Origin of the sequence: Enterobacter sp. BIDMC109, assembly GCF_001037885.1 — a bacterium.
GTDB classification, from domain to species: Bacteria; Pseudomonadota; Gammaproteobacteria; order Enterobacterales; family Enterobacteriaceae; genus Enterobacter; species Enterobacter hormaechei_C.
The window spans coordinates 1,886,087-1,943,757 of sequence record NZ_KQ090002.1; the positions used below are offsets into that span (position 1 = coordinate 1,886,087).

The following is a 57,671-nucleotide window of genomic DNA, read 5'->3' on the forward strand; positions in this document are numbered from 1 at the left end:
AACCGGCACGTCGAAGAAGCCCTGGATCTGCTCTGCGTGCAGGTCAACCGTCAGTACGCGGTCAACGCCGACGCTGGACAGGAAGTCAGCGACAACTTTAGCGGTGATTGGCACACGCGCGGAACGGACGCGACGGTCCTGACGTGCATAGCCAAAGTAAGGAATAACAGCAGTGATACGGCCAGCAGAAGCACGACGCAGCGCGTCGACCATAACAACCAATTCCATCAGGTTGTCATTCGTTGGAGCACAGGTGGACTGGATGATGAAAATATCACCACCGCGTACATTTTCGTTAATTTGTACGCTGACTTCGCCGTCGCTAAAGCGACCTACAGCGGCGTCGCCGAGGGAAGTGTACAGGCGGTTGGCAATACGTTGTGCTAGTTCCGGGGTGGCGTTACCAGCAAAAAGCTTCATATCAGGCACGAGAAGAACCTCAGGCATGCGTCCAGTGGTGGATAGCGTTCGCCGCAAACTGCGGGGCCTAAGCAAACGCTATCCAGGCGGTGTATTAAAGAGCGCGATGCAACGTCTGGAACAGGGTGACGTTGTCACCGAAACTCAGTCTGCGCCAGAATGGCCTGCTGTAGGGGGGAGGTGTTCATCCCGCGTGCTACAAAACCATGCAGCCAAACCGGCGCTTGCTCAAGCACCTGACGGGCGGCGGTTTCGGTGTCAAATTCAGCAAAGACACAGGCCCCTGTACCGGTCAGGCGCGACGGCGCGTATTCTAACAGCCAGGAAAGCACCGCATCAACCTCGCGAAAACGTTTTCTTGCGATATCCTCGCAATCGTTGCTGAATTCACAATTTAATAACGTTTTTATTGACCGTGCCGGGGTATTTCTTTTCAGGTCAGGATCTTTAAAGATGACCGGGGTAGGAATGCTCACGCCGGGGTGAACGATCAGATACCATTTTTCCGGCGGATCGACCGGCGTGAGGATTTCACCGACACCTTCAGCGAACGCCGCGTGGCCGCGCACAAACACCGGTACATCGGCGCCCAGCGTCAACCCTAACGCTGCCAGTTCGTCCGTCGTCAGACCGCAGCCCCAGAGGTGGTTAAGCGCCACCAGTACGGTCGCGGCGTTTGATGAGCCGCCGCCAAGACCGCCGCCCATCGGCAGGCGTTTGTCGATACGGATATCCGCACCGCTTCCCGCCGGCAGACGACCCGACGTCGACGCCGTTTTCATTAGCAGGCGGGCAGCGCGCACGATCAGGTTATCGTCATGCGCCACGCCGTCGACCGGCGTCAGCAGGCAAATCTGCCCGTCCTGACGCGGTTCGATGGAGATGGTGTCGCCGTAATCGACAAACTGAAACAGGGTTTGCAGGGTGTGATAGCCGTCAGCGCGCTGCCCGGTAATGTAGAGAAACAGGTTCAGTTTTGCGGGAGAGGGCCAGTGGGTCATCATTTAACGATCCAGTTGTCCATTTTCAGCTTGATACGCTGGCTACCCTGCGTCAGCTCCATATTGGACGGCAGCGACGGTTGCGTCTTGCTGTCATACGCGCTGTACACCACTTTCCAGGTTTTACCGCCCTGGGTGTAGTTCACCTGGCTCAGACGGTATTGATCGTCGAGCGTATAGTCGGTTGCGTCACCCGGCAGGCCGAGGATCCACTGGCGCAGACTATTGAGCGGAATCGGCATTCCGGTCAGCTTGCCAATCATCTCTTCGGCGTCGGTTGCCGTGTAGTGCTGGCCTTTGTTATCGGTGATCTGCGCTTCGCCAGGCTTCGCGTTAAGCTCCAGCTCGGTGCTGCCCAGCGGGTTCAGCAGCAGCAGGCGATAGTTGTCCTGACCCGTTTGCTGCCAGAAGAAGCGAGCGTAAACTTTTTGTTCGTCAGAGAGATAAGCAAATGCACCGCGGGTCTGGTACTGGCTTAATTTCAGCACGTCCTGCTGGTGCTGACGCCACTGCGGTGAGTCAGGGCTTTTGCCCGGGCCTTTCGGCTGATGAACGGAACAGGCGGTCAGAACCAGGGCCGCCAGAGGCAGCAGGCGAATCATTCGGGTCATAATGATGACAAATCCTTGAGATACGTTGCAGTTATAACTGTTAATGCTAGCGTTGAAGGGTGCCACCGTCTACGTTCAAATTATCTCAAAGCGTGGCGTAAGCTATTACTCCGAAAGGGGGCAGTCTCTTTTATTGATCTCGCGCATCCTGTATGATGCGTCCTGCTAACCTTATTAACGCTGGTACTACTCCCGCTCAACATGACCCTATTAGCACTCGGTATTAACCACAAAACGGCCCCGGTTTCACTGCGAGAACGCGTTACGTTTTCGCCGGATACGCTCGACCTGGCGCTGGACAGCCTGCTTGCACAGCCGATGGTGCAGGGTGGCGTGGTGCTGTCGACGTGCAACCGTACCGAGCTGTATTTGAGCGTAGAAGAGCAGGACAACCTGCACGAGGCGCTGATCCGCTGGCTGTGTGACTACCACAACCTCAACGAAGAAGAGCTGCGCAACAGCCTGTACTGGCATCAGGATAACGATGCGGTCAGCCATCTGATGCGCGTGGCCAGCGGTCTGGATTCGCTGGTGCTGGGCGAGCCGCAGATCCTTGGCCAGGTGAAAAAAGCCTTCGCGGATTCCCAGAAAGGGCATCTGAAAGCCAGCGAACTGGAACGAATGTTCCAGAAGTCATTCTCCGTGGCGAAGCGTGTGCGAACCGAAACCGACATTGGCGCCAGTGCGGTTTCGGTTGCTTTCGCGGCCTGTACCCTTGCCCGTCAAATTTTTGAATCCCTGTCGACCGTCACCGTACTGCTGGTGGGAGCGGGCGAAACCATCGAGCTGGTGGCGCGCCATCTTCGCGAACACAAGGTGAAGAAGATGATCATTGCCAACCGCACCCGCGAACGTGCGCAGGTGCTGGCAGATGAAGTGGGCGCTGAGGTGATTGCGCTGAGCGACATCGATGAACGTCTGAAAGAGGCGGACATTATTATCAGTTCTACCGCCAGCCCGCTGCCGATTATCGGGAAAGGGATGGTCGAGCGTGCGCTGAAATCCCGCCGCAATCAGCCGATGCTGCTGGTGGATATCGCCGTTCCGCGTGATGTCGAACCGGAAGTGGGCAAACTGGCGAACGCCTACCTGTACAGCGTGGATGATCTGCAAAGCATCATTTCGCACAACCTTGCCCAGCGTAAGGCGGCGGCTGTGCAGGCGGAAACCATCGTTGAACAGGAAACCAGCGAATTTATGGCCTGGCTGCGCGCGCAAAGCGTCAGCGAGACCATCCGCGAATACCGCGGTCAGGCGGAGCAGGTGCGTGATGACCTGACGGCCAAAGCGTTAGCGGCCCTTGAACAGGGCGGCGACGCGCAGGCGATTATGCAGGATCTGGCCTGGAAACTGACCAACCGCCTGATCCATGCCCCAACCAAATCTCTTCAGCAGGCTGCCCGTGACGGGGACGATGAACGCCTGACAATTCTGCGCAACAGCCTCGGGCTGGAATAGCGCCCTATACCCATTTTCTAAGACAAGGTGCATTTACGCCTATGAAGCCTTCTATCGTCGCTAAACTGGAAGCTCTGCACGAGCGCCATGAAGAAGTCCAGGCGCTGCTCGGCGATGCCGGGATCATTGCCGACCAGGAACGTTTTCGCGCGCTGTCGCGTGAATACGCGCAGTTAAGTGATGTTTCTAAATGCTTTACCGACTGGCGACAGGTCCAGGAAGATATCGAAACCGCGCAGATGATGCTCGACGATCCTGAGATGCGCGAGATGGCGCAGGAAGAGTTGCAGGACGCGAAAGCGCGTTCAGAAGAGATGGAGCAGCAGCTTCAGGTGCTTCTGCTGCCGAAAGATCCGGACGATGAGCGTAACGCCTTTGTGGAAGTCCGCGCCGGTACCGGCGGCGACGAAGCGGCGCTGTTCGCCGGGGATCTGTTCCGTATGTACAGTCGTTATGCCGAATCCCGTCGCTGGCGCGTGGAGATCATGAGCGCCAACGAAGGCGAGCATGGCGGCTACAAAGAGGTTATCGCCAAGATCAGCGGCGACGGCGTGTACGGTCGTCTCAAGTTTGAATCCGGCGGTCACCGCGTGCAGCGCGTGCCTGCGACAGAATCTCAGGGACGCATTCATACGTCAGCCTGTACGGTGGCGGTGATGCCGGAGCTGCCGGAAGCGGAACTGCCGGATATCAACCCGGCGGATCTGCGCATCGACACCTTCCGCTCTTCAGGGGCAGGTGGTCAGCACGTTAACACCACCGACTCCGCTATCCGTATTACTCACCTGCCCACCGGGATTGTGGTTGAGTGTCAGGATGAACGTTCCCAGCACAAGAACAAGGCTAAAGCGTTATCCGTGCTGGGCGCGCGCATTCACGCGGCGGAAATGGCGAAACGTCAGCAGGCGGAAGCCTCTACCCGCCGTAACCTGCTGGGCAGCGGCGATCGTAGCGACCGTAACCGCACCTATAACTTCCCGCAGGGTCGCGTAACCGACCACCGCATCAACCTGACGCTGTACCGTCTGGATGAGGCGATGGAAGGCAAGCTCGATATGCTGATTGAGCCTATCGTGCAGGAATACCAGGCCGACCAGCTGGCGGCACTGTCCGAGCAGGATTAATGGATTTTCAGCGCTGGTTACGCCATGCCGCCAGTGAGCTTTCTGCAAGTGAAAGCCCGAAGCGCGACGCCGAAATTCTGCTTGAGCATGTGACGGGTAAAGCCCGCACATATCTGCTGGCTTTCGGCGAAACCGCGCTGACCGCTGAACAGCAATCGCAGCTGGAGGCGCTGCTTGCCCGCCGTAAAACCGGCGAGCCGGTGGCGCATCTGGTTGGCGAACGCGAGTTCTGGTCACTTCCGCTGTACGTTTCAGCGGCCACGCTGATCCCGCGCCCGGACACCGAGTGTCTGGTGGAGCAGGCGCTGGCGCGGTTACCGACGCAGCCGTGTCAGATCCTCGATCTCGGTACTGGCACCGGCGCGATTGCGCTGGCGCTTGCCAGCGAGCGACCGGACTGCACCGTGACGGCGGTAGACGTGATGCCTGATGCGGTCGCCCTCGCGCGGCGCAACGTTGAACGGCTGGGGCTGAACAATGTTTCCGTTCTGCAAAGCAGCTGGTTTGCCGCGCTTGAAAGCCGCATGTTTGAAATGATTGTCAGCAATCCGCCCTACATCGACGAAGACGATCCGCATCTCGCGCAGGGCGACGTGCGTTTTGAACCGTTGACCGCGCTGGTCGCTGCGAATCAGGGACTTGCGGATCTCGATCACATTGTGACAACGTCACGACAACATTTGCTTCCCGGTGGCTGGCTGCTGGTGGAACATGGCTGGACGCAGGGAGAGGCGGTGCGAGCGCTGTTCACGCGTGCCGGATACGCTGCCGTGGAAACCTGCCGGGATTACGGCGGCAATGAACGTCTGACGCTGGGGCAGTGGTCATGAGCCTGTTTACGCTGCTGATCTCCGTTCACCTGATTTCCGTTGCCCTGACCATCGGCTTTTTCATTGCCCGCTACTGGTGGCGCTACAGCAACAATCCGCTGATTAACGCCCGCTGGGTACGCATCGCCCCGCACTGTATCGACACGGTGCTGTTCCTTTCCGGAGCCGGGTTAATGTGGAAAACCGGCTATCTGCCATTTACTGATAAAGGCGCATGGCTGACTGAAAAGCTGTTTGGCGTTATCATCTACATCGTTTTGGGTTTTATCGCGCTTGGGCGTCATCGTCCGCGCAGCCAGCAGACAGGGTTTATCGCCTTTTTGCTGGGTCTGGTGGTGCTGTACATCATCATTAAACTCGCCACCACAAGAATACCGTTACTGGGGTAAGTCATGAGGTCCTTAGCCGATTTCGAATTTAACAAAGTGCCGCTCTGCGATGGTATGATCCTGATTTCAGAGATGATCCGCGACGATTTTACGTCACAGTACGTTTACGCTGAACTGGAGAATCTGGTCAGCCTGGCGCGCGAAGAGATCAATCAGGCACGTCCGCAGGACTGGCAATTAGAGAAGCTGATTGAGCTTTTCTACGGCGAATGGGGTTTCTGTGACACGCGAGGCGTGTACCGCCTGTCTGACGCACTGTGGCTGGACCAGGTGTTGAAAAATCGTCAGGGCAGCGCCGTCGCGTTGGGCGCCATTTTACTGTGGGTTGCGCACGAGCTGGATATTCCACTGGTGCCGGTCATTTTCCCGACGCAGATGATTTTGCGGGCGGAGTGGCTGGACGGTGAGATGTGGTTAATCAATCCGTTTAACGGCGACACGCTGGATGAGCATACGCTGGACGTCTGGCTGAAAGGCAACATCAGCCCGATAGCGGAGCTGTTCAATGAAGATCTCGATGAAGCCGATAACGCCGAAGTGATCCGCAAGCTCCTGGATACGCTGAAGTCTGCGCTGATGGAAGAGCGTCAGATGGAGCTGGCTCTGCGCGCAAGCGAAGTGCTGTTGCAGTTCAATCCGGAAGATCCGTACGAAATCCGCGACCGCGGCCTGATTTATGCGCAGCTCGACTGCGAGCACGTGGCGCTGAATGATTTGAATTATTTCGTCGAGCAATGTCCGGAAGACCCGATCAGCGAGATGATCCGCGCGCAGATTAACGCGATCGCGCATAAACACATTACACTGCATTAATCTTAATTCCGATTCACACCTGAATAAGGCGATCCTATGAAACAAAAAGTGGTTAGCATTGGTGATATCAACGTGGCAAACGACCTGCCGTTCGTGCTGTTTGGGGGTATGAACGTTCTGGAATCCCGCGATCTCGCTATGCGCATCTGCGAACACTACGTGACCGTGACCCAAAAGCTGGGCATCCCGTACGTGTTTAAAGCCTCTTTTGACAAAGCCAACCGCTCCTCCATTCACTCCTACCGTGGCCCGGGCCTGGAAGAGGGGATGAAGATTTTCCAGGAGCTGAAACAGACGTTTGGCGTGAAAGTGATCACCGACGTGCACGAAGCGTCTCAGGCACAGCCCGTGGCTGATGTGGTAGACGTGATTCAGCTTCCGGCGTTCCTCGCTCGCCAGACTGACCTGGTAGAAGCGATGGCGAAAACCGGTGCCGTGATTAACGTGAAAAAACCGCAGTTCGTGAGCCCTGGCCAGATGGGTAACATCGTCGACAAGTTTATCGAAGGCGGTAACGACCAGGTGATCCTCTGCGACCGTGGTTCAAACTTCGGTTATGACAACCTGGTTGTGGATATGCTGGGCTTCAGCGTGATGAAGAACGTCTCTAACCAGTCCCCGGTGATTTTCGACGTGACCCACTCCCTGCAATGCCGCGACCCGTTTGGCGCCGCGTCTGGCGGGCGTCGTGCGCAGGTGACCGAACTGGCGCGCGCCGGTATGGCAACCGGCCTGGCGGGTCTGTTCATTGAAGCGCACCCGGATCCGGCTAACGCGAAATGCGACGGTCCATCCGCGCTGCCGCTGGATAAGCTGGAGCCGTTCCTGAAACAGATCAAAGCGATTGACGATCTGGTGAAGAGCTTCGACGAGCTGGATACCAGCAACTAATAAAAAAACCCGCTTCGGCGGGTTTTTTTATGGGGCATATTGCCGGGTGGCGCTGCGCTTACCCGGCCTACAAAACCCGTAGGCCCTGCAAGCGAAGCGCCGCTGGGCAAAAGGGCTACGCAAATATAGTCATCAGATACGCAATAAACAGCGCCATATGCGCCGCGCCGTTCAGCACATTGGTGCGGCCGGTGGAGAAGGAAATCTGGCACAGCAGCAAGGATGCCACCATCACAATCATCTCTGGCGCACCCAGCGCAAACTGCAATTCATTCCCCGTCATAAAGGCAATCAGCGTCACCACCGGAACGGTAAGGGAGATGGTCGCCAGAACGGAGCCGAAGAACAGATTCATCGCCCGCTGCACCTGATTATTGAGCACCGCTTTCAGCGCTCCCAGACCTTCTGGCGACAGGATCAACAGGGCCACCAGGAAACCGGTAAAGGCGACCGGCGCGTTCAGTTCAGTTAACAGCGCCTCCAGCGGGTTCGCATTCATCTTGGTGACCGCAATAACGGCAATCAGATGCACGATCAGCCAAACCGTATGCCACGCGCTGCTGTGCGCCGACGGCTTACCGTGATGCGGGTCATCGTCGTCGCCGTCGTCTTCATGCTCGTAAACAAACAGGCTCTGGTGCGTTTTGGTCTGGATCAGCAGGAACACGCCGTACATCGCCGCGGAAATCAGCGCCACCAGCAGCGCCTGGCCGGTGGTGAAATTTGCACCCGGCAGCGCCATCGGAAATACCAGCACAATAATCGCCAGCGGGAACAGGGCGATCAGGTACTGTTTAATGCCAAAGAGGTTCATGTACTGGGTGGCAAATTTGCGACCACCTAATAAAAGTGAAAAACCGACCAGGCCGCCGGTAACAATCATAATGATGGAGTAGAGCGTATCGCGCATTAGCGTTGGCGCGGCGTCGCCGGTGGCCATTAATGCGGAAATTAAACTGACTTCAAGAATCACAACCGAAAGGCTTAAAATTAATGACCCATACGGCTCTCCAAGACGGTGGGCTAACACATCCGCATGGCGTACCACGCTAAATGCACTGGTTAAAATACCCACCAGAGCCAGAATATTGATCCCCACAACCACTGGCAATGACTGACTGCTTCCCCAGAAGAGCAGCACAGCCAGTGCCAGAACCGGGAAAATGAGAGAGGTCTCCTTGTGGCGGGTTTTTACCGCCTCGTGTGTTGCTGTCATGTGTTTCTCCAACAATGCAGGTGCTTGTAATTATAGATAGATTTTAAAGGTATTAAATTAACAGAAATCTGTTAAATACCCTGTATTTTTTACTTAATTTTACCCTTTATTATAATTTTTATGCCTGAGGCTTATAATGCCTTATTTCTGTTAAATATTAGTTTAATAACAATGAATTGCATTTTTATATTGTTCATTTCTTTCTGTCGGGTGGCACCCTCGCGTATCGTCGTCCACACTTATCTTTTAGCCAAAAGAGAAGTTAACAATGCCATACAAATCGAAAAGCGAATTACCGGATAACGTGCAAAACGTATTGCCTGCCCACGCCCAGGATATCTACAAAGAAGCCTTTAACAGTGCCTGGGATCAGTACAAAGATAAAGAAGATCGCCGGGACGATGCCAGCCGTGAAGAGACGGCGCATAAGGTGGCCTGGGCCGCCGTGAAAAATGACTATGAGAAAGGGGACGATGATAAATGGCACAAAAAGAAATAGCCGCCAAATAACACGCTGCCTCCATTTTGACATTTCAGGCGGTTGACCTGCCGCTGTATTGCATCTGGCCCGCGAATTGCTTATCGTTGCTCAACTGCTGTTAAAATGAACAGCACAGAATGCCGGGAAGGCGAATTACAGATGTCGCAAGGAAGCATGCAGTGGCGGAGGTGGAATGTGTTAACGCGTGATTTCTTGATGAAGGCAGATTGTAAGACGGCATTTGGTGCTATTGAGGAATCGCTTCTGTGGTCGGCTGAACAACGTGCGGCGTCGCTTGCGGCAACGCTGGCCTGCCGCCCGGATGATGGCCCGGTCTGGATCTTTGGTTACGGCTCGCTGATGTGGAACCCGGCGCTCGAATTTGTTGAATCAGCAACCGGAACGCTGCCTGGGTGGCACCGCGCCTTTTGTTTGCGCCTGACCGCCGGACGCGGCAGCGCCTGTCAGCCTGGCCGCATGCTTGCACTAAAAGAGGGCGGGCGCACCACGGGCGTGGCATACCGGCTGCCGGATACCACGCTGGAAGATGAGCTGACGCTGCTGTGGAAGCGCGAGATGATCACGGGCTGCTATATGCCCAGCTGGTGCAAGCTGGAACTGGATGACGGGCGCACCGTCAACGCGCTGGTGTTCATTATGGATCCGCGCCACCCGCTGTATGAAGCCGATACCCGAACCCAGGTGATTGCCCCGCTCATTGCCACCGCCAGCGGACCGCTGGGCACTAACGCCCAGTACCTTTTCTCGCTAGATCAGGAGCTGACGCGTCTCGGCATGCAGGACGACTGTCTGAGTGAGCTGGTGGTGAAGGTGAAAGCGCTGCTGGAAGGGAACCCGCTCAGCAATACGCTGCGGCCGGGTTTTGCCTGATAATACGCCCGGCTGACCGGGCGTTTACGGTTATGCCGCCACGTAACTTACGGAATGTTCGAGCGACTGGCTGTGGCTGTCGATCAGCACATCCCAGGTGCCGGTGTAAGGCACCGTCAGCCAGGCCTTATCGTCCTGGACGGTAAGGATATCTGCCTGCGATTGCTTCTGTCCTTTTGTACTCATCAGATGGATGCGGCAACGCTCTGAGCAACGTACCACTACCGTATCCCCGCCAAACAGTTTCAGACTCGTTTTAACTCGTGCCATTTTATACCCCGTCGTTTTTGCCCATCCCGAGCGTGATGTTGTTCACAATTTACTCATTGCATAACACCAAAGGGGCAGGGGTGGGATGCTGATTTCGATCAAAAAATGGCGCAACGATTAAACAAAAATGACAAAATCCCTGAAACCTTTCAGCGGACGCGCGTTTACCCTGCTTAACGCGCGCCCGGGAAAAATTATATGCGGAAATGGCCAGCGGTCTCAGCAAGGTCGCCCGCCTGGCTTTGCAGCGCGCTGGCCGCCGCAGCAGACTGTACAACAAGTTCGGCGTTCTGCTGCACCATGCGATCCAGGTGAGTCACCGCGTGGTTAATCTCATGGATCCCTTTCATCTGCTCGCGGGTGGCAATGGATATTTCACGCATAATGCCTGACACGCTCCCGACGCTGGCGCGGATCTCATCCATGCTGTCGCCCGCAAGGTGCACAAACCGGGAGCCGGTTGCAACGCTTTCGGTGGTGGAATCAATAAGGGATTTGATTTCCTTCGCCGCCTGAGCGCTGCGGCTGGCCAGGTTACGTACTTCCCCCGCAACGACCGCGAACCCACGGCCTTGTTCCCCGGCACGCGCCGCTTCCACCGAGGCGTTAAGCGCCAGGATATTGGTCTGGAAGGCGATGCCGTCAATGACGCTGGTGATATCGCCGATTTTCGCGGAAGCCAGTTCGATGGACTGCATGGTGCTGATGGCCTGAGCGACGACGTCGCCGCCGCGGGATGCGGCGGCAGAGGCCTTGCTCGCCTGTTCGTTCGCTTCTGCTGCCGACTCGTTTGACTGCGTAACGGAGGCCGTGATCTCTTCCACGGCGCTGGCGGTTTCGCGAAGGCTTGATGCCGCCTGCTCGGTACGCCCGGAAAGATCCTGATTGCCTGCCGCAATCTCATGCGCGGCGTTTTTCACTGAGGCGCTGGCATCACGCAGCTGGACCATCACCACAGAAAGCTTATCGCTGAAGGCGTTAAACGCCTGCGCAATTTGCGCCACTTCATCGCCCCCCTTATCCGGCAGACGCTGCGACAGATCGTTAGTACCGTTGGCAATGCTGTTCATCGCGTCACGGATACCGGACAGCCGCTTAAGCAGGCGGGCAATCAGGAGGTGCATGAGGGCTCCGCTCAGCAGGGCGAGGATCGCCAGAGACAGTGCAGATGCTTTTAGCAATGACCGCATCCCGGCGGTTGCATCGCCGTTATCGAGCGCCACAACCAGCAGCCAGTGCGTCCCCGGTACGGCGGTGGCCAGGAACGTTTTTTCGCGTCCGTTAAACGTTCCGTCAACCAGGTTGCCGCTTTTCAGGGTGGCAAAATCGGTCCCTTTGATCGTCTCCGTAAAAGGCTTAAGCGTCAGCGCAGGATCGCTGCCGGCAATAACGGTGCCGTTGCTGTCCAGAAGCAGTCCGCTGCTGGCCGGAGTCGGGTGAATACCGCGCACGTTAGCCACCACGCTGTCCATCGCCACATCGCCCGCCACCACTGCTTTCAGGGCGCCTTGCTCTTTAACCGGTACCGCGAACGTCACCACCAGTTTCCCGGTGCCCGCGTCTACATAAGGTGCAGTCACTACCGGACCATCAGCGCTGACGGCCTGCTGATACCACGGGCGAAGGGTGGGATCGTAATCAGCGGGTACCCCGGTTGGGTCAGAAAATTTAGCCGTTTTGCTGGCATAACCCACGTAGACGTTGGTGAATCCACCCGCCAGCGCAAGCTGTTTAAACACCGGAACCGGATCGTCGCTGAGCGCGACTGGTTGCGCCGAGGTGATGACGGTCATTTTGCTGTTCACCCAGTCGGCAATCGCCATGTTGTGGCTGGCGCTGGTGCTGGTCAGAATATCGCGCTGCGACTGCTGATTATCCTGGCGCGTGACCTGAAAGTTAATAATGGTATTAAGAAGAAGGGCGACGACCAGACAGCCTGTCGTCGCGGCAATGATGCGGGCGCGAATGGATCTGAACATAAGTGTAATACCTGCTGTGTTGTTTCCATGCCTATCGGCAACGGTGCAGGTAAACTTGATGCTGAAACCGCGTCCATAAGAAAATAATATTTTTATCGGGTTATTATTAAAAAGTTAATACTTTATCGGCGGAAAGCGTCCATTCAGCCAGCTCCACCAGCGTGCCAATTTCCACGCCATCAATCAGCGGTAGCCCGGTAATGCCGCGCCCGTCGGTACAGGTTTTGCACAGTTTGACCGCAACGTTTTGCGCGGTCAGGATCTCCAGCATTTGTTGAATGTTGTAGCCCTCTGCGGGTTTCTGCCCCTTCAGCCCGGCCGTGACGGCATCGGACATCAAAAAGAGGCGCAGCTCCAGCTCACTCTCCTTATCGCGCAGCGCGATTGCCAGGCGCAGGCTGTTAAAAAGGGATTCACTGCCGTAGGCCGCACCGTTGGCGACGATCACAATCTTCTGCATGTTGACTCCTGTTCTTTGAAAAGGCACGAATATTGCTTCTCGTACCGAAGAATACGTATCGGGGAGAGAAACGATGACGATAGTGGCTGGCAGTTCCCCTGGCGCAACCGAATGGTTCCAGCGTGCGAGAATGTTGCGCGAGGAACAGCTCGGCAGACTGGCGCAGCTGGGCGCACTGGTGAACGGCATCAGTCGACTGGTGCATATGCTACAGTGCGAGCGCGGTGCGTCAAATGTCTGGCTCTGCTCGCAGGGCAAATTGTACGCGCCTGAATGCAAGGCCAGCAGGGCCCTGGTGGATGAAAACCTCGCCGCATTGCACCGTCTGTTTAACGAACCGCTGCCTGGCAGCGCCCTGTGCGAACGTATTGCCAGCGCACTGCACGGCCTTGAGACGCTAACGGCGCTGCGTGATGGCGTTACAGGTCAACGCGTCACCGCGCCGCAGGCGATGGAACACTACAGCCGCATACTGCGTCATTTGCTCAGTATCGTACCTCAACTCAGCGACAGCATTGACGATCCGCACATCGCGGGCCGATTTGTGGCCCTTTACAGCCTGATGCAGGGCAAAGAACTTGTGGGACAAGAGCGGGCGCTGGGGGCTATTGGTTTTACCCAGGGATTCTTTGACGATGAAACCCGCCAGCGGCTGGTGGATCGCATTGATGGCCAGCAGGCCTGCTTTGAGGTTTTTATCTCCCATTGCACTCCAGACGTGCAGGAGACGTTTATCCTCAACTGCCAGCCGGGTCTGGAGACTGAAAAACTCAGGCGTGAAGCGTGCACCCGCCAGCCTCCGGCAGATAACGGCGATACCGCCCTCAAATGGTTTGCCCTGCAAACCGCGCGCCTTGAGCACCTGCGCACGCTGGAGGAGGTGGCAATTGCCGATCTGATGACGGCAGTTGAGGAGCGCCGCTATAGCGAAAACCTGCACGTAGACGATGAGCACGACGATATCCTGGCGCGATTTCCTGACAGACCGCTGCTGCCGTTGGTGCGCCAGCAGGCGCGTGAAATTGAGCAACTCTCCCGTCAGCTTGCTTCCCTGCGCGACACGCTGGAGGAGCGTAAGACCATCGACAAAGCCAAAAGCGTGCTGATTACGCACCAGAACATGAGCGAGGAGCAGGCGTGGACCGCCCTGCGCAAAATGGCTATGGATAAAAACCAACGCATGGTGGATATCGCCCGTGCGCTGCTTACGGTGAAAAATTTGTGGAAGATACCTCCTGGGGAGTAGTTGCACAGTCAGTGGGCATTTTGTGCCTGATTGAGGTGCGTAATACAGCGCTCTTCTTGCATAAACCCCGTAACGCCGGGGATGAAAAGCTGGCATTACCTTTGCATTAACAGATTAACCATTTTCGACGATGCGCCAACGGCGGTGCATGCGTCTTCGGGATAAAGGCGTCCACCGGTGCTTCAGCACCGTCGGGCGCTTTTTTTTGCCTTTTTTCAGGAGCAATTATGGCGGATTTGTCGAGACGGCGGTTATTGCAGGCCAGCATGCTGGCGAGTGGTGCGATGCTGTTGCCGGGTGTCATGCAGGCCGCATGGGCGGCGGGGTCAGATAAGCCGGAGCAGGATACCGTGCGTATCGGGTTTATCCCCCTGACCGACTGCGCGCCCGTGGTTATCGCGGCCCTGAAGGGGTTCGATAAAAAACACGGCATTACTATTGTGCCGACCAAAGAGGCGAGCTGGGCGGCGGTGCGCGACAAGCTGGTGGCGGGCGAACTGGACGCCGCGCACATTCTTTACGGCCTGCTGTACGGTCTGGAGCTGGGTATCGCGGGCAAGCCGCAGCAGATGGCGAACCTGATGACCCTCAACCAGAACGGTCAGGCCATTACGCTCTCCAGCGATCTGGCGGAGAAGGGCGTTCGTGACCTCGACGGGCTGAAAAAGCTGATTGCGCAGCAGGCGCCGGGAACCTACACCTTCGCGCATACCTTCCCGACGGGAACGCACGCCATGTGGCTCTACTACTGGCTGGCCAGCGCGGGGATTAACCCGTTTGACGACGTGCGCACCGTGGTGGTGCCGCCGCCGCAGATGGTGATGAACATGCGCATTGGCAACATGGTCGGGTTTTGCGTTGGCGAGCCGTGGAACGCGCGGGCGATTAACGACCGCATCGGATTTACCGCCGCCACGTCGCAGTCCATCTGGGCCGATCACCCGGAAAAGATCCTCGGCACCCGACGCGACTGGGTGGCGAAAAATCCGCACACCGCACGGGCGCTGGTGAGCGCCGTGATGGAAGCCGCGCGCTGGATCGAGGCGTCAGCGGAAAACAAACGCGAAACCGCGCAGATCCTCTCGCGCCGCGCCTGGCTCAACTGCAAGGAACAGTATCTCACCGGACGTATGCTTGGCGAGTACGACAACGGGGTCGGTCAGCGCTGGCAGGATGCGCACCCGATCCGTTTCTTCAACGAGGGTGCCGTGAGCTACCCGTATCTCTCAGACGGGATGTGGTTCTTAACCCAGTTCCGCCGCTGGGGCTTGCTCAACGCCGCGCCGGATTACGCGGGCATTGCACAGCGCATTAACCAGACCGCGGTCTGGCAGGATGCCGCGACCGCCGTGGGCGGCATGTCCACACCGTCATCACCATATCGCAGCAGCACCCTGATGGACGGCACCGTCTGGAACGGCACCGATCCGGAAGGGTACGCCAACCGCTTCGCCATTCACCGTAAAGGGGCCTGAGTATGCAGCATCTGCAAAATACAAAACCACAAGAGACGTCAGAGAGCGGGGAAGTGATTGTCCTGCCTCCGCTACAGGTTCGCCGTCGTGCGCCAGCGTTTACGCGTCGGATGAATGATTTTTTACAGCGCGTCATCCCGGCGCTGCTCGGTCTCGGCCTGCTGGTGGTGCTCTGGCAGCTGGCAGCGATAAACAGTAAAGGCTTTCCGACGCCGCTCAGCACGCTCGATTCGGCCATGACCCTGTTTGCCGATCCGTTTTATCGCGACGGGCCAAACGATATGGGCATTGGCTGGAACGTGCTGGCGTCGTTGCAGCGCGTCGCCATCGGCTTCGGTCTGGCGGCGATGGCGGGCATTCCGCTGGGCTTTTTGATTGGCCGCTTCACCTTTTTCTCGCGCATGTTCAACCCGCTGATCGCGCTCCTGCGTCCGGTCAGCCCGCTGGCCTGGCTGCCTATCGGCCTGCTGCTGTTCCAGAAAGCGGAGCCTGCATCGAGCTGGACCATTTTTATCTGCTCCATCTGGCCGATGGTGATCAACACCGCTGAAGGGGTACGCCGTATTCCGCAGGACTACCTCAACGTGGCCCGGGTGTTGCAACTCTCAGAGTGGACCATCATGCGCCGCATTCTTTTCCCCGCCGTGCTGCCTGCGGTGCTGACCGGGGTACGTCTTTCCATTGGCATTGCCTGGCTGGTGATTGTCGCCGCCGAGATGCTCACCGGAGGTTTAGGCATTGGATTCTGGATCTGGAATGAGTGGAACAACCTCAACGTCGAAAACATTCTCATCGCCATCGTCATCATTGGCGTGGTCGGGTTGCTGCTGGAGCAGGGGCTGATGCTGATCGCCCGTCGCTTTAGCTGGCAGGAAAAATAAGGAGTGAAGATGAAACCGTTAATTCAGGTCCAGGCCGTGAGCCAGCGTTTTTCCACCGCCAGCGGCGAGTTTCTGGCGCTGCAAAACGTCTCTTTTGATATCCACGAGGGCGAAACCGTCAGTCTGATTGGTCACTCCGGCTGCGGCAAGTCGACGCTGTTAAACCTGATCGCCGGGATCACGCTGCCGACGGAAGGCGGGCTGATTTGCGACAACCGCGAAATCGCCGGGCCGGGGCCAGAGCGCGCGGTGGTGTTCCAGAACCATTCGCTGCTGCCGTGGTTAACCTGCTTCGACAACGTGGCGCTGGCGGTGGATCAGGTCTTCCGTCACACCATGAGTAAGGCCGAGCGCAAAGCGTGGATTGAACACAACCTCGACCGGGTGCAGATGGGCCACGCGCTGCATAAGCGCCCAGGGGAGATCTCCGGCGGCATGAAGCAGCGCGTCGGGATTGCCCGGGCGCTGGCGATGAAGCCGAAAGTGCTGCTGATGGATGAGCCGTTTGGCGCGCTCGATGCGTTGACGCGTGCCCATCTTCAGGATTCGGTGATGCAGATCCAGCAGGCGCTGAACACCACCATCGTGCTCATCACCCACGACGTGGACGAGGCGGTACTGCTCTCTGACCGCGTACTGATGATGACCAACGGCCCGGCGGCCACCGTGGGTGAGATCCTGCGCGTCGATCTGCCGCGCCCGCGCAACCGGGTGCAGCTGGCGGACGACAGCCGCTATCACCACATGCGCCAGCAGATCCTCCATTTCCTCTACGAAAAACAGCCGAAAGCGGCGTAATGAGGGGGCACGATGCGACTGGTCATTATCGGTAATGGTATGGCGGCAGCCCGGCTGATTGCGTCGCTCACCGGGCGTGTTCCCGGTCGTTTCGCTGTCACCGTCATCGGTGACGAGCCGGAGCAGGCGTACAACCGCATCCAGCTTTCGCCGGTGCTGGGTGGCGAAAAGCAGGCGGAGCACATCTGTCTGCACGATGAAGACTGGTACACGGCACGAGGCGTGACGGTGCTGCGAGGAGAAAAGGCGCTCGCAGTAGACGTCAACGCGCGTGAAGTGCATACCTCTGCTCGCACGCTGGGCTGGGATGCGCTGGTGTTTGCCACCGGGTCTACCCCTGTCGTGCCGCCGATCCCCGGGGGCGATGCGCCGCATGTGTTCACCTTTCGCACCCTGGCAGAGACCCGCGCCATCCGGAACCTCTCCGGACCGGCGGTAGTGCTGGGCGGCGGCGTACTCGGCGTGGAGGCCGCGGCAGCGCTGGCGCGCAACGGTGACAACGTCACGCTCGTGCATCGCGGTCCGTGGCTGATGGAACAGCAGCTGGATCAGCAGGCGGGACTGCTGCTGGAAGAGGCGCTGGCGGTGCGGGGCGTACGCTGTGAACTCGCCTCCGGCATCACCGCCATCGCTGACGATGCCGTGACGTTGCTCGACGGACGCCGCATCGCCGCCACGCGCGTGGTGCTGGCCACGGGCGTGCAGCCCAACGTTGCGCTGGCAAAAGCCAGCGGCATTCGCTGCGCGCGCGGCATCGTGGTGGATCAGCAGATGCAAACCTCCGTGCCGGATACCTACGCCATCGGCGAGTGCTGCGAAATTGACGGCCAGACGTTTGGCCTGGTCGCCCCCTGTCTGGCGCAGGCGGATATTCTTGCCGCGCGGCTGGCCGGGGAGGTCACCGCGCCGTTTACCCTGACCGACAACGGCGTGCGCCTTAAGGTGACCGGCGTGGCGCTGTTCAGCCTCGGACGCGCGACGGCGCAGGCGGACGATGTGGTCTGGAGTTCATGGGATCCGCTCACCCGTCACTATCGACGTTTACTGATCCATCAGGGGGCGCTGGCTGGCGTGCTGCTGATGGGTGACTGCCGCAGCGCGGCAACCTTTACCGATTTACTGGCAACGGCTGCGCCCGCCCACGCGGACTGGCTGTTCGATCGTTTCACAACGCAACCGCAGGTTGCAGGACAGAACGCTATGACAAAACCTACTCTGGTGGTGGTTGGGCACGGTATGGTCGGCCATCATTTCCTCGAAGACTGCGTTAACCGCAATTTGCATCAGCAGTATCAGATTATTGTTTTTGGCGAAGAGCGCTATGCCGCCTATGACCGCGTGCATCTGTCGGAATATTTTGGCGGACGCAGCGCGGACTCGCTCTCGCTGGTGGCGGGGGCGTTCTTTGCCGATAACGGCATTGAGCTGCGCCTCTCGCAGCAGATCGTCGCTATCGATCGTGATGCACACGTAGTGCGCACCGCCAGTGGCCATGAGACCCACTGGGACAAACTGGTGCTGGCGACCGGCTCGTACCCGTTCGTCCCGCCCGTTCCGGGCAACGATCTGCCGGGGTGTTTTGTCTACCGCACCCTCGACGATCTGGACAACATTGCGGCCCATGCGGCAGGCTCTCGCCGCGGTGTGGTGATTGGCGGCGGCCTGCTGGGGCTGGAGGCGGCAAATGCGCTTAAGCAGCTCGGGCTGGAAACTCACGTGGTGGAGTTTGCGCCGAACCTGATGGCGGTGCAGCTCGACAGCGACGGCGCGGCAATGTTGCGCAAGAAAATTGAGGCGCTGGGCGTAGGGGTACACACCAGTAAATCGACGACGGAGATTGCCACCGCAGACGACGGGCTGGTGCTGCGCTTTGCCGATGGTGAACAGCTGGAAACGGACATGGTGGTCTTCTCTGCTGGTATTCGTCCGCAGGACGCGCTGGCGCGCAGCAGCGGGCTGGCTGTCGGCGAGCGCGGCGGGATCTGCATTGACGACGGCTGCCGGACCTCGGATCCGGATGTGCTTGCCATCGGTGAATGCGCGCTGTGGGATGGGAAAATCTTTGGCCTGGTGGCACCGGGCTACCAGATGGCGCGCGTGGCCGCCGCTGTGCTGGCGGGTGAGGAGAAGCGCTTCACCGGCGCGGATATGAGTACCAAACTCAAGTTGCTGGGCGTGGATGTGGCGTCGTTTGGCGATGCTCACGGGCGCACGCCGGGTGCGCTGAGCTACCAGTGGACGCACGGGCCGCAGCAAATCTACAAAAAGATTGTGGTCAGCCACGACAGCAAAACCCTGCTGGGTGGCGTGCTGGTGGGCGATGCCAGCGAATACGCCACGCTGGTGCAGATGATGCTCAACGGCATCAGCCTGCCAAAAGAGCCGGAAACGCTGATCTTACCCGTATCGTCAGGCAGCGCGCCGAAAGCGCTGGGCGTGGCGGCGCTGCCGGAAAGCGCGCAGATCTGTTCGTGTCATAACGTCAGCAAAGGGGATATCTGCCAGGCGGTAAGCGCGGGTGCGACGGATATCGGCGCCATTAAGCAGTGCACCAAAGCGGCGACCGGCTGCGGAGGCTGTAGCGCGCTGGTGAAGCAGGTGATGGAGTTCCAGCTTGCAGAGCAGGGCGTGGAGGTGAAAAAGGATATCTGCGAACACTTCCCGTACTCGCGTCAGGAGATTTATCACCTGGTGCGCGTCAACCATATCCGCACCTTCGACCAGCTTATCAGCCGCTACGGTCAGGGACACGGGTGCGAGATCTGTAAGCCGCTGGTGGGATCGGTATTGGCTTCCTGCTGGAACGAGTATCTGCTGAAACCGGCGCATCTGCCGTTGCAGGACACCAACGACCGCTATTTCGCCAATATTCAGAAGGACGGAACCTACTCCATCGTCCCGCGGATGCCTGCGGGTGAAGTGACCGCCGACGGGCTGATCGCCATCGGCCAGATCGCGAAACGCTATAGCCTTTACAGCAAAATTACCGGCGGGCAGCGTATTGACCTGTTTGGCGCCACGCTCGAACAGTTGCCGGAAATCTGGCAGGCGCTGGTAGAGGCCGGGTTTGAGACCGGACATGCTTACGGGAAATCCCTGCGCACGGTGAAATCATGCGTCGGGTCGACCTGGTGCCGCTACGGCGTGCAGGATTCCACCGGCCTCGCGGTCAGGCTGGAGCACCGCTACAAGGGGCTGCGCGCGCCGCACAAAATCAAAATGGCGGTCTCCGGCTGTACCCGTGAGTGCGCAGAGGCGCAGAGCAAAGACGTAGGGGTGATTGCCACGGACAAAGGCTGGAACCTCTATCTGTGCGGCAACGGCGGGATGAAGCCGCGCCACGCGGATCTCTTCGCCAGCGATCTGGACGACGAAACGCTGATCCGCACCGTTGACCGTTTCCTGATGTTCTACATTCGCACGGCAGATCGTCTGCAACGCACCAGTACCTGGATGGATAACCTGGAAGGCGGCCTCGACTATCTGCGCGAGGTGATCCTCAACGACAGCCTGGGGATCGCCCACGAGCTGGAGCAGGAGATAGCCCGGGTGGTGGAGACCTACCAGTGCGAATGGCAAACCACCCTTAACGATCCTGACCGCCTGGCGCTGTTCCGCACCGCGGTAAACGTCCCCGCCGCGGAGGGGAACAAGCGCTGGCAGGAAATTTGTAATATCGACGAGATCCCGGAGCAGGCGGGCATTGGCGCGCATCTTGGGCGCAAACCGATTGCGCTGTTCCGCTTTGGCAAAACCGTTTATGCCCTCGACGATCGGGAGCCGGGCAGCCGCGCGAACGTGCTTTCACGCGGCATCCTCGGCGATGCGGCGGGGGAACCGGTGGTGATCTCGCCGCTCTACAAGCAACGTATTCGTCTGCGCGACGGGTGTCAGGCTGAGAGCGGGGCGCCTGCGGTGCGTGCCTGGCCGGTAAAAATCGAAAACGGCAAGGTGTGGGTTGGAAATGAAGAGCTGGTGATGCGCGCGGAGGCCTCATGACGGAAACCCGGACAACGTGCCCTTACTGCGGGGTGGGCTGCGGCGTGGTCGCCAGCGCAGACGGTGAAAAGGTGAGCATTCGGGGGGATGAAACTCATCCGGCGAATTTCGGTCGTCTGTGCGTAAAAGGATCCGCCCTTGGGGAAACCACGGGGCTACAGGGACGACTGCTGCGCCCGGTTGTCGATGGCCGGGAGGTGGCATGGCCGCAGGCGCTGGGCGAAGCGGGCGAGCGGCTGCGGAACATTATCAACGAATGGGGGCCGCAGGCGGTGGCGTTTTATGCCTCCGGCCAGCTGTTGACCGAGGATTACTATGCCGCCAACAAGCTGATGAAAGGCTTTATCGGGGCGGCGAACATTGATACCAACTCGCGGCTGTGCATGTCATCGGCGGTGGTGGGCTACAAACGCGCCTTCGGTGAAGACGTGGTGCCGTGCAGCTACGAGGACGTGGAAAACAGCGATCTGGTGGTACTCGTTGGCTCGAACGCGGCCTGGACGCATCCGGTGCTGTATCAGCGGCTGGTGCAGGCAAAACACAACAATCCGCAGATGAAAGTGGTCGTGATCGATCCGCGTAAAACCGCCACCTGCGATATCGCCGATCTCCACCTCGCGCTCAGACCCGGCAGTGACGCCGGGCTGTTTGTGGGGTTGCTCAATCTGATTCAGGGGCGCGGCGAGTGGACGATCCCTCGCGTGGCGGCGTTTTGCGATCTGCCTTCAGACGAGATTGGCACCTTCTACGACTGGTTTGTCACCGCGCCACGCGCGATCACGCTCTACACCATGGGGATCAACCAGTCCTCCAGCGGCAGCGACAAGTGCAACGCCATCATTAACGTGCATCTTGCCAGCGGGAAGTTTAACCGTCCTGGCTGCGGCTCGTTTTCGCTGACCGGACAGCCAAATGCCATGGGCGGGCGGGAAGTGGGGGGACTGGCGAATCAGCTGGCGGCGCACATGAACTTCGAGCCGGACGATCTCTCGCGCGTGGCGCGTTTCTGGGGAACGGAACGGCTGGCGCAGACCCCGGGCCTGATGGCGGTGGAACTGTTTGACGCCATTGCCCGCGGCGAGGTGAAGGCGGTGTGGATCATGGGTACCAACCCTGCCGTGTCACTTCCCGACAGCCACGCGGTGTGCCAGGCGCTGGCGGCCTGCCCGCTGGTCATGATATCTGAGGTGATGCAGGAGACGGACACCAGCCGGTTTGCCCATATCCGTTTTCCCGCCCTGGGCTGGGGCGAGAAAAACGGCACGGTGACCAATTCTGAACGCCGTATCTCCCGCCAGCGCGCCTTTCTGCCTGCGCCGGGCGAGGCCAGACCGGACTGGTGGATCATCGCCCGGATCGCAGACCAGCTCGGTTATGGCGATGCCTTCGCCTGGGAACACCCTCAGGAGATATTTTGTGAACATGCGGCGCTGACGGCGTTTGAAAATAACGGCGAACGGGCGCTAAACCTGCGCGAACTGGCGTCGCTGTCGCGAGAGGCGTGGGACGAGCTGGCGCCGTATCAGTGGCATGCCGGTGATTTCCCGCAAAGAACGCTTGTTCCGGTTGACCCCTCCCCGCATGGGGCAGGCGTCGACGAATTGTACCCCTTGATACTGAATACCGGGCGGATCCGCGATCAGTGGCACACCATGACGCGCACGGGGTATGTTCCGCGTCTGATGCAGCATATCGATGAGCCTTTTGTTGAGATGAACGCAACCGATGCGGCGCGCGCCGGGCTGACTGACGGCCAGCTGGCGCGGGTAAGCTCCCCGCGCGGAGTGATGGTTGCCAGAGTACGTATCTCCACCGCGCAGCGTGCAGGCGAGCTGTTTGCGCCGATGCACTGGAACGCACAATTTGCCCGGCAGGGTAAGGTCAATGCGCTGGTGGAAGGGCGGGTTGATGCCGGGTCCGGCCAGCCGGAGAGTAAACAAACCGCGGTGAGGATCATGCCCTGGCTACCCGCCTGGCAGGGTGAACTGTATGCCCGCGAGCTGCCAGCGCTGCCGCCGTCGGTCTGCTGGTGGCGTAAAGCCTCACGTCTGACGGTGGCGGGGGAGCAGCCGTTGCTGTCGTGGATCATGGCGTACGCCAGCGGTCGGGGCTGGCAGTTACAGGTGGCACAGACGGGAGAACGCAGCAGCGTGCTCGCCTGGCATCACGGTGAGCTGATGCTGGGCTACTGGGAGGGCCATACGCTGCCGGCGCTGGCGCATGCGTTTATTGAAGAAGCCTTTGCTGCTGCGCCCGTCCAACTTGCTGAACGCCATGCGCTGCTGCACGGGCAACGGCCGGACGAAGATGCCGATCCCGGGCGAATTATCTGTAGCTGCTTCAGCGTGGGTGAAAATACGATACGTAAGGCAATAGCCGGAGGCTGTGATTCTGCCCCAGCGCTGGGCGTGAAGCTGCGCTGCGGCACGAACTGTGGTTCCTGCGTGCCGGAGCTGAAAGCGCTGTTGGGATAATAGTGAAAGGGCGTCGGGTGGCGGCTTCGCACCGGTACGAATTTGTAGGTCGGGTAAGGCGAAGCCGCCACCCGACAAATCTTTTCAGGATATTCCTGAAATTTCTCTTAAGACTGGTTTTCAGGGCTTATGGCGTTAACATAATAAGTGTTTGTTCATAAACACAGGTTCTGATTGACGACGTTGAAGGTTGTATCGTCCCGCATCCGTTTTTTGCTGTTACTCCCCCTTTTTACGGCTGGAGCCGTTCATGGTGCGCCGAAATCCTTCGTGCAGCAGGCGCAAAATCCGTTTGATAACAACGGCGATAGTCTGCCGGATCTCGGCATGGCGCAACCGACCAGCGAAGGCGAAAAGCATCTGGCTGAAATGGCTAAGGCCTTCGGTGAAGCCAGTATGACCGATAACGGCCTGACGGCCGGGCAGCAGGCGCGACAGTTCGCGTTTGGCAAGGTGCGGGATGCCGTGAGCGGGGAAGTCAACGAGCAGATTGAATCCTGGCTTTCACCCTGGGGAAACGCCAACGTCAATGTGCTGGTGGATGACGACGGCAACTTTAACGGCAGCAGCGGAAGCTGGTTTATCCCCTGGAACGACAATACCCGCTATCTGAGCTGGAGCCAGCTTGGGCTGACGCAGCAGACAGACGGGCTGGTGAGTAACGTCGGGGCAGGTCAGCGCTGGGTTGCCGGAAACTGGCTGCTGGGCTACAACACTTTTTACGACAACCTGCTGGAAGACAACCTGCAACGTGCCGGGCTGGGCGCAGAGGCGTGGGGTGAAAACCTGCGCCTGTCGGCCAATTACTACCAGCCGTTCGCTGGCTGGCAGCCGCGTTCCGACATCCGCGAGCAGCGCATGGCGCGCGGATACGACGTAACGGCCAAAGCCTGGCTTCCCTGGTTTCACCACCTGAACACCAGCGTCAGCTTTGAACAGTATTTTGGCGATAACGTCGATCTGTTTAACAGCGGTACGGGGTATCACAACCCGGTTGCGGTCAACCTGGGGCTGAACTATACCCCCGTACCGCTGGTCACCCTGACCGCTGCCCATAAGCAGGGGGAGAGCGGCGTTAGCCAGAATAACCTCGGGCTGAAGCTCAACTATCGTTTTGGCGTGCCGCTGGCGAAACAGCTTTCCGCCGGGGAAGTGGCGGCGACGCGCTCGCTGCGGGGCAGCCGCTATGATTCACCCGATCGCGATAATCTGCCCGTGATGGAATTCCGTCAGCGCAAAACCCTCTCGGTATATCTGGCCACGCCGCCGTGGGATCTTAAGCCAGGCGAAACGGTGATGCTGAAGCTGCAAATTCGCAGCACGCACGGTATCCGGCAGATCCACTGGCTGGGTGATACCCAGGCGCTCAGCCTGACCTCACCGGCAAACGGCAACAGCAGCGATGGCTGGAGTGTGATCATGCCTGTATGGGATGATTCAGAAGGGGCGAAAAACGCATGGCGGCTTACGGCCGTGGTGGAAGATAAGGATGGGCAGCGTGTCTCCTCCAATGAGATCACGCTTTCCGTGGTGCAACCGCTCGTCGCAATGCCTGCCGACGATCCACGGTGGAAGTTGCTGCCGGATGAGTAAGTTAAAAAATGCGCTCCTGATGCACCCAGACGGCGGCTTCGACGCGGGATTTTAACTTCATTTTTTTCAGCATGTGTTTGACATGCACTTTGTCCGTGCTCTCGGTGATGTCCAGACGGCGGGCGATCATTTTGTTCGGCAGCCCCTGGGCAATCAGCTTCAGAATGTCACGCTCACGCGGGGTCAACTGGCTGACGTCACGATCAGACGTGGCGCGGTTCGCACGCAGGCTGGCGGCCAGTACCGGCGTTAACGCTTCACTCAGCACCATCTCGCCTGCGGCAGCCTGTTGCAGCGCCTTGAGCAGATCTTCCGGCTCCATATCTTTCAGCAGATAGCCGTCTGCCCCTCGCTTGAGGGCGGTGACCACGTCTTCTTCATGGTTTGAGACGCTGAAGACCACCACCCGGCCAGAGAGGGATTTCTCCCGCAGCTTGTCGAGGGTTTCCAGGCCATTCATGCCCGGCATGTTGAGATCGAGCAAGATCAAATCAGGATCGAGCGATTCGGCAAGTTCAATACCCTGTTCGCCGTTACTGGCTTCCCCGACGACGGTGATATCTGGCGCCATGCTGACAAGCTGTTTAACGCCAGTGCGCAGCATCGGATGATCGTCAATCAACAGGATAGATGCCGGTTCCTGATTAGTCATGGTTTTCTCCTTGAGCAGTTATGAGGGGCTTTTCGGGTATAAAGGTGACCACAACTTCGGTGCCACCTGACTCTCCCCGGCGAACCTGGCAATCACCGCGCAGGCTTTGCGCGCGGTCTCGCATGATAATTAAACCATAATGGTTCGTTCGTTCGGCATTTTCCGGCACGCCGCGGCCGTTATCCTGAACCCTGAGCTTCACCTGATTATCCTGGCAGCTGACGGTGACCGTGACGGCCGTCGCCTCGGCATGCTTGAGCACGTTGCTCAGGGCTTCACGGGCAATTTGCAGCAAATGGATCGCCTGGTGAGAGGGAACAAAACGCGGTGGCAACTGGTAATCCAGTTTCACCGGGAAGCCCAGCCGGGCACTAAACTCCTGACAGCTGGACTCCAGCGCAGGGCGCAGCCCCGGCTCGGTGAGCTGCAAACGGAAGGTGGTCAGCAGCTCGCGAAGCTGAACCCACGAGGTGTTAAGCTCGTTGCGGATCTGGCTGAGCAGCTGTTTGCTGCTCTCGGGCATGCCTTCGTCCTGCATTTGCAGGCAGCTCACCTGCATCTTCATGCAGGAGAGGGACTGGGCGATGGAGTCGTGCAGCTCGCGGGCGATGGTGGCACGCTCCTCCATCACGATCAGCTGCTGCTGTTTCTCCTGGTGGCGGTCGAGCGCCAGCGTGGCCGTGAGCTGCTCAACAAGCGTATCGACCAGCTGCTGCTGGTCGTGGCTCAGGTGACGTCCGGCGGGCAGGGTGGCCAGCAAAATACCGTACTGGGTATGGCTGTCCATCAGCCGCCACTTGAGGGTCGTGCCGCTGGTGGTAAGCGGCGGCAAGCCGCGCGGGCACAGATGACACCCTTTATCGTCGCAGGAGATGTCCGACTGACAGGTAAATTCCTGATGGTTTTCCTCATCTTCAACGTCGTAAACCCGAAGCTCAAGATCGCGGAGCAGAGTCAGATTTTGCAGGCCGTTCAGTACCGGCGAGAGACGTTCGCAAAGCGGGACCTGCATATGCAGGCGACGGTTCGCCTGCCAGAGGAAAGAGAGGATCTCGTTTTTCTGCTCAAGCCCGGCGGTTTTCTCCTGGACGCGTTGTTCCAGTACCGCGTAGCTTTCTGATAGCTCTGCCGACATGGTGTTGAGCGCCTCGCCTAGCATCGCCATTTCGTTGCGCCCGCTGATGTGCGTGCGCTGGGTAAAATCGCGCTGTGTGACGGCGCGGGCCATCGCCAGGAGCTGTTTCCAGGGGTTAAGCAACCGCGCGCGCAGCCAGATAACCGTGAAAATCAGCAGCAAACCCATAAACAGCGCCATTGCGCGGTGAACCATCACCACACGGTCAATGCGTAACTCTGTGGTGCGATCGAATGAGGAGACAAGATGATCGATGCGTGACACAAACCCGGCGACGTCCCGGGCGACCGTTTCCCGGTCTTCCGCCCGCTTTAACCCAGGCTCCAGCTGGGTATGCCAGTAGCCCTGAAGCGCCTTAAGCTGAGATTGCTGACCGTCACGGATGGCGGCTCTTTCCAGTTCAGGGCTGAATGCGGTAAGCTCCATTTCGTCGATAAGCGGTTGGTCAGCCTGCGTCAGCGGCACCGACGCCAGCAGCCGGTAACTCTGCATACGTAGCGAGCCTGCCTCGTTGATGGCATGCGCGTTACCCTGTACACCCTGTACCAGCCAGCCAGAAATAGCCATGCCGGTCACACCGATAGCGGTGGACAGCAGAACAATAAGCGCCAGCTGGTTAACCAGCGTCAGCGGAGATAAACATCTTTCTAACATAGAGTTGCCGGGCTCCTGACGTGACCTGATTGCAGGAATGGCGCTATTCTGGTGCATACCCTGGAGTATACCCATACCAATAAAGGATTACCTCTAAATTGCCAGAGGGGTAACGGTTAGTGGGTGGACGAAGCAGGGATGCGTCAGCACCGTGAAAAACCACACCTTTTTTACGTTTTGCATCTACTCATTAAGTGTGATGGCTTTTTTTTCGCCGCAAAACCTCCCACTTTTCCTTTGATTTATATCAACTTACCGCCGCTCTAAAGCCCTAATGTTTGCAGCATCATTCGAGAATCAGAGGTGTCTATGAGTCACTCTTCCGCTCCCGAAAGGGAAACTGGTGCCGTTATTACAGACTGGCGTCCAGAGGATCCGGCGTTCTGGCAACAGCGCGGCCACCGTGTAGCAAGTCGTAATCTGTGGATTTCCGTTCCATGTCTGTTACTGGCGTTTTGCGTCTGGATGTTGTTTAGTGCGGTTGCGGTTAACCTGCCAAAAGTGGGCTTTACCTTTACCACCGATCAGCTGTTTATGTTGACCGCGTTGCCGTCGCTTTCAGGCGCACTGCTGCGCGTTCCTTACGCGTTTATGGTGCCGGTCTTTGGCGGTCGTCGCTGGACGGCTTTCAGTACCGGGATCATGATCGTGCCGTGCGTGTGGCTCGGTTTTGCGGTGCAGGATACCTCCACACCGTTTAGCGTATTCGTGATTATCTCTCTGCTGTGCGGTTTTGCGGGGGCGAACTTTGCGTCCAGTATGGCAAACATCAGCTTCTTCTTCCCGAAAGCGAAGCAGGGTGGTGCGCTGGGCATTAACGGCGGCCTCGGTAATATGGGCGTGAGCGTGATGCAGCTGATTGCCCCGCTGGCGATCTCTGTCTCCATCTTTGCGGCCTTTGGCGGCGGCGGTGTGACGCAGCCCGACGGTTCCGTGCTGTTCCTGCAAAACGCCTCCTGGATTTGGGTACCGTTCCTGGTGGTCTTTACCCTGGCTGCGTGGTTCTTCATGAACGATCTGTCCGCGTCCAAAGCGTCACTGAGCGAGCAGCTGCCAGTGCTGAAGCGTGGCCACCTGTGGGTGATGGCGCTGCTGTATCTGGCGACCTTCGGCTCGTTCATCGGTTTCTCCGCAGGTTTTGCCATGCTGTCTAAAACCCAGTTCCCGGACGTGCAGATCCTTCAGTTTGCCTTCTTCGGTCCGTTTATCGGCGCGCTGGCACGTTCGCTGGGCGGGATGATCTCCGACCGTCTGGGGGGAACGCGCGTTACGCTGGTGAACTTTGTTGTGATGGCCATCTTCTGTGCGCTGCTGTTCCTGACGCTGCCTGCGGGTGGTGAGGGGGGTAACTTCTTTGCCTTCTTCGGCGTATTCATGGTGCTGTTCCTGACCGCCGGGCTGGGCAGTGCGTCTACTTTCCAGATGATCTCTGTCATCTTCCGCAAGCTGACCATGGACCGCGTCAAAGCGCAGGGTGGGAGCGACGAGCAGGCAATGCGTGAAGCCGCCACCGATACCGCTGCGGCGCTTGGGTTTATCTCTGCGATTGGCGCGATTGGCGGCTTCTTTATTCCAAAAGCGTTCGGCATCTCACTGGATCTGACCGGCTCTCCGGCGGGTGCGATGAAAATATTCCTCGTCTTCTATATCGCCTGCGTGGTCATCACCTGGCTGGTATATGGCCGTAATACCAAGAAAAACAAGTAAGCTTGATTATCCGTTTGCGCGGACTGAGTGCCGCGCTTTTTTTAATCGCTAAATAGTTACAACATACTAATAGCTTTTCCTGTGGTCATACGCAGGTAACGCTGTGATCGCCATCGCTTTACAGGTGTTTCTACCCCTTAATACCTAAGATGTTAAATTTTGCCTCGCTTATTGTACGATAAATAAAATATATCCATATAAATCATAAAGTTAAAAAATATTAACGGCTACCGCTTTGGTGGTATTTGATCTAATACCCCCCCTCAGAGTCCCCCTTCGTCTTGATCGTTATCAATTCTCACCATCTTTCATAGCGTTACCTTCGCTGCAAATCAGCAATGTCGATTTAGAGAGCCACAGGCTCCACACAGGAGATACCCGATGAGCAAATTTTTGGACCGGTTTCGCTACTTCAAACAGAAGGGTGAAACTTTTGCCGATGGGCACGGCCAAGTTCTGGATACCAACCGGGACTGGGAAGATGGTTACCGTCAACGCTGGCAGCATGACAAAGTTGTCCGTTCTACCCACGGCGTAAACTGCACTGGCTCATGTAGCTGGAAGATTTTCGTTAAAAACGGTCTGGTGACCTGGGAAATGCAGCAGACCGATTATCCGCGTACCCGTCCGGATATGCCGAACCACGAGCCGCGCGGCTGCCCGCGTGGGGCCAGCTACTCCTGGTATCTCTACAGCGCCAACCGTCTGAAATACCCGCTGATGCGTAAACGCCTGATGAAAATGTGGCGTGAAGCGAAAGTGCAGCACAGCGATCCGGTTGATGCCTGGGCCTCCATTATTGAAGATGCCGACAAAGCGAAAAGCTTCAAGCAGGCGCGTGGTCGCGGTGGTTTCGTTCGTTCTTCCTGGAAAGAGGTGAACGAGCTGATTGCGGCTTCCAACGTCTACACCGTGAAAACCTACGGTCCTGACCGTGTGGCAGGCTTCTCGCCAATCCCGGCGATGTCGATGGTCTCTTACGCCTCCGGCGCGCGCTACCTGTCACTCATCGGTGGTACCTGCCTGAGCTTCTACGACTGGTACTGCGACCTGCCGCCAGCGTCGCCTCAGACCTGGGGTGAGCAGACCGACGTGCCGGAGTCCGCCGACTGGTATAACTCCAGCTACATCATCGCCTGGGGCTCTAACGTTCCGCAGACCCGTACCCCGGATGCGCACTTCTTTACCGAAGTACGTTACAAAGGGACCAAAACCGTCGCCGTGACCCCGGACTACGCCGAAATCGCCAAACTGTGCGACCTGTGGCTGGCGCCGAAACAGGGTACCGATGCCGCAATGGCGCTGGCGATGGGCCACGTCATGCTGCGTGAATTCCACCTCGACAAGCCAAGCCAGTATTTCACCGATTACGTGCGTCGCTACACCGACATGCCAATGCTGGTGATGCTCGAAGAGCGTGACGGCTATTACGCCGCAGGCCGTATGCTGCGTGCCGCGGATCTGGTGGACGCGCTGGGTCAGGAAAACAACCCGGAGTGGAAAACGGTCGCCTGCAACAGCAACGGCGAGCTGGTGGCGCCAAACGGTTCTATCGGCTTCCGCTGGGGCGAAAAAGGCAAATGGAACCTGGAGCAGCGTAACGGCACCACGGGTGAAGAGACGGAGCTGCGTCTCAGCATGCTGGGCAGCCAGGATGAGATCGCCGATGTCGGCTTCCCGTACTTTGGTGGTGAAGGTTCCGAGCACTTCAACAAGGTTGAGTTGCAAAACGTTCTGATGCACAAGCTGCCGGTGAAGCGCCTGCAACTGGCGGACGGTTCTACTGCTCTGGTCACTACCGTCTACGATCTGACCATGGCGAACTACGGCCTGGAGCGCGGCCTGAACGACGAAAACTGCGCGACCAGCTATGATGACGTGAAGGCTTATACCCCAGCCTGGGCGGAGCAGATCACCGGTGTGCCACGCGCCCAGATCACCCGTATCGCCCGCGAATTTGCGGAAAACGCCGACAAAACCCACGGTCGCTCCATGATCATCGTCGGTGCCGGTCTGAACCACTGGTATCACCTCGATATGAACTATCGCGGCCTGATCAACATGCTGATCTTCTGCGGCTGCGTCGGGCAGAGCGGCGGCGGCTGGGCGCACTACGTGGGCCAGGAAAAACTGCGTCCGCAGACCGGCTGGCAACCGCTGGCGTTTGCCCTTGACTGGCAGCGTCCGGCTCGTCACATGAACAGCACCTCCTACTTCTATAACCACTCCAGCCAGTGGCGCTACGAGACGGTTACCGCCCAGGAACTGCTGTCGCCGATGGCGGATAAATCCCGCTACAGCGGCCACCTGATTGACTTCAACGTGCGTGCTGAACGCATGGGCTGGCTACCGTCTGCGCCGCAGCTGGGTACGAACCCGCTGCGTATTGCGGAAGCGGCGAAGAAAGCGGGCATGTCACCGGTGGACTACACCGTTAAATCCCTCAAAGACGGCTCAATCCGCTTCGCGGCAGAACAGCCGGAGAACGGTAAAAACCATCCACGTAACCTGTTCATCTGGCGCTCTAACCTGCTGGGTTCGTCCGGTAAAGGTCACGAGTACATGCTGAAATACCTGCTCGGTACCGAAAACGGTATTCAGGGTAAAGATCTCGGCAAGCAGGGCGGCGTGAAGCCGGAAGAAGTGGAGTGGAAAGACAACGGTCTCGACGGCAAGTTGGATCTGGTGGTGACGCTGGACTTCCGTCTGTCCAGTACCTGCCTGTACTCCGACATCGTGCTGCCCACTGCCACCTGGTACGAAAAAGACGACATGAATACGTCGGATATGCATCCGTTTATTCATCCGCTGTCTGCGGCCGTTGACCCGGCGTGGGAATCAAAAAGCGACTGGGAAATTTACAAAGACATCGCGAAGAAATTCTCTGAAGTCTGTGTAGGGCACCTGGGCAAAGAGACCGACGTGGTGACGCTGCCAATCCAGCACGACTCCGCTGCCGAACTGGCGCAGCCGCTGGACGTGAAGGACTGGAAAAAAGGCGAGTGCGACCTGATCCCGGGCGTAACCGCGCCGCACATTATTCCGGTTGAACGTGATTACCCGGCAACTTACGAACGCTTTACCTCTATCGGCCCGCTGATGGAGAAGATCGGTAACGGCGGTAAAGGCATCGCCTGGAACACCCAGAGCGAAATGGATCTGCTGCGCAAGCTCAATTACACCAAAGCAGACGGCCCGGCGAAAGGCCAGCCGATGCTGAACACGGCAATTGATGCGGCAGAGATGATCCTGACCCTGGCCCCGGAAACCAACGGCCACGTGGCGGTGAAAGCCTGGGCGGCCCTGAGCGAGTTTACCGGTCGTGACCACACGCACCTGGCGAAGAATAAAGAGGAAGAGAAAATCCGCTTCCGCGATATTCAGGCCCAGCCGCGCAAGATTATCTCCAGCCCGACCTGGTCTGGCCTCGAAGATGAACATGTGTCCTATAACGCCGGATACACCAACGTTCACGAGCTGATCCCATGGCGCACGCTTTCTGGCCGTCAGTCTCTGTATCAGGATCACCAGTGGATGCGTGACTTCGGTGAAAGCCTGCTGGTTTACCGTCCGCCAATCGACACCCGCTCCGTGAAAGCGGTGATGGGCGCGAAATCGAACGGTAACCCTGAGAAGGCGCTGAACTTCCTGACGCCGCACCAGAAGTGGGGTATCCACTCCACCTACAGCGACAACCTGCTGATGCTGACGCTGTCGCGCGGGGGGCCAATCGTCTGGATGAGCGAAGCGGACGCCAAAGATCTGGGTATCGAAGATAACGACTGGATCGAAGTGTTCAACAGCAACGGCGCCCTGACGGCACGTGCGGTGGTGAGCCAGCGTGTACCGGCCGGGATGACCATGATGTACCACGCGCAGGAACGTATCGTTAACCTGCCGGGGTCTGAGATCACCGAGCAGCGCGGCGGTATTCACAACTCCGTGACCCGTATTACGCCGAAGCCGACCCACATGATCGGTGGTTATGCCCAGTTGGCCTACGGCTTTAACTACTACGGCACCGTAGGATCGAACCGCGATGAGTTCGTGGTGGTACGTAAGATGAAGAATATTAACTGGTTAGATGGCGAAGGTAATGACCAGGTACAGGAGAGCGTAAAATGAAAATTCGTTCACAAGTCGGCATGGTGCTGAATCTGGATAAATGCATCGGCTGTCATACCTGCTCAGTCACCTGTAAAAACGTCTGGACCAGCCGTGAAGGTATGGAGTACGCCTGGTTCAACAACGTGGAAAGTAAGCCGGGCACCGGCTTCCCGACCGACTGGGAAAACCAGGAGAAGTGGAAGGGCGGCTGGATCCGTAAAATCAACGGCAAACTGCAACCGCGCATGGGTAACCGTGCCATGCTGCTGGGTAAAATCTTCGCTAACCCGCATCTGCCGGGCATTGATGATTACTACGAGCCGTTTGATTACGACTACCAGAACCTGCACAACGCGCCGGAAAGCAAACACCAGCCGATCGCCCGTCCTCGCTCGCTGATCACCGGCCAGCGCATGGACAAAATTACCAGCGGTCCAAACTGGGAAGAGATTCTGGGCGGCGAGTTCGAAAAACGCGCCAAAGACCAGAACTTCGAGAACATGCAGAAGGCGATGTACGGCCAGTTCGAAAACACCTTCATGATGTACCTGCCGCGCCTGTGCGAACACTGCCTTAACCCGGCGTGCGTGGCGACCTGCCCAAGCGGCGCCATCTACAAGCGTGAAGAAGATGGCATTGTGCTGATCGACCAGGACAAGTGCCGCGGCTGGCGTATGTGCATCACCGGCTGCCCGTACAAAAAAATCTACTTCAACTGGAAGAGCGGTAAGTCTGAGAAGTGCATCTTCTGCTACCCGCGTATCGAAGCCGGTATGCCGACCGTCTGCTCAGAAAGCTGCGTAGGTCGTATCCGCTACCTCGGCGTGCTGCTGTACGACGCGGACGCGATTGAAAATGCCGCAAGCACCGAGAACGAGAAAGATCTGTATCAGCGTCAGCTGGACGTCTTCCTCGATCCAAACGATCCGAAGGTTATTGAGCAGGCGCTGAAAGACGGTATTCCGCAGAGCGTGATTGACGCCGCACAGCAGTCCCCGGTGTACAAAATGGCGATGGACTGGAAGCTGGCCCTGCCGCTGCACCCGGAATACCGCACGCTGCCGATGGTCTGGTACGTGCCGCCGCTGTCTCCGATTCAGTCTGCGGCGGACGCGGGTGAACTGGGCAGCAACGGCATTCTGCCGGACGTGGAAAGCCTGCGTATCCCGGTTCAGTATCTGGCCAACCTGCTCACCGCAGGGGATACCCAGCCGGTACTGCTGGCGCTGAAACGTATGCTGGCGATGCGTCACTTCAAACGTGCGGAAACCGTTGACGGCGTTAACGATACCCGCGCGCTGGAGGAGGTTGGTCTGACCGAGGCGCAGGCGCAGGAGATGTACCGCTATCTGGCAATCGCTAACTACGAAGATCGTTTCGTGGTGCCGAGCAGCCACCGTGAACTGGCTCGCGAGGCCTTCCCGGAGAAAAGTGGGTGTGGCTTTACGTTTGGCGACGGTTGCCACGGGTCAGACAGCAAATTCAACCTGTTCAACAGCCGCCGCATTGACGCGATGGATGTGACCAGCAAAACGGAGCCGCACCAATGATTGAACTCGTCATTGTTTCGCGTCTGCTCGAGTACCCTGATGCTGCACTTGTGCAGCATCAACAGGAACTCTTTGATGCACTCGCGTCATCTGAAAACCTGGATAAAGAGGATGCCCAGAAGCTGGGCATTTTCCTCCGCGATCTGCTGGCACACGATCTTCTTGATGCGCAGGCGGACTACAGCCATCTGTTTGACCGGGGCCGTGCCACGTCTCTGCTGCTGTTCGAACACGTTCACGGTGAATCCCGCGACCGTGGTCAGGCGATGGTGGATCTGATGGCCCAGTACGAGCAGCACGGTTTGCAACTCGACAGCCGCGAGCTGCCGGATCACCTGCCGCTGTATCTGGAATATCTGGCACAGTTGCCGAAAGAGGAAGCGCTGGGCGGGTTACAGGACATTGCTCCCATTCTGGCGTTGCTCGGCGCGCGTCTCCAGCAACGTGAGAGCAGCTATGCAGTCCTGTTCGACCTGCTGGTGAAACTGGCTAACGCCTCGGTTGACAGTCAAAAAGTGGCGGAAAAAATCGCGGATGAAGCCCGTGACGATACCCCACAAGCACTGGATGCCGTCTGGGAAGAGGAGCAGGTGAAATTCTTTGCTGACCAGAGCTGTGGCGAATCTGAAATCTCCGCGCATCAGCGTCGTTTTGCCGGAGCGGTGGCTCCGCAATATTTGAATATCTCTAACGGAGGACAGCACTAATGCACTTCCTGAATATGTTCTTCTTTGACATTTACCCGTATATCGCGGGCACCGTATTCCTGGTGGGAAGCTGGCTGCGTTATGACTATGGCCAGTACACCTGGCGTGCTGCCTCCAGCCAGATGCTGGATCGTAAAGGGATGAACCTGGCGTCAAACCTGTTCCACATCGGGATTTTGGGGATTTTCGCCGGTCACTTCCTGGGGATGCTGACCCCGCACTGGATGTACGAAGCGTGGCTGCCGATTGACGTGAAGCAGAAGATGGCGATGATTGCCGGCGGCGCCTGCGGCGTGATGACCCTGGTGGGTGGTCTGTTGCTGCTGAAACGCCGTCTGTTCAACCCACGCGTGCGGGCTACCACGACCGGAGCGGACATCCTGATCCTCTCCCTGCTGATGGTGCAGTGTGCGCTTGGTCTGCTGACCATTCCGTTCTCTGCGCAGCATATGGACGGCAGCGAAATGATGAAGCTGGTGGGATGGGCGCAGTCTGTCGTGACCTTCCGCGGGGGCGCTTCTGAGCATCTGGACGGCGTGGCGTTTATCTTCCGCGTTCACCTGGTGCTGGGTATGACCCTGTTTGTGCTGTTCCCGTTCTCTCGCCTGGTGCACATCTGGAGTGCGCCGGTGGAGTACCTGACGCGCAAATATCAGATTGTGCGTGCTCGTCGCTGATTCGCTGTATTAATACAACCCCGCATTTGCGGGGTTTTTTTTGTCCCCGATCCAGCGGGGCGTGCGGATGCCGGGTGGCGGCTGCGCCTTACCCGGCCTACAGACCCTATTTGTAGCCCCGGTAAGCGAAGCGCCACCGTGGAAAACAGGCAGGGAAGGATTACTCCCGGCATCGAGAAATATGGTGCATTGTGCTTGAATGAGTGCTTAAGAATGTGGAAGTGATGGTGGTGGGGGAAGGATTCGAACCTTCGAAGTCGATGACGGCAGATTTACAGTCTGCTCCCTTTGGCCGCTCGGGAACCCCACCAGGGATAATTCATATTTTGAGGTAAAGCTGGAGATGGTGGTGGGGGAAGGATTCGAACCTTCGAAGTCGATGACGGCAGATTTACAGTCTGCTCCCTTTGGCCGCTCGGGAACCCCACCACGGGGTAATACTTTTAACTGGCCTGCTTCCTGTTGGAAGCGGGGCGCATCATATCAAATGAGACGCCCCTGTAAAGCATTCCTTTAGGAAAATGAAGCTGTTTGCCTGCTTTTTATCCGTAAAGGCGTAAAGCTAATCAATTCATTTTCCGAGGGATTAAAGAATAATCGTTCTGTTGCCGTACACAAAGACGCGCTGAGCAAGTACCTGATACAGCGCACGGCTCAGTACATTCTTCTCAACGTCACGGCCAGCACGCATCATATCTTCTGCCGTATAGGTGTGATCCACGTGAATCACGTCCTGCATGATGATTGGACCTTCGTCCAGATTGTCATTCACGTAGTGCGCGGTTGCGCCAATGATCTTCACCCCACGCTCGTATGCCTGGTGATACGGACGCGCGCCAATAAAGGCTGGCAGGAAGGAGTGGTGGATGTTGATAATCTTGTTCGGGAAGCGCGCCACGAAGGATGGCGTCAGCACGCGCATATATTTCGCCAGCACCACGTAGTCCGGGTTATGCGCTTCAATCGCAGCTGCCATCAGGTTGTCGTGCTCTTCACGGGTATGGCCTTCGTGACTGACCAGTTCAAACGGAATGTCGAAACGTTCTACCAGCGTACGCAGCGTCTCGTGGTTGCCAATGACGGCGGCAATTTCGACGTCCAGGCCACCGTAGTTGGCTTTCATCAGCAGATCGCCCAGGCAGTGCGCCTCTTTGGTGACCAGAATGACAATGCGGCGACGGCCCGCCGGGTTCAGCTCGCGCACCGAGCCTTCCGGCAGGGCGCTGTCCAGATCGGCAAGCAGGGTTGTGTCGTTGAAAATGCCTTCCAGTTCGGTACGCATAAAGAAGCGACCGGTACGGTGGTCAACGAACTCGTTGTTCTGCACGATATTCAGTTCATGCTTGTAGCAAATGTTGGTAATTCGTGCGATCAGCCCTTTTTGATCGGGACAGATAGTGCGCAGAACTTTACGTTGTAATGATTGCATCGCCGGGAAATCCTGTTTATGTATTTGCGAAGTCTGAGTTGTCAGGCATTACTGCCGCAACACTTTTTAAATTTTTTTCCTGAACCACAGGGGCAGGGATCGTTACGACCGAATTGCGGACGTGTGCCGTCAATATAATACCATTGCCCGCTGTCCTTTAAGAACCGTGAGCGCTCAATGATGGCGCCGGGTTTGTTTTGTTCGCTAAAGCGGGCGACAAAACTGACATAGCCCTCGTTGGCATCGCGGCCGGGAGCGGCTTCAAAGACGGTGAGGCCCAGCCAGACGGTGTTGGCAAATCCGGCTTCAATCTCTTGGCGAAAATCGGCAGCATGGCAGGACGGATGCCAGGTTTTAATCAGGTAGTCTGCGTTTTTGATCACAAAAGCAGTATACCGCGAGCGCATAAGGTGTGACGGGTCTGGTGCAACCTGCTCGCCAGAAAGATATCGCTGGCAACATAGGCTATACTCCAGAGCGCTACCACAGGGGCAGAGTTGAGACACGATTCTCTTCCTGGAACAAAAAATAAGGCGTTAAACGCTTAAGGTAGCAATATGTTAACTGAGCAGGTGCGTTGACGCTATGTCGGGAATCCAGGGGAAGTAAAACAGGGCTAATGAGAAAGGTAAAAATTGGACTGGCGTTGGGCTCAGGTGCAGCCCGGGGTTGGTCACATATTGGCGTTATCAATACCTTAAACCAAATGGGGATTGACGTTGATATTGTCGCAGGATGTTCAATCGGGTCGCTGGTCGGATCCGCGTACGCCTGCGGTAAGCTCCCGGAGCTTGAAAGCTGGGTGCGCTCCTTCAGTTACTGGGATGTGCTGCGCCTGATGGATCTCTCCTGGCAGCGTGGCGGCCTGCTGCGCGGCGAACGCGTGTTCAATCAGTTTCGTAAGATAATGCCCCTCGCTGACTTCAGCCACTGCCAAATGCCTTTCGGTGCCGTTGCAACCAACCTCAGTACGGGCAGGGAGTTATGGCTCACTGAAGGGGATATTCATCTTGCCGTTCGCGCATCCTGTAGCATGCCGGGGTTAATGGCGCCTGTGCCTCACAACGGCTACTGGCTCGTTGATGGGGGCGTAGTGAATCCTGTACCCATCTCTCTGACCCGCGCCATGGGGGCGGATATCGTTATTGCCGTGGATTTACAGCACGACGCACACCTTATGCAGCAAGATTTGATGCCGGTTAATCTTCAGAGCGATGACGCGGAAGAAGAGAAACTTGCCTGGCATGCGCGATTACGCGGCAGAATAGGGCGCCTGACCGCCCGTCGCGCGGTGACCGCGCCGAACGCCATTGAAATCATGACGACCTCTATTCAAATCCTTGAGAATCGCCTGAAGCGAAACCGTATGGCTGGCGATCCTCCGGATATTCTTATTCAACCCTATTGTCCACAAATCTCTACCCTTGATTTCCACCGGGCTGAGGCCGCCATAGCAGCGGGCTCGTTAGCCGTCGAAAAGAAAATAGATGAATTGTTGCCTTTTGTGCGTACAGCACGTTGAGCACTTTTTTGATTACTTCAGCAAAATCTGACAGGCGATAGTACCAATAGCATGCCACTATTGAGTAACTGTCAGCCAGGGGAGGAACCATGACACAGCCATTGGCCGGAAAACATATTTTGATAGTAGAAGACGAGCCCGTTTTCCGATCGCTACTGGATTCGTGGTTATCCTCACTGGGGGCAACCACGTCCCTTGCCGAAGATGGCGTCGAGGCACTGGAAAAAATGGCCAGCATGGCGCCTGATCTGATGATCTGCGACCTTGAGATGCCGCGCATGGACGGATTAATGCTGGTGGAAAACCTGCGTAATGAAGGTTATCAGACACCGATACTGGTGATCTCGGCCACCGAAAATATGGCGGATATTGCTAAGGCGTTGCGTTTAGGTGTGCAGGATATTCTGCTCAAACCGGTTAAAGATTTGAACCGTCTGCGTGAAACGGTGTTGGCCTGCCTGTATCCCAATATGTTTAATTCCCGGGTGGAAGAAGAAGAACGTCTTTTCCAGGACTGGGATGCTTTAGTCAGTAATCCGCTCGCGGCCGCGAAGCTGCTTCAGGAACTTCAGCCGCCGGTGCAGCAAAATATCTCTCATTGCAGAGTAAATTATCGCCAGTTGGTAGCGGCTGACCAGCCAGGACTGGTGCTGGATATTGCGCCGCTCTCGGATTCCGACCTCGCTTTTTATTGCCTGGATGTTACCCGAGCGGGAGATAACGGCGTTCTGGCGGCCTTATTACTCCGGGCGCTGTTTAATGGATTGCTACAGGAACAATTATCCCATCAGGGGCAACGACTTCCTGAGTTAGGCAGTTTACTAAAACAGGTCAACCAACTTTTTCGCCAGGCCAATTTGCCGGGGCAGTTCCCGCTTCTGGTTGGCTATTATCACAGCGGGTTGAATAACCTTATTCTGGTATCTGCGGGTTTAAATGCCACACTGAATACTGGCGAACACCATATTCAGGTGAGTAACGGCGTGCCGTTGGGTACGCTGGGAAATACTTACCTTAATCAAATTAGCCATCGCTGCACCTCCTGGCAGTGCCAAATTTGGGGTGCCGGAGGGCGGTTACGCTTAATGTTGTCCACGGAGTAAGCAGTCAGATTTTATTTTTCAGATTGCTTTACCTGTGTTTTTGCTGGCAGTGCTACTATCGCTGCAAGTTTCATGCGTATTTGTCTTAATTGATCGGCAACGCGTTCTTTTCAGACCCGTATTAGTGGCTGAGACGGTATACTCAACGCGTTATTAAATGCATAAAAGTTCAAAACTTGAACAGTTCAGGAGAATTTCAATGGCTGCCCTTAATTCGAAAGTCAGAAAGGCCGTTATCCCGGTGGCGGGATTGGGTACCAGGATGTTGCCAGCGACGAAGGCAATCCCAAAAGAGATGCTGCCTCTGGTTGATAAGCCATTAATCCAGTATGTCGTGAATGAATGTATTGCAGCAGGTATCACCGAAATTGTGCTGGTGACGCATTCATCTAAAAACTCTATCGAAAACCATTTCGATACCAGTTTCGAACTGGAAGCAATGCTGGAAAAACGCGTTAAGCGCCAGCTGCTGGAGGAAGTGCAGTCTATTTGCCCTCCACACGTTACCATTATGCAGGTTCGTCAGGGCCTGGCGAAAGGCCTGGGGCACGCAGTATTGTGCGCACACCCGGTAGTGGGTGATGAGCCGGTCGCGGTTATTCTGCCTGACGTGATTCTTGATGAGTACGAGTCCGATCTTTCCCAGGAAAACCTGGCGGAAATGATTAAACGCTTCGACGAAACCGGCAGCAGCCAGATTATGGTTGAGCCAGTCGACGACGTGACCGCTTACGGCGTGGTTGACTGCAAAGGCGTTGACCTGCAACCTGGCGAAAGCGTACCGATGGTTGGCGTTGTTGAAAAACCTAAAGCGGACGTCGCGCCGTCTAACCTTGCTGTCGTTGGCCGTTACGTACTGAGCGCTGAAATTTGGGCGCTGCTGGCGAAAACACCTCCGGGTGCGGGCGATGAAATCCAGCTGACGGATGCTATCGATATGCTGATCGAGAAAGAGACCGTGGAAGCCTACCATATGAAAGGTAAGAGCCATGACTGCGGGAATAAGCTCGGTTATATGCAGGCATTCGTCGAATATGGTATTCGCCATAACAGCCTGGGTGAAGAATTTAAAACCTGGCTCAAAGGTAGCGTGGGTATTAAGTAATAAACTCACCAGCCTGTGAACAAGACCGGTGTGGCGTTGCCCACCGGTTTTTTTATGCCTGTCACTCTGTAATTGGTGGGGGATTGTCAAGGACGTTAAATAGTAAGCCTCGCAATATGACAGAATGTAAGGAGATGTTCGGGCGAATATTACAGGCATAAAAAATCCCGCACAGAGCGGGATTTTTCAGAATCTTTCCAGATTAATCCTTGATCAGGAAGTCATCCAGTTGTTTACCTTGTTCGTCCATTGCTTTCTTGATTACAGCAGGAGTACGACCCTGGCCGGTCCAGGTTTTCTCTTCGCCGTTCTCATCGATGTAGCTATATTTAGCAGGACGTGCCGCGCGTTTTGCTTTGGTACCGGTTTTAGCCGCAGCCATGCTGTTCAGCAATTCGTTTGGATCGATACCATCGGCAATCAGCATTTCACGATACTGTTGCAGTTTACGTGTACGTTCTTCGATTTCAGCCGCAGCTGCGCTTTCTTCTTCACGACGTTCGTTAACTACAACTTCTAATTTTTCGAGCATTTCTTCAAGCGTCTCAAGGGTACATTCTCTTGCCTGCGCACGAAGAGTACGGATGTTGTTCAGAATTTTAAGTGCTTCGCTCATTGTAGTAATCTCAAACTTATAATGGGGGTGGGTTTGTTGTCCTAATAATAGAGCCTTAATTTCACTTGTGCAATAGGTGGGAATGTAAGGAATTCAAAAAATACAAAATAAACGACGCTATTATTAATTACGCTAACTTAAATTTCATTGTTTGTTGGGTCTGTGAGATATCGTTTCAAACGGCAAAAGCGCGTCATTTGCGTGTATGTTTTGTGACTTTTACCTCAGGAATTATAGTTGCGGTTGATAAATATCAGCCTTTTGTATTACCCCGAGTAAGCGCAGCGAAGACAAGAATAGTTAATAAATAGTGAATTTTAATGAACGAAGAAGACACTATAAAAAGAAGTGTTATCTCTGGTTGCGGACTCACCTTATTGTCAGTGTTTAATGCCTTTACTGCCTGTTTTAACGCATTATTTTGCGCCACTCGCGAAGGATTTACTGATGCATGGCAGGCTGGAGAGCGCAGCCCGCCGCTGATGACGGTACAAAATATGGTACAATGATCCATCGGGAATATTACACATTGATTAGGGTTCTTCGGCCAATGGCACAACTTTATTTCTACTATTCGGCAATGAATGCAGGGAAATCGACGGCGTTACTGCAATCCTCATACAATTATCAGGAGCGGGGGATGCGTACCGTTGTTTATACCGCCGAAATCGACGATCGCTTTGGGGCAGGGAAGGTGAGCTCAAGAATAGGGCTCTCGTCGCCTGCAAGGCTGTTTAACCCTGAAACGGACCTGCTGGAGGACATTCGTGCCGAGCATGCCTCTAAGCCTGTCCATTGCGTGCTGGTAGATGAAAGCCAGTTCCTGACCCGAGAGCAGGTCCATGCACTTTCAGAGGTCGTTGATGAGCTGGATATTCCCGTTCTTTGCTATGGATTACGTACCGATTTTCGTGGGGAGTTATTTGCCGGCAGTCAGTATCTGCTCGCCTGGTCGGATAAGCTGGTTGAGCTGAAAACAATCTGCTTTTGTGGCCGCAAGGCAAGTATGGTTCTTCGCCTGGACCAGTCGGGTAAACCCTATGCTGATGGCGAGCAGGTGGTGATAGGAGGCAATGAACGTTATGTCTCGGTCTGCCGCAAGCATTATAAAGAGGCGCTGGCTGTAGGCTCGCTGACGGCGTTACAGGGCGACAATCGAAAATAATAAGAATGTTTTACGTATCCTCAGATATAAAAAAACCCGCCAGCGGCGGGTTTTTTTATCATACTGTCAATCAAGCATTTTTCTTCGCTTTCTTGTCAGCCTTTACAACTGCGGGGATTTCAACTTTTACGGCAGCGACATCGCTTTCAGTGAAGTTACGACCGTAATAAGTATCCAGCAGGATCTGTTTCAGTTCGGAAATCAGTGGGTAGCGCGGGTTAGCACCAGTACACTGGTCATCGAATGCATCTTCAGACAGCTTATCTACGTGAGCGAGGAAGTCAGCTTCCTGAACGCCTGCTTCGCGGATAGATTTAGGAATACCCAGTTCAGCCTTCAGGCTCTCCAGCCATGCCAGCAGTTTCTCGATCTTCGCGGCAGTACGGTCGCCCGGTGCGCTCAGACCGAGGTGATCTGCGATTTCAGCATAACGACGGCGCGCCTGTGGGCGGTCGTACTGGCTGAATGCAGTCTGCTTGGTTGGGTTGTCGTTGGCGTTATAGCGGATAACGTTGCTGATCAACAGGGCGTTCGCCAGACCGTGAGGAATGTGGAACTGTGAACCCAGCTTGTGCGCCATGGAGTGACAGACACCCAGGAAGGCGTTAGCAAACGCAATGCCCGCGATGGTGGCCGCACTGTGTACACGTTCACGCGCAACAGGGTTTTTCGAACCTTCGTTGTAAGAAGCTGGCAGGTTTTCTTTCAGCAGTTTCAGCGCCTGCAAAGCCTGACCGTCAGAAAACTCAGAAGCCAGTACGGAAACGTAAGCTTCCAGAGCGTGAGTTACCGCATCCAGACCACCGAACGCACACAGTGATTTCGGCATTTCCATGACCAGGTTGGCGTCAACGATAGCCATATCTGGCGTCAGTGCGTAGTCAGCCAGCGGGTATTTCTGACCGGTTGCGTCATCAGTCACAACGGCAAATGGCGTCACTTCTGAACCGGTACCGGAAGTGGTGGTGACGGCGATCATTTTCGCTTTCACGCCCATTTTCGGGAACTTGTAGATACGTTTACGGATATCCATAAAGCGCAGCGCCAGTTCTTCGAAGTGAGTTTCCGGATGTTCGTACATCACCCACATAATTTTCGCGGCGTCCATTGGGGAACCGCCACCCAGTGCGATGATCACATCAGGTTTGAAGGAGTTCGCCAGTTCAGCGCCTTTACGTACAACGCTCAGGGTTGGGTCAGCTTCAACTTCAAAGAAGACTTCAGTTTCGACGCCAGCCGCTTTCAGAACAGAGGTGATCTGGTCTGCATAGCCATTGTTGAACAGGAAACGGTCGGTCACGATGAGCGCACGTTTGTGGCCATCAGTAATCACTTCATCCAGCGCGATTGGCAGAGAGCCGCGGCGGAAGTAGATAGATTTCGGAAGTTTGTGCCACAACATGTTTTCAGCTCGCTTAGCAACGGTTTTCTTATTGATCAGGTGTTTTGGACCAACGTTTTCAGAGATGGAGTTACCACCCCAGGAACCACAACCCAGAGTCAGGGAAGGTGCGAGTTTGAAGTTGTACAGGTCACCGATACCACCCTGAGAAGCAGGGGTGTTGATCAGGATACGTGCCGTCTTCATCTTCTGACCGAAGTAAGCAACACGCTCAGGCTGGTTATCCTGGTCGGTGTACAGGCAAGAGGTGTGGCCGATACCGCCCATCGCCACCAGCTTCTCTGCTTTATCTACCGCGTCATCGAAATCTTTCGCACGGTACATTGCCAGCGTCGGGGAGAGTTTCTCGTGAGCAAACGGCTCACTTTCATCAACGACTTTCACTTCACCAATCAGAATCTTGGTGGTAGCAGGGACGCTAAAGCCAGCGAGCTCAGCGATTTTATACGCAGGCTGACCTACGATAGCCGCGTTCAGCGCACCATTTTTCAGAATCACGTCCTGAACGGCTTTCAGTTCTTTACCTTGCAACAGGTAGCCGCCGTGGCTGGCGAAACGTTCACGAACGGCGTCGTATACCGAATCAACCACGACAACAGACTGTTCAGATGCACAGATAACGCCGTTATCGAAGGTTTTAGACATCAGCACAGAGGCAACAGCACGCTTGATATCAGCCGTTTCGTCGATCACCACAGGGGTATTACCTGCGCCTACGCCGATGGCTGGTTTACCGGAGCTGTACGCTGCTTTAACCATACCAGGACCACCGGTCGCCAGAATCAGGTTAATGTCCGGGTGATGCATCAGGGCGTTGGACAGTTCAACAGAAGGTTGGTCGATCCAGCCGATGAGATCTTTTGGCGCACCCGCCGCAATGGCAGCCTGAAGCACGATATCTGCTGCTTTGTTGGTGGCGTCCTTCGCACGTGGATGCGGGGAGAAAATGATTGCGTTACGTGTCTTCAGACTGATGAGAGATTTGAAGATGGCGGTAGAGGTTGGGTTAGTGGTTGGAACGATACCGCAAATGATGCCGATCGGTTCTGCGATGGTGATGGTGCCGAAAGTATCGTCTTCTGACAGCACACCGCAGGTTTTCTCATCTTTATAGGCGTTGTAGATATACTCTGAAGCAAAGTGGTTTTTGATCACTTTATCTTCAACGATACCCATGCCGGATTCGGCAACGGCCATTTTAGCGAGAGGGATTCGAGCATCAGCAGCAGCCAGAGCGGCCGCGCGGAAGATTTTATCAACCTGTTCTTGGGTGAAATTGGCATATTCACGCTGGGCTTTTTTCACGCGCTCGACGAGGGCGTTCAGTTCAGCGATATTGGTAACAGCCATAATGCTCTCCTGATAATGTTTAAACTCTTTTAGTAAACCAGCGCTCGATACGTCTGAGAGTATAGTCAGAGCCGATCCCACTTGCGTAACACACAGTAAAACAAAGGATTACTCACTGCTCCAGCTCACTAATTTACTAAAAGAGCCTTACCTTAGCATCATACCTTTTTGATAGGTGATCTCCCTGGCGGCGTAACCAAGATTACTCACTTCTGAGTACGAAAATTATGATCGAGATCAATTTTGTCCTAAGCTGATACCTTTCAGCAGGGTTATTTTGTGCTAATTATTCTACTGTTAAATAATTAAGTAACTATTGGAAGCGGCGATATCATTGATTACACAAATGTTTAACATCATGAATTGATAACGTTTAAGAACAGATTTCTGGTGAAGTATGCGGCTAAAAAGCGTATCTTCAGCGCGGATTTATCATGACACGCAGTTTATCCCTGGCCATGCTCAATTGCGGAGCTTAATGTGATTCAAACGCTCTTTGATTTCCCTACATATTTCAAGTTTTTTATCGGCTTGTTTGCTCTGGTTAACCCGGTAGGGATCATCCCTGTCTTCATTAGTATGACCAGCTATCAGACGGCTGCGGCACGAAATAAAACCAACCTGACGGCAAACCTGTCGGTGGCGATCATCCTACTTACGTCTCTTTATCTCGGGGACGCCATTCTTCAGGTCTTCGGCATCTCGATTGATTCGTTCCGTATAGCAGGCGGGATCCTGGTGGTGACGATTGCCATGTCGATGATCAGCGGCAAGCTGGGGGAGGATAAACAGAACAAGCAGGAAAAATCAGAGACAGCTATCCGCGAGAGCATCGGGGTTGTGCCACTGGCGCTGCCGCTGATGGCGGGCCCGGGGGCGATCAGTTCCACCATTGTCTGGGGAACGCGCTACCACAGCCTGATGCACCTCATTGGCTTTTCTGTTGCCATTGCGCTGTTCGCGCTGTGCTGCTGGGGCGTATTTCGTATGGCGCCATGGCTGGTTCGCTTGCTGGGACAAACGGGCATCAACGTGATTACTCGTATCATGGGTCTGTTGTTAATGGCGTTGGGCATCGAATTTATCGTTACCGGTATTAAAAGTATATTCCCCGGGTTAGTACACTGACTTTCATTTGAAAGAGCGGAGCCAGCGGCTCCGTTTTTTTTACGTGATTATCTGCAAATCATATAAATAAAGTTGAAATAGGCGCCAGTCATAATAAGTTCTACTAATAATCCTCTTCTGTTGTTTTTCAAGGGGTTGTTTATTTTCATTTCCCCTTGCCGCGCATAAATCCCTCAAACCCTCTGTTATTTTACTCACATGATACTCTGGGGCTTGCTGACAGATAACCGAAATGATATTAGTAATTTCGACGCTGACTCAGACGAATGTGCTAAATAATAATCAATTGTTAAATTATCGTGAAAAATCGTTCAGCTAAGCTTTGTCGTCGCGTTTGTAGCAACAAAATTTCTTATCCATATGAATTTAATCTCTTTTTGTTGGTTTCGGCGTAAGCCAGGGTTGGCGCCATAGTTATGCCAGCCATCGTAAAAGAGAAATGCTTAACAAATTTGCAAAATGTATTGGCGAGAGTTGGCACCATTTGGTACTTTCCGGCCTTATATTTTGCAGCATTAAACAAGTTGATGAGAACTATTTTCATGTAGCCCTCACATAAGATATCCAACACATCTCTCTGACAGGGGAGAGGTGTAAAGAATCGACGCAAGACCGCCGTACGAGCGGTCAGTAATAATGAAGTCGGTGATAGCAAGAAGTAAAAAAAGAACCTGACAGTAGCAAAAAAAACTCCTGCGCTGTACAGGCCCCAACAGGGGATTACACAACTGGCGAAGGCCGGTCATTATAATGAGTGGAGTATCAACACAATGTCCATCATCACAAAAAAAAGTCTGGTAGCGGCGGGGATTTTAACTGCGCTAATCGCGGGCAACGCTGCAATGGCTGCGGACGTTCCTGCTGGTGTTCAGCTGGCTGAGAAGCAAACGCTGGTACGTAATAACGGTGCGGAAGTGCAGTCTCTTGATCCGCACAAAATTGAAGGTGTTCCAGAGTCTAACGTTAACCGCGATCTGTTTGAAGGTCTGCTGGTGACTGACGTAGACGGCCACCCGGCTCCGGGCGTGGCGGAAAAATGGGACAACAAAGATTTTAAAGTCTGGACCTTCCATCTGCGTAAAGATGCGAAATGGTCCGACGGTACGCCGGTTACCGCCGAAGATTTCGTCTATAGCTGGCAGCGTCTGGCGGATCCAAATACCGCCTCCCCGTATGCGAGTTACCTCCAGTATGGCCATATTGCCAATATCGATGACATCATCACGGGTAAAAAGCCAGTTACCGACCTGGGCGTAAAAGCCATCGATGCCAACACCTTTGAAGTGACGTTGAGCGAACCTGTTCCGTACTTCTATAAGCTGCTGGTTCACCCGTCCGTCTCCCCGGTACCAAAATCCGCAGTAGAAAAATTTGGTGAAAAATGGACGCAGCCTGCGAATATCGTGACCAACGGTGCATATAAGCTGAAGGACTGGGTCGTTAACGAACGTATGGTGCTGGAGCGTAACCCGCAGTATTGGGATAATGCGAAGACCGTTATCAATCAGGTCACCTACCTGCCAATCTCTTCTGAAGTGACGGACGTAAACCGCTACCGCAGCGGTGAAATCGACATGACCTATAACAATATGCCGATTGAACTGTTCCAGAAGCTGAAAAAAGAGATCCCTAAAGAAGTTCACGTCGATCCGTATCTGTGCACCTACTATTACGAAATTAACAACCAGAAAGCACCGTTCACCGACGTACGTGTTCGTACCGCACTGAAGCTGGCTCTGGATCGCGACATTATCGTGAATAAAGTGAAGAATCAGGGCGACCTGTCGGCTTACAGCTACACCCCGCCTTACACCGACGGTATGAAGCTGGTTGAACCTGAATGGTTCAAATGGTCACAGGAAAAACGTAACGAAGAAGCGAAAAAACTGCTGGCTGAAGCTGGCTATACCGCCGACAAGCCGCTGACCTTTAGCCTGCTGTATAACACCTCCGATCTGCATAAAAAACTGGCTATCGCCGTCGCGTCAATCTGGAAGAAAAACCTCGGCGTGAACGTGAAGCTGGAAAACCAGGAATGGAAAACCTTCCTCGATACGCGCCACCAGGGAACCTTTGACGTGGCACGTGCAGGATGGTGTGCGGACTATAACGAACCGACCTCATTCCTGAACACCATGCTGAGCGACAGTTCGAACAATACCGCACACTATAAGAGCCCGGCGTTTGATAAGCTGATTGGCGAAACTCTGAAGGTGGCAGATGACGCCCAGCGCGCCGATCTGTACGCGAAATCAGAACAACAGCTCGATAAAGACTCTGCGATCGTTCCGGTTTACTACTACGTTAACGCCCGCCTGGTGAAACCATGGGTAGGGGGTTATACCGGTAAAGACCCGTTGGATAATATTTCCGTTAAGAATCTTTATATTATCAAGCATTAATGGCAATACGTGGGGCGAGCGAGCTTGCCCCACTGTGTCTATTTTGTAACATTCATCAGGCACACGCCAGAAGGTACGGGCAATGTTGAAATTTATCCTGCGTCGCTGTCTTGAAGCGATTCCAACGTTATTTATTCTAATTACAATTTCCTTCTTCATGATGCGTCTTGCACCGGGCAGTCCTTTTACCGGTGAACGCACGCTTCCGCCAGAAGTTATGGCCAACATCGAAGCGAAATACCATTTAAACGATCCTATCACCACGCAGTACTTCAACTATCTGAAGCAACTTGCACACGGTGATTTTGGTCCGTCATTTAAATATAAAGACTATTCCGTTAACGACCTGGTGGCGTCCAGCTTCCCGGTATCGGCTAAATTAGGGGCTGCTGCATTTATCCTGGCCGTTGTTCTCGGTGTCACTGCGGGCGTTATCGCTGCGCTAAAACAAAATACCCGATGGGATTACGCCGTAATGGGGGTCGCAATGACCGGGGTGGTTATCCCCAGCTTCGTTGTCGCGCCGTTGCTGGTCATGATATTCGCCATAACCCTGAAATGGCTCCCCGGGGGCGGCTGGAACGGCGGGGCGCTGAAGTTCATGATATTGCCGATGGTGGCATTATCTCTGGCCTACATCGCCAGCATCGCCCGTATTACCCGCGGTTCAATGATTGAAGTCCTGCACTCGAACTTCATCCGTACCGCCCGTTCGAAAGGGCTGCCGATGCGCCGGATTATTTTCCGTCATGCCCTCAAGCCTGCACTGTTACCGGTACTCTCCTATATGGGGCCTGCTTTCGTCGGCATTATCACCGGCTCAATGGTGATTGAAACCATTTATGGCCTGCCGGGTATCGGGCAGCTGTTTGTTAACGGGGCGCTTAACCGTGACTATTCGCTGGTGCTGAGCCTGACGATCCTCGTGGGCGCACTGACCATTCTGTTTAATGCCGTTGTCGATGTGCTGTATGCCGTTATCGACCCGAAAATCCGTTACTAACTGGAGCACGCCATGATGTTGAGTAAGAAAAACAGCGAGGCGCTGGAAAACTTCAGTGAAAAGCTGGAGGTCGAAGGTCGTAGCCTTTGGCAGGATGCCCGCCGTCGTTTTATGCATAACCGTGCCGCCGTTGCCAGCCTGGTCGTGCTGGTGCTTATCGCGCTGTTTGTAACCCTGGCGCCAATGCTCTCTCAGTTCACCTATTACGATACGGACTGGGGCATGATGTCCAGCGCGCCGGATATGGAATCCGGGCACTATTTCGGTACCGACTCTTCCGGCCGTGATTTGCTGGTGCGTGTGGCGATTGGTGGCCGTATCTCCCTGATGGTTGGCATCGCAGCGGCGCTGGTGGCGGTGATTGTCGGCACGCTTTACGGTTCGCTTTCCGGTTACCTCGGCGGGAAAGTGGACTCCGTGATGATGCGTCTGCTAGAAATCCTGAACTCCTTCCCGTTCATGTTCTTCGTCATTCTGCTGGTGACCTTCTTTGGTCAAAATATCCTGCTGATCTTCGTGGCGATCGGGATGGTGTCCTGGCTGGATATGGCGCGTATTGTGCGCGGCCAGACGCTGAGCCTTAAACGTAAGGAGTTTATCGAAGCCGCACAGGTTGGTGGCGTTTCTACCGCCAATATTGTGGTGCGTCATATCGTTCCTAACGTGCTGGGCGTGGTGGTGGTGTACGCCTCCCTGCTGGTGCCAAGTATGATCCTGTTTGAATCTTTCCTGAGCTTCCTGGGATTAGGTACGCAGGAGCCGTTGAGTAGCTGGGGCGCTCTGTTAAGTGATGGCGCAAACTCCATGGAAGTGTCACCGTGGTTACTGCTGTATCCGGCGGGCTTCCTGGTCGTCACCCTGTTCTGTTTCAACTTTATCGGCGATGGCCTGCGTGATGCCCTCGACCCGAAAGACCGTTAAGGAGCGCCGTCATGACCATTATTGAAACGGCAACCGCGCCACAGGCGCAACAGCGGACCAGCGCACTGCTGGACGTTAAAGACCTCCGCGTGACGTTTAAAACCCCCGACGGTGATGTTACTGCCGTTAACGATCTCAACTTCGACCTGCGTGCCGGTGAAACGCTGGGCATTGTGGGCGAATCCGGTTCCGGTAAATCCCAGACCGCATTCGCGCTGATGGGCCTGCTGGCGTCAAACGGCGTGATCGGCGGTTCGGCGACGTTTAACGGGAAAGAGATCCTGAATTTGCCGGAACATGAGCTGAACAAGCTGCGCGCCGAGCAGATTTCAATGATTTTCCAGGATCCGATGACGTCCCTGAACCCCTATATGCGGGTGGGTGAACAGCTGATGGAAGTGCTGATGCTCCACAAGGGGCTGGGCAAAGCCGAAGCGTTTGAAGAGTCCGTCAAAATGCTGGATGCGGTGAAAATGCCTGAAGCACGCAAGCGCATGCGCATGTATCCGCACGAGTTTTCCGGCGGTATGCGTCAGCGCGTTATGATCGCGATGGCATTGCTTTGCCGGCCAAAACTGCTGATCGCTGATGAACCGACCACCGCCCTGGACGTGACCGTTCAGGCGCAGATCATGACGTTGCTGAATGAGCTGAAGCGCGAGTTCAACACCGCCATCATCATGATTACCCACGATTTAGGCGTCGTTGCCGGGATCTGCGACAAAGTGTTAGTCATGTATGCAGGCCGCACGATGGAATACGGTAATGCTCGCGATGTGTTCTACCAGCCAGCCCATCCGTACTCTATCGGGCTGTTGAATGCCGTTCCGCGTCTTGATGCGGAAGGGGAGTCGCTGCTGACTATCCCGGGTAACCCGCCAAACCTGCTGCGTCTGCCAAAAGGCTGCCCGTTCCAGCCGCGTTGTCCGCATGCGATGGAAATCTGTAACAGCGCACCGCCGCTGGAAGCGTTTGCCCCAGGCCGTCTGCGCGCCTGCTTTAAGCCGCTGGAGGAGCTGGTATGAACGCGATCGACGAAAAAAGAAATGTGCTGCTCGAAATCGCTGACCTGAAGGTCCATTTCGATATCAAAGACGGTAAACAGTGGTTCTGGCAGCCTGCCAAAACCCTGAAAGCGGTGGATGGCGTCACGCTACGCCTGTACGAAGGCGAGACCCTGGGCGTGGTAGGCGAATCCGGCTGCGGCAAATCGACGTTTGCGCGTGCGATCATCGGCCTGGTGAAGGCCACCGACGGGAAAGTGGCCTGGCTTGGCAAAGATCTGCTGGGGATGAAGCCGGATGAATGGCGCGACGTGCGCAGCGACATCCAGATGATTTTCCAGGATCCACTTGCGTCCCTGAACCCGCGTATGACCATTGGCGAAATCATTGCCGAGCCGCTGCGCACCTATCATCCGAAGATGCCGCGCCAGGAAATTCGCGATCGGGTGAAAGCGATGATGCTCAAGGTGGGTCTGCTGCCTAACCTCATCAACCGCTACCCACACGAGTTTTCCGGCGGTCAGTGCCAGCGTATCGGTATCGCACGCGCGTTGATCCTTGAACCAAAACTGATTATCTGTGATGAGCCGGTTTCGGCGCTGGACGTTTCCATCCAGGCCCAGGTGGTTAACCTGCTACAGAAACTGCAACGGGAAATGGGGCTGTCGCTGATCTTCATCGCCCACGATCTGGCGGTGGTAAAACACATTTCGGACCGTGTGCTGGTCATGTATCTGGGCCACGCCGTAGAGCTGGGCACGTATGATGAGGTGTACCACAATCCTCTGCACCCTTATACCAAAGCGCTGATGTCTGCGGTTCCCGTTCCGGACCCCGATCTGGAAAAAAATAAAACCATTCAGGTTCTGGAAGGTGAACTGCCTTCGCCAATCAACCCGCCTTCAGGCTGCGTATTCCGTACTCGATGCCCAATAGCCGGGCCGGAATGTGCGAAAACACGGCCGGTTCTGGAGGGCAGTTTCCGACATGCGGTTTCCTGCCTGAAAGTAGACCCGTTATAATCGCAAGGGCTGACATGATGTCAGCCCTTATTTTTCGAGGTTAATGTGTCGCGATTATTCACGTCGGCCCGCCAGCGGCTGTATCACCTTTTATTTGATCCTGAAACGGTTTCCGGTCGCCGCTTCGAAGGTCTGTGTGGTTTATTTGCGCTGATTAGCGTCATTATTATCTTTATCGAATCCGGCGCCGGAACGCAGTACCACATGACGTATGAGGAGTGGCACGTTTTCGTCTGGCTGGAATTGATTGTCACGCTGGTGTTTACTGCGGAATATGTGCTGAGGGTCATTAGCTGGCCAAATCCGGCGAAATACGTTTTCAGCTTCTGGGGATTTATTGATTTAGCCACCATCCTGCCGCTGTATGTCATGTGGCTGTGGCCTGAGATCAGCTTGAATTATGTGTTTGCCTGGCGTGCAATGCGGGCGATTCGTGTGTTACGGATTCTCAAACTGCTGCGCTTTATGCCGTCGCTGCGGGTTTTTTGGGTTGCCATTGTCAGCGCCCGCCACCAGCTGATTCTCTTCTATTCGTTTATTGCTATCGTGATGATCGTTTTTGGCTCCCTTATGTATTTAATCGAAGGGCCGAAATACGGGTTTACCACGCTTAATGCGTCTGTTTACTGGGCTATCGTCACGGTGACCACCGTGGGCTATGGCGATATTACCCCGCATACGCCGCTCGGACGTATTGTGGCATCGGTTCTTATCCTGATCGGCTATTCGGTGATAGCGATTCCGACGGGGTTAATTACCACCCATATGAGCAGCGCCTTCCAGAACAGTAAGCAGCAACGCAAATGTCCGAATTGTCAGCAGGGGAATCATGAACCCGGCGCGCGGTTTTGTCACCGCTGTGGAAATGCCTTACCGGATTAAATAAAAAGGCTGCGCGGGCAGCCTTTTTTATTATTCGCGCCAGAGGATATGGCACAGTTTGTGATCTTTCTCGCGGCACAGCAGGACGCGGGCAAAGATGTCGTTAATTTCTCCGCCGTCTTCATCTGCAAGGCCAATCACCACCTCGGCGAAGAAGTCCGGGTTGAGATCAAAATCGACATGTTCGGCCCAGTCTTCAGCCGGATCGAACAGCTCAGCACCGCCACGCTCTTCGAATTGCAGGTTGAAAAGAATGACGTCAGCAGGGTCGAGATTATCGACCGCCAGCTCGAGAAAAATATCGTAGGCCTGTTCGAGCGTTTCGTCTTCGGTCAGGCGATTGTTCAGATCCATTTCCATGATGACTACCTGTTAAACATCGTTGGGCACGTTTTACAGCAACGGACTAAAGAAGTAAAACAGTCGTTCGGCAATTCGCTGCCACAGCGGACGTTTCGCCCACAGTCTGGCGTCCAGCAGGCGTGAGCGGGAGATATAATCGTCCTGAACCGCTGCCAGATCGCCACCGAACCCGGCGTCATCAATGACCAGCGTAATTTCAAAATTCAGCCACAGACTGCGCATATCGAGGTTGACAGTACCCACCAGGCTCAGCTCTCCGTCCACCAGCACGCTCTTGGTGTGTAACAGGCCGCCTTCGAACTGATAAATTTTAACGCCTGCGGCCAGCAGCTCACTAAAGAACGCGCGGCTTGCCCACCCGACCAGCAGCGAATCGTTCTTGCGCGGCATAATAATGCTCACATCCACTCCGCGCTGTGCCGCTGTACAGATGGCATGCAGAAGGTCGTCGCTGGGAACGAAATAGGGCGTGGTCATGATCAGATATTCCCGCGCGGAGTAGGCGGCGGTAAGCAGTGCCTGATGGATCAGATCTTCCGGGAAGCCAGGACCGGAGGCGATAGTGTGGATAGTGTGCCCGCTGGCTTCCTCAAACGGCATGATATTGCCATCCGGCGGCGGGGGAAGAATGCGTTTCCCGGTTTCAATTTCCCAGTCGCAGGAGTAGACGATGCCCATTGAGGTCGCGATCGGTCCCTCCATCCGCGCCATCAGATCGATCCATTGCCCCACGCCGGATTCCTGCTTGAAGAAGCGGGGGTCAACCATGTTCATGCTGCCGGTGTAGGCGATATAGTTATCGATCAGAACCATTTTCCGGTGCTGGCGGAGATCCATGCGGCGCAGAAAGACGCGGAAAAGATTCACTTTCAGCGCCTCGACCACCTCGATACCGGCGTTGCGCATCATGCCTGCCCACGGGCTACGGAAAAAGGCCACGCTGCCGGCGGAGTCCAGCATCAGGCGGCAGTGGATACCGCGATGTGCAGCGGCCATTAGCGATTCGGCGACCTGGTCCGCCATGCCGCCCGGCTGCCAGATATAAAACACCATCTCGATATTATGCCGGGCGAGCTGGATATCACGGATCAGCGCCTGCATCACATCATCAGAAGAGGTCATCAGTTGCAGCTGATTGCCTTTTACCCCAGCAATCCCCTGGCGGCGTTCGCACAGCTTGAACAGAGATGCGGCCACGCTACTGTTCTCTTCAGCGAAGATATGCTTGCAGGCTTTAAGGTCGGCAAGCCATTTCGCCGTGGAGGGCCACATGGCGCGGGCGCGTTCGGCGCGGCGTTTACCCAGATGAAGTTCACCGAAAGAGAGATAGGCGATGATGCCCACCAGCGGCAGAATGTAGATAATCAGAAGCCAGGCCATGGCGGAAGGTACCGCTCTGCGTTTCATCAGAATGCGCAACGTCACCCCGGCAATTAACAGCCAGTATCCTAAAATGACCAGCCAACTCACCACGGTGTAGAAGGTTGTCATAAATAAAAAATCCTTTTGAAAGCGTATTGTTATGAGTTTACGCATCAGGATTCATCTGGCAAATAAAAACGGCAGATAAAAGCGCTGGTTTGCCGCCTGCTTAGGCATATAATGGCATCTCTGTTAGAGAAAGAGTTGTAGACATGAAGCGCAGTAGAACTGAAGTTGGGCGCTGGCGCATGTTGCGACAGGTGAGTCGTCGTAAGGCTCGTTGGCTGGAAGCACAATCCCGCCGCAATATGCGTATCCACGCCATCAGAAAATGTGGCCTGAACAGACACCGTAACGCGCTGTTGTTCGCAGTCCAGGACATCTAAAAAGCATGAAGGGCACCGTAAAGGTGCCCATTAAACATCCAGGCTATCAATTTTTGCAGTCTCCTTCCGTTTGCTTTCCACGATATACTAACATCCCATAACGTCATGATATTAAAAGATGAATCCTTATCTCTGGATTTTTATTGTACTTTTGGCGCTGGATGCGCTCAGAGAAGATTTAGGACTTTCGTCATTTTCCTCATTGGCAGATTATGTTTTCGCATGGGGAATACATTGGCTTTATTAAAGGAAAAAAGGATGAACGGAAAAGTAATGGCAGCACTCTTTGGGATTGCGATATTAAGCGGTTGTGCCAGCAGCAAAACCTCACCCGAACGGCACGCGTTTTATTTCGTGTCGCATCAGTCCAGCTTTACTGGCGGCAATTACACCTCCAGCGTGCAGAAAAATTATCAGCTGAACGTGGCGCAGTTCCGCGAGCTTTATGCCCGGGGCAAAGCTGACCGCGCGGAAGGGCGGACTGAGGCTGAAGCCAGTGAATACGCGCAAAGCATTCGCGATCAGCTAAAAGAAAATGCGAAGTCGCAGGAATTGTTCGCAGGCAACGCGAAGGATAAATGGTCTTCGGACATGGACAGTAAAGACGCCCTATTATTTGGTAACGAACTGGCCGCGACTTATCTTGATGGCTATAACGGCGTACAATAGCGCAACTGATTCAGGGGATACCGTAATTACCGGTATCCCCGCTGTTTTTGAGCGAAAGGAGTGAGACGTGTTTGCGGAGTTTGGTGTACTGAATTTCTGGACCTATGTTGTCGGCGCATTTTTTATCGTGCTGGTTCCAGGACCGAACACCTTGTTTGTGCTGAAAACAGGGATTGGCCACGGCGTTAAGAAAGGCTATCTGGCAGCCACCGGTGTGTTTATTGGTGATGCCGTGCTGATGTTTCTGGCCTGGGCGGGCGTCGCCGCGTTGATCCAGACCACTCCGGT

50 protein-coding genes and 2 tRNA genes (2 of these 52 running past the window's edge) are annotated in these 57,671 nt (G+C 55.6%); 35 read left to right on the plus strand and 17 right to left on the minus strand.

Annotated features, from left to right (window positions below; translation table 11 throughout):
- The 3 genes from prs to lolB all read right to left on the minus strand — a co-directional run.
- Window positions 1-429 carry the beginning of a ribose-phosphate diphosphokinase gene (gene prs, locus SK62_RS08995; RefSeq protein ID WP_003856663.1) on the minus strand. The gene continues 519 nt to the left of window position 1, outside the view, so the window shows 429 of its 948 coding nt (coding positions 1-429); its start codon is at window positions 427-429; its stop codon lies off the left edge, out of view.
- Between the two features lie 125 nt (window positions 430-554).
- Complete coding sequence (ispE, locus tag SK62_RS09000; protein ID WP_017693293.1) at window positions 555-1,424, minus strand: 4-(cytidine 5'-diphospho)-2-C-methyl-D-erythritol kinase; 870 nt, start codon at window positions 1,422-1,424, stop codon at window positions 555-557.
- The gene (gene lolB, locus SK62_RS09005; protein WP_003856665.1) at window positions 1,421-2,032 is read right to left on the minus strand and encodes a lipoprotein insertase outer membrane protein LolB; all 612 of its coding nucleotides are present in this window, start codon (window positions 2,030-2,032) and stop codon (window positions 1,421-1,423) included. Before lolB ends, ispE begins: the two co-directional genes overlap by 4 nt.
- 201 nt (window positions 2,033-2,233) lie before the next feature.
- Between lolB and hemA the strand changes: the two genes are divergently transcribed.
- From hemA to kdsA, 6 genes are read left to right on the plus strand one after another with little or no spacing between them, the layout of a single operon-like run.
- The gene (gene hemA / locus SK62_RS09010; RefSeq protein ID WP_003856666.1) at window positions 2,234-3,490 is read left to right on the plus strand and encodes a glutamyl-tRNA reductase; all 1,257 of its coding nucleotides are present in this window, start codon (window positions 2,234-2,236) and stop codon (window positions 3,488-3,490) included.
- 41 nt (window positions 3,491-3,531) lie between these two features.
- Window positions 3,532-4,614 carry a peptide chain release factor 1 gene (prfA, locus tag SK62_RS09015; protein WP_023296764.1) on the plus strand — a complete coding sequence of 361 codons (1,083 nt, stop codon included), beginning with the start codon at window positions 3,532-3,534 and terminating at the stop codon, window positions 4,612-4,614.
- Window positions 4,614-5,444 (plus strand): peptide chain release factor N(5)-glutamine methyltransferase, encoded by an 831-nt coding sequence (prmC, locus tag SK62_RS09020; RefSeq protein WP_045348625.1) that lies wholly within the window; start codon window positions 4,614-4,616, stop codon window positions 5,442-5,444. The genes prfA and prmC overlap by 1 nt, the downstream gene beginning before the upstream one ends.
- Window positions 5,441-5,833, plus strand: a complete 393-nt coding sequence (gene sirB2, locus SK62_RS09025) for an invasion regulator SirB2 (RefSeq protein ID WP_023296762.1) — start codon at window positions 5,441-5,443, stop codon at window positions 5,831-5,833. The genes prmC and sirB2 overlap by 4 nt, the downstream gene beginning before the upstream one ends.
- 3 nt (window positions 5,834-5,836) lie before the next feature.
- Window positions 5,837-6,646: an invasion regulator SirB1 gene (sirB1, locus tag SK62_RS09030; protein WP_006810913.1), complete on the plus strand. Its 810-nt coding sequence runs from the start codon at window positions 5,837-5,839 to the stop codon at window positions 6,644-6,646.
- 36 nt (window positions 6,647-6,682) lie between these two features.
- Entirely contained in the window at window positions 6,683-7,537 is an 855-nt protein-coding gene (gene kdsA / locus SK62_RS09035; RefSeq protein WP_003856671.1) for a 3-deoxy-8-phosphooctulonate synthase, read from the plus strand.
- Between the two features lie 115 nt (window positions 7,538-7,652).
- On the opposite strand, the gene chaA is transcribed toward kdsA, so the two are convergent.
- Complete coding sequence (gene chaA / locus SK62_RS09040) at window positions 7,653-8,753, minus strand: sodium-potassium/proton antiporter ChaA (RefSeq protein ID WP_003856672.1); 1,101 nt, start codon at window positions 8,751-8,753, stop codon at window positions 7,653-7,655.
- 268 nt (window positions 8,754-9,021) lie between these two features.
- Between chaA and chaB the strand changes: the two genes are divergently transcribed.
- Together chaB and SK62_RS09050 are read left to right on the plus strand one after the other, a co-directional pair.
- The gene (chaB, locus tag SK62_RS09045) at window positions 9,022-9,252 is read left to right on the plus strand and encodes a putative cation transport regulator ChaB (protein WP_003856674.1); all 231 of its coding nucleotides are present in this window, start codon (window positions 9,022-9,024) and stop codon (window positions 9,250-9,252) included.
- 177 nt (window positions 9,253-9,429) lie between these two features.
- Complete coding sequence (locus SK62_RS09050; RefSeq protein ID WP_047719485.1) at window positions 9,430-10,125, plus strand: gamma-glutamylcyclotransferase; 696 nt, start codon at window positions 9,430-9,432, stop codon at window positions 10,123-10,125.
- A 30-nt stretch (window positions 10,126-10,155) separates the two neighbouring features.
- On the opposite strand, the gene SK62_RS09055 is transcribed toward SK62_RS09050, so the two are convergent.
- The 3 genes from SK62_RS09055 to SK62_RS09065 all read right to left on the minus strand — a co-directional run bounded on the left by SK62_RS09055 (window position 10,156) and on the right by SK62_RS09065 (window position 12,834).
- Window positions 10,156-10,395 (minus strand): hypothetical protein, encoded by a 240-nt coding sequence (locus SK62_RS09055; RefSeq protein WP_015570352.1) that lies wholly within the window; start codon window positions 10,393-10,395, stop codon window positions 10,156-10,158.
- Window positions 10,396-10,589: 194 nt separating this feature from the next.
- Window positions 10,590-12,374, minus strand: coding sequence for a methyl-accepting chemotaxis protein (locus tag SK62_RS09060; RefSeq protein ID WP_017384254.1), 1,785 nt, complete (start codon window positions 12,372-12,374; stop codon window positions 10,590-10,592).
- A gap of 106 nt (window positions 12,375-12,480) precedes the next feature.
- Complete coding sequence (locus tag SK62_RS09065; RefSeq protein WP_017384253.1) at window positions 12,481-12,834, minus strand: DsrE/DsrF/TusD sulfur relay family protein; 354 nt, start codon at window positions 12,832-12,834, stop codon at window positions 12,481-12,483.
- 73 nt (window positions 12,835-12,907) lie between these two features.
- Between SK62_RS09065 and nasR the strand changes: the two genes are divergently transcribed.
- The 7 genes from nasR to SK62_RS09100 all read left to right on the plus strand — a co-directional run bounded on the left by nasR (window position 12,908) and on the right by SK62_RS09100 (window position 25,300).
- Entirely contained in the window at window positions 12,908-14,080 is a 1,173-nt protein-coding gene (gene nasR / locus SK62_RS09070) for a nitrate regulatory protein NasR (protein WP_047719486.1), read from the plus strand.
- A gap of 227 nt (window positions 14,081-14,307) precedes the next feature.
- The gene (locus tag SK62_RS09075; protein WP_023296759.1) at window positions 14,308-15,555 is read left to right on the plus strand and encodes a CmpA/NrtA family ABC transporter substrate-binding protein; all 1,248 of its coding nucleotides are present in this window, start codon (window positions 14,308-14,310) and stop codon (window positions 15,553-15,555) included.
- A gap of 2 nt (window positions 15,556-15,557) precedes the next feature.
- The gene (gene ntrB / locus SK62_RS09080; protein WP_017384249.1) at window positions 15,558-16,436 is read left to right on the plus strand and encodes a nitrate ABC transporter permease; all 879 of its coding nucleotides are present in this window, start codon (window positions 15,558-15,560) and stop codon (window positions 16,434-16,436) included.
- Window positions 16,437-16,445: 9 nt separating this feature from the next.
- Complete coding sequence (locus SK62_RS09085) at window positions 16,446-17,234, plus strand: ABC transporter ATP-binding protein (RefSeq protein ID WP_015570359.1); 789 nt, start codon at window positions 16,446-16,448, stop codon at window positions 17,232-17,234.
- Between the two features lie 12 nt (window positions 17,235-17,246).
- Complete coding sequence (gene nirB / locus SK62_RS09090; RefSeq protein ID WP_072250132.1) at window positions 17,247-21,233, plus strand: nitrite reductase large subunit NirB; 3,987 nt, start codon at window positions 17,247-17,249, stop codon at window positions 21,231-21,233.
- Window positions 21,230-23,707, plus strand: a complete 2,478-nt coding sequence (locus tag SK62_RS09095) for a nitrate reductase (protein ID WP_045335053.1) — start codon at window positions 21,230-21,232, stop codon at window positions 23,705-23,707. Before nirB ends, SK62_RS09095 begins: the two co-directional genes overlap by 4 nt.
- Before the next feature lie 174 nt (window positions 23,708-23,881).
- On the plus strand, window positions 23,882-25,300 hold the full coding sequence (locus tag SK62_RS09100) for a YchO/YchP family invasin (protein WP_047719487.1): 1,419 nt from the start codon (window positions 23,882-23,884) through the stop codon (window positions 25,298-25,300).
- A 1-nt stretch (window position 25,301) separates the two neighbouring features.
- Here the strand turns inward: SK62_RS09100 and narL are convergent, their stop codons facing one another.
- Both narL and narX read right to left on the minus strand, forming a co-directional pair.
- On the minus strand, window positions 25,302-25,952 hold the full coding sequence (gene narL / locus SK62_RS09105; RefSeq protein ID WP_047719488.1) for a two-component system response regulator NarL: 651 nt from the start codon (window positions 25,950-25,952) through the stop codon (window positions 25,302-25,304).
- Window positions 25,945-27,741 (minus strand): nitrate/nitrite two-component system sensor histidine kinase NarX, encoded by a 1,797-nt coding sequence (gene narX / locus SK62_RS09110; RefSeq protein WP_047719489.1) that lies wholly within the window; start codon window positions 27,739-27,741, stop codon window positions 25,945-25,947. The genes narL and narX overlap by 8 nt, the downstream gene beginning before the upstream one ends.
- 309 nt (window positions 27,742-28,050) lie before the next feature.
- Between narX and SK62_RS09115 the strand changes: the two genes are divergently transcribed.
- The 5 genes from SK62_RS09115 (at window position 28,051) to narI (ending at window position 36,489) form a co-directional block, all read left to right on the plus strand.
- Entirely contained in the window at window positions 28,051-29,448 is a 1,398-nt protein-coding gene (locus SK62_RS09115; RefSeq protein ID WP_017693303.1) for a NarK family nitrate/nitrite MFS transporter, read from the plus strand.
- A 381-nt stretch (window positions 29,449-29,829) separates the two neighbouring features.
- The gene (locus tag SK62_RS09120; protein ID WP_023300281.1) at window positions 29,830-33,573 is read left to right on the plus strand and encodes a nitrate reductase subunit alpha; all 3,744 of its coding nucleotides are present in this window, start codon (window positions 29,830-29,832) and stop codon (window positions 33,571-33,573) included.
- The gene (narH, locus tag SK62_RS09125) at window positions 33,570-35,105 is read left to right on the plus strand and encodes a nitrate reductase subunit beta (RefSeq protein WP_017384243.1); all 1,536 of its coding nucleotides are present in this window, start codon (window positions 33,570-33,572) and stop codon (window positions 35,103-35,105) included. The genes SK62_RS09120 and narH overlap by 4 nt, the downstream gene beginning before the upstream one ends.
- The gene (narJ, locus tag SK62_RS09130; RefSeq protein WP_048249487.1) at window positions 35,102-35,812 is read left to right on the plus strand and encodes a nitrate reductase molybdenum cofactor assembly chaperone; all 711 of its coding nucleotides are present in this window, start codon (window positions 35,102-35,104) and stop codon (window positions 35,810-35,812) included. Before narH ends, narJ begins: the two co-directional genes overlap by 4 nt.
- Window positions 35,812-36,489: a respiratory nitrate reductase subunit gamma gene (gene narI, locus SK62_RS09135; RefSeq protein ID WP_023303851.1), complete on the plus strand. Its 678-nt coding sequence runs from the start codon at window positions 35,812-35,814 to the stop codon at window positions 36,487-36,489. The genes narJ and narI overlap by 1 nt, the downstream gene beginning before the upstream one ends.
- 225 nt (window positions 36,490-36,714) lie before the next feature.
- Here narI and SK62_RS09140 read toward each other — a convergent pair.
- The 4 genes from SK62_RS09140 to SK62_RS09155 form a co-directional block, all read right to left on the minus strand.
- Window positions 36,715-36,799, minus strand: a tRNA-Tyr gene (locus SK62_RS09140).
- A gap of 34 nt (window positions 36,800-36,833) precedes the next feature.
- A tRNA-Tyr gene (locus SK62_RS09145) sits at window positions 36,834-36,918 on the minus strand.
- A 157-nt stretch (window positions 36,919-37,075) separates the two neighbouring features.
- Window positions 37,076-37,918, minus strand: a complete 843-nt coding sequence (gene purU / locus SK62_RS09150) for a formyltetrahydrofolate deformylase (RefSeq protein ID WP_003856715.1) — start codon at window positions 37,916-37,918, stop codon at window positions 37,076-37,078.
- A gap of 41 nt (window positions 37,919-37,959) precedes the next feature.
- Window positions 37,960-38,424 (minus strand): YchJ family protein, encoded by a 465-nt coding sequence (locus SK62_RS09155; protein WP_023303849.1) that lies wholly within the window; start codon window positions 38,422-38,424, stop codon window positions 37,960-37,962.
- A gap of 113 nt (window positions 38,425-38,537) precedes the next feature.
- Here SK62_RS09155 and rssA point away from each other — a divergent pair, with 113 nt between their 5' ends.
- From rssA to galU, 3 genes are all read left to right on the plus strand, one after another.
- Complete coding sequence (gene rssA, locus SK62_RS09160; protein WP_017384239.1) at window positions 38,538-39,440, plus strand: patatin-like phospholipase RssA; 903 nt, start codon at window positions 38,538-38,540, stop codon at window positions 39,438-39,440.
- Between the two features lie 89 nt (window positions 39,441-39,529).
- Complete coding sequence (gene rssB / locus SK62_RS09165; RefSeq protein WP_003856721.1) at window positions 39,530-40,543, plus strand: two-component system response regulator RssB; 1,014 nt, start codon at window positions 39,530-39,532, stop codon at window positions 40,541-40,543.
- Between the two features lie 199 nt (window positions 40,544-40,742).
- Window positions 40,743-41,648, plus strand: a complete 906-nt coding sequence (gene galU, locus SK62_RS09170; protein ID WP_039270602.1) for a UTP--glucose-1-phosphate uridylyltransferase GalU — start codon at window positions 40,743-40,745, stop codon at window positions 41,646-41,648.
- A 202-nt stretch (window positions 41,649-41,850) separates the two neighbouring features.
- Here galU and hns read toward each other — a convergent pair whose 3' ends face one another.
- Window positions 41,851-42,264 carry a histone-like nucleoid-structuring protein H-NS gene (hns, locus tag SK62_RS09175; protein WP_003856724.1) on the minus strand — a complete coding sequence of 138 codons (414 nt, stop codon included), beginning with the start codon at window positions 42,262-42,264 and terminating at the stop codon, window positions 41,851-41,853.
- Window positions 42,265-42,814: 550 nt separating this feature from the next.
- On the opposite strand from hns, the gene tdk reads away from it, so the two are divergent.
- The gene (gene tdk, locus SK62_RS09180; RefSeq protein ID WP_003856726.1) at window positions 42,815-43,429 is read left to right on the plus strand and encodes a thymidine kinase; all 615 of its coding nucleotides are present in this window, start codon (window positions 42,815-42,817) and stop codon (window positions 43,427-43,429) included.
- 70 nt (window positions 43,430-43,499) lie between these two features.
- Here the strand turns inward: tdk and adhE are convergent, their stop codons facing one another.
- On the minus strand, window positions 43,500-46,181 hold the full coding sequence (gene adhE, locus SK62_RS09185; protein ID WP_032103375.1) for a bifunctional acetaldehyde-CoA/alcohol dehydrogenase: 2,682 nt from the start codon (window positions 46,179-46,181) through the stop codon (window positions 43,500-43,502).
- A gap of 480 nt (window positions 46,182-46,661) precedes the next feature.
- Here adhE and SK62_RS09190 point away from each other — a divergent pair, with 480 nt between their 5' ends.
- The 7 genes from SK62_RS09190 to SK62_RS09220 all read left to right on the plus strand — a co-directional run bounded on the left by SK62_RS09190 (window position 46,662) and on the right by SK62_RS09220 (window position 54,543).
- Complete coding sequence (locus tag SK62_RS09190) at window positions 46,662-47,309, plus strand: YchE family NAAT transporter (protein ID WP_017384236.1); 648 nt, start codon at window positions 46,662-46,664, stop codon at window positions 47,307-47,309.
- A gap of 770 nt (window positions 47,310-48,079) precedes the next feature.
- Window positions 48,080-49,711: an oligopeptide ABC transporter substrate-binding protein OppA gene (gene oppA / locus SK62_RS09195; RefSeq protein WP_047719491.1), complete on the plus strand. Its 1,632-nt coding sequence runs from the start codon at window positions 48,080-48,082 to the stop codon at window positions 49,709-49,711.
- A gap of 82 nt (window positions 49,712-49,793) precedes the next feature.
- Window positions 49,794-50,714 carry an oligopeptide ABC transporter permease OppB gene (gene oppB, locus SK62_RS09200; protein WP_047719492.1) on the plus strand — a complete coding sequence of 307 codons (921 nt, stop codon included), beginning with the start codon at window positions 49,794-49,796 and terminating at the stop codon, window positions 50,712-50,714.
- A 12-nt stretch (window positions 50,715-50,726) separates the two neighbouring features.
- On the plus strand, window positions 50,727-51,635 hold the full coding sequence (oppC, locus tag SK62_RS09205) for an oligopeptide ABC transporter permease OppC (protein WP_047719493.1): 909 nt from the start codon (window positions 50,727-50,729) through the stop codon (window positions 51,633-51,635).
- 11 nt (window positions 51,636-51,646) lie between these two features.
- Window positions 51,647-52,660, plus strand: coding sequence for an ABC transporter ATP-binding protein (locus SK62_RS09210; protein WP_017384234.1), 1,014 nt, complete (start codon window positions 51,647-51,649; stop codon window positions 52,658-52,660).
- Window positions 52,657-53,661: a murein tripeptide/oligopeptide ABC transporter ATP-binding protein OppF gene (gene oppF / locus SK62_RS09215; RefSeq protein ID WP_048249489.1), complete on the plus strand. Its 1,005-nt coding sequence runs from the start codon at window positions 52,657-52,659 to the stop codon at window positions 53,659-53,661. Before SK62_RS09210 ends, oppF begins: the two co-directional genes overlap by 4 nt.
- A 45-nt stretch (window positions 53,662-53,706) precedes the next feature.
- Window positions 53,707-54,543, plus strand: a complete 837-nt coding sequence (locus SK62_RS09220) for an ion transporter (protein WP_003856745.1) — start codon at window positions 53,707-53,709, stop codon at window positions 54,541-54,543.
- A 30-nt stretch (window positions 54,544-54,573) separates the two neighbouring features.
- On the opposite strand, the gene SK62_RS09225 is transcribed toward SK62_RS09220, so the two are convergent.
- Both SK62_RS09225 and cls read right to left on the minus strand, forming a co-directional pair.
- Window positions 54,574-54,903, minus strand: a complete 330-nt coding sequence (locus tag SK62_RS09225) for an HI1450 family dsDNA-mimic protein (RefSeq protein ID WP_003856748.1) — start codon at window positions 54,901-54,903, stop codon at window positions 54,574-54,576.
- Window positions 54,904-54,936: 33 nt separating this feature from the next.
- On the minus strand, window positions 54,937-56,397 hold the full coding sequence (cls, locus tag SK62_RS09230; protein ID WP_047719494.1) for a cardiolipin synthase: 1,461 nt from the start codon (window positions 56,395-56,397) through the stop codon (window positions 54,937-54,939).
- A gap of 143 nt (window positions 56,398-56,540) precedes the next feature.
- On the opposite strand from cls, the gene SK62_RS22860 reads away from it, so the two are divergent.
- From SK62_RS22860 to leuE, 4 genes are all read left to right on the plus strand, one after another.
- Window positions 56,541-56,714: a YciY family protein gene (locus tag SK62_RS22860; protein ID WP_017384232.1), complete on the plus strand. Its 174-nt coding sequence runs from the start codon at window positions 56,541-56,543 to the stop codon at window positions 56,712-56,714.
- A gap of 118 nt (window positions 56,715-56,832) precedes the next feature.
- Window positions 56,833-56,961 carry a KPN_01571 family protein gene (locus SK62_RS23240; protein WP_208985927.1) on the plus strand — a complete coding sequence of 43 codons (129 nt, stop codon included), beginning with the start codon at window positions 56,833-56,835 and terminating at the stop codon, window positions 56,959-56,961.
- A gap of 11 nt (window positions 56,962-56,972) precedes the next feature.
- Window positions 56,973-57,383 carry an Exc2 family lipoprotein gene (locus SK62_RS09235; protein WP_015570374.1) on the plus strand — a complete coding sequence of 137 codons (411 nt, stop codon included), beginning with the start codon at window positions 56,973-56,975 and terminating at the stop codon, window positions 57,381-57,383.
- 67 nt (window positions 57,384-57,450) lie between these two features.
- A protein-coding gene (gene leuE, locus SK62_RS09240) for a leucine efflux protein LeuE (protein WP_047719495.1) crosses the window boundary here: on the plus strand, window positions 57,451-57,671 show its beginning. It continues 415 nt past the right edge of the window; the window shows 221 of its 636 coding nt (coding positions 1-221); the start codon lies at window positions 57,451-57,453; its stop codon lies beyond the right edge, outside the window.

Excerpts from the sequence above, each read along its gene's own strand:
- ispE (WP_017693293.1), bottom strand. The coding sequence starts at position 1,424 with ATGATGACCCACTGGCCCTCTCCCGCAAAACTGAACCTGTTTCTCTAC.
- lolB (WP_003856665.1), bottom strand. The coding sequence starts at position 2,032 with ATGACCCGAATGATTCGCCTGCTGCCTCTGGCGGCCCTGGTTCTGACC.
- hemA (WP_003856666.1), top strand. The coding sequence starts at position 2,234 with ATGACCCTATTAGCACTCGGTATTAACCACAAAACGGCCCCGGTTTCA.
- prfA (WP_023296764.1), top strand. The coding sequence starts at position 3,532 with ATGAAGCCTTCTATCGTCGCTAAACTGGAAGCTCTGCACGAGCGCCAT.
- prmC (WP_045348625.1), top strand. The coding sequence starts at position 4,614 with ATGGATTTTCAGCGCTGGTTACGCCATGCCGCCAGTGAGCTTTCTGCA.
- sirB2 (WP_023296762.1), top strand. The coding sequence starts at position 5,441 with ATGAGCCTGTTTACGCTGCTGATCTCCGTTCACCTGATTTCCGTTGCC.
- sirB1 (WP_006810913.1), top strand. The coding sequence starts at position 5,837 with ATGAGGTCCTTAGCCGATTTCGAATTTAACAAAGTGCCGCTCTGCGAT.
- kdsA (WP_003856671.1), top strand. The coding sequence starts at position 6,683 with ATGAAACAAAAAGTGGTTAGCATTGGTGATATCAACGTGGCAAACGAC.
- chaA (WP_003856672.1), bottom strand. The coding sequence starts at position 8,753 with ATGACAGCAACACACGAGGCGGTAAAAACCCGCCACAAGGAGACCTCT.
- chaB (WP_003856674.1), top strand. The coding sequence starts at position 9,022 with ATGCCATACAAATCGAAAAGCGAATTACCGGATAACGTGCAAAACGTA.
- SK62_RS09055 (WP_015570352.1), bottom strand. The coding sequence starts at position 10,395 with ATGGCACGAGTTAAAACGAGTCTGAAACTGTTTGGCGGGGATACGGTA.
- SK62_RS09060 (WP_017384254.1), bottom strand. The coding sequence starts at position 12,374 with ATGTTCAGATCCATTCGCGCCCGCATCATTGCCGCGACGACAGGCTGT.
- SK62_RS09065 (WP_017384253.1), bottom strand. The coding sequence starts at position 12,834 with ATGCAGAAGATTGTGATCGTCGCCAACGGTGCGGCCTACGGCAGTGAA.
- nasR (WP_047719486.1), top strand. The coding sequence starts at position 12,908 with ATGACGATAGTGGCTGGCAGTTCCCCTGGCGCAACCGAATGGTTCCAG.
- SK62_RS09075 (WP_023296759.1), top strand. The coding sequence starts at position 14,308 with ATGGCGGATTTGTCGAGACGGCGGTTATTGCAGGCCAGCATGCTGGCG.
- ntrB (WP_017384249.1), top strand. The coding sequence starts at position 15,558 with ATGCAGCATCTGCAAAATACAAAACCACAAGAGACGTCAGAGAGCGGG.
- SK62_RS09085 (WP_015570359.1), top strand. The coding sequence starts at position 16,446 with ATGAAACCGTTAATTCAGGTCCAGGCCGTGAGCCAGCGTTTTTCCACC.
- nirB (WP_072250132.1), top strand. The coding sequence starts at position 17,247 with ATGCGACTGGTCATTATCGGTAATGGTATGGCGGCAGCCCGGCTGATT.
- SK62_RS09095 (WP_045335053.1), top strand. The coding sequence starts at position 21,230 with ATGACGGAAACCCGGACAACGTGCCCTTACTGCGGGGTGGGCTGCGGC.
- narL (WP_047719488.1), bottom strand. The coding sequence starts at position 25,952 with ATGACTAATCAGGAACCGGCATCTATCCTGTTGATTGACGATCATCCG.
- narX (WP_047719489.1), bottom strand. The coding sequence starts at position 27,741 with ATGTTAGAAAGATGTTTATCTCCGCTGACGCTGGTTAACCAGCTGGCG.
- SK62_RS09115 (WP_017693303.1), top strand. The coding sequence starts at position 28,051 with ATGAGTCACTCTTCCGCTCCCGAAAGGGAAACTGGTGCCGTTATTACA.
- SK62_RS09120 (WP_023300281.1), top strand. The coding sequence starts at position 29,830 with ATGAGCAAATTTTTGGACCGGTTTCGCTACTTCAAACAGAAGGGTGAA.
- narH (WP_017384243.1), top strand. The coding sequence starts at position 33,570 with ATGAAAATTCGTTCACAAGTCGGCATGGTGCTGAATCTGGATAAATGC.
- narJ (WP_048249487.1), top strand. The coding sequence starts at position 35,102 with ATGATTGAACTCGTCATTGTTTCGCGTCTGCTCGAGTACCCTGATGCT.
- narI (WP_023303851.1), top strand. The coding sequence starts at position 35,812 with ATGCACTTCCTGAATATGTTCTTCTTTGACATTTACCCGTATATCGCG.
- purU (WP_003856715.1), bottom strand. The coding sequence starts at position 37,918 with ATGCAATCATTACAACGTAAAGTTCTGCGCACTATCTGTCCCGATCAA.
- rssA (WP_017384239.1), top strand. The coding sequence starts at position 38,538 with ATGAGAAAGGTAAAAATTGGACTGGCGTTGGGCTCAGGTGCAGCCCGG.
- rssB (WP_003856721.1), top strand. The coding sequence starts at position 39,530 with ATGACACAGCCATTGGCCGGAAAACATATTTTGATAGTAGAAGACGAG.
- galU (WP_039270602.1), top strand. The coding sequence starts at position 40,743 with ATGGCTGCCCTTAATTCGAAAGTCAGAAAGGCCGTTATCCCGGTGGCG.
- hns (WP_003856724.1), bottom strand. The coding sequence starts at position 42,264 with ATGAGCGAAGCACTTAAAATTCTGAACAACATCCGTACTCTTCGTGCG.
- tdk (WP_003856726.1), top strand. The coding sequence starts at position 42,815 with ATGGCACAACTTTATTTCTACTATTCGGCAATGAATGCAGGGAAATCG.
- adhE (WP_032103375.1), bottom strand. The coding sequence starts at position 46,181 with ATGGCTGTTACCAATATCGCTGAACTGAACGCCCTCGTCGAGCGCGTG.
- oppA (WP_047719491.1), top strand. The coding sequence starts at position 48,080 with ATGTCCATCATCACAAAAAAAAGTCTGGTAGCGGCGGGGATTTTAACT.
- oppB (WP_047719492.1), top strand. The coding sequence starts at position 49,794 with ATGTTGAAATTTATCCTGCGTCGCTGTCTTGAAGCGATTCCAACGTTA.
- oppC (WP_047719493.1), top strand. The coding sequence starts at position 50,727 with ATGATGTTGAGTAAGAAAAACAGCGAGGCGCTGGAAAACTTCAGTGAA.
- SK62_RS09210 (WP_017384234.1), top strand. The coding sequence starts at position 51,647 with ATGACCATTATTGAAACGGCAACCGCGCCACAGGCGCAACAGCGGACC.
- oppF (WP_048249489.1), top strand. The coding sequence starts at position 52,657 with ATGAACGCGATCGACGAAAAAAGAAATGTGCTGCTCGAAATCGCTGAC.
- SK62_RS09225 (WP_003856748.1), bottom strand. The coding sequence starts at position 54,903 with ATGGAAATGGATCTGAACAATCGCCTGACCGAAGACGAAACGCTCGAA.
- cls (WP_047719494.1), bottom strand. The coding sequence starts at position 56,397 with ATGACAACCTTCTACACCGTGGTGAGTTGGCTGGTCATTTTAGGATAC.
- SK62_RS22860 (WP_017384232.1), top strand. The coding sequence starts at position 56,541 with ATGAAGCGCAGTAGAACTGAAGTTGGGCGCTGGCGCATGTTGCGACAG.
- SK62_RS23240 (WP_208985927.1), top strand. The coding sequence starts at position 56,833 with ATGAATCCTTATCTCTGGATTTTTATTGTACTTTTGGCGCTGGATGCG.
- SK62_RS09235 (WP_015570374.1), top strand. The coding sequence starts at position 56,973 with ATGAACGGAAAAGTAATGGCAGCACTCTTTGGGATTGCGATATTAAGC.